This is a genomic window from Paludibacillus litoralis (assembly GCF_037646705.1).
Classification (GTDB): Bacteria; Pseudomonadota; Alphaproteobacteria; order Rhodobacterales; family Rhodobacteraceae; genus Pikeienuella; species Pikeienuella litoralis.
The window spans coordinates 226,063-282,801 of sequence record NZ_JBBHER010000005.1 but is presented as its reverse complement, the minus strand read 5'-3'; the positions used below and the strand labels follow the sequence as shown (position 1 = coordinate 282,801).

The 56,739-nt window shown below is 70.0% G+C and carries 50 protein-coding genes (2 of these 50 cut by a window edge); 19 read left to right on the top strand and 31 right to left on the bottom strand.

Features of this window, described 5'->3' with window-relative positions; translation table 11 throughout:
* The 4 genes from xsc to WG921_RS10485 all read right to left on the bottom strand — a co-directional run.
* Positions 1-556: the 5' end (the start) of a sulfoacetaldehyde acetyltransferase gene (gene xsc, locus WG921_RS10500; RefSeq protein WP_340109182.1), read on the bottom strand. Its footprint begins 1,226 nt before the window's first position; the window shows 556 of its 1,782 coding nt (coding positions 1-556); the start codon lies at positions 554-556; its stop codon lies beyond the left edge, outside the window.
* Positions 557-682: 126 nt separating this feature from the next.
* Positions 683-1,621, bottom strand: a complete 939-nt coding sequence (locus WG921_RS10495) for a hypothetical protein (RefSeq protein ID WP_340109181.1) — start codon at positions 1,619-1,621, stop codon at positions 683-685.
* Positions 1,615-2,352 (bottom strand): TSUP family transporter, encoded by a 738-nt coding sequence (locus tag WG921_RS10490; protein ID WP_340109180.1) that lies wholly within the window; start codon positions 2,350-2,352, stop codon positions 1,615-1,617. Before WG921_RS10490 ends, WG921_RS10495 begins: the two co-directional genes overlap by 7 nt.
* Before the next feature lie 208 nt (positions 2,353-2,560).
* Positions 2,561-3,730, bottom strand: coding sequence for a divergent polysaccharide deacetylase family protein (locus tag WG921_RS10485; RefSeq protein ID WP_340109179.1), 1,170 nt, complete (start codon positions 3,728-3,730; stop codon positions 2,561-2,563).
* A 134-nt stretch (positions 3,731-3,864) separates the two neighbouring features.
* Between WG921_RS10485 and WG921_RS10480 the strand changes: the two genes are divergently transcribed.
* From WG921_RS10480 to lexA, 6 genes are all read left to right on the top strand, one after another.
* Entirely contained in the window at positions 3,865-4,479 is a 615-nt protein-coding gene (locus WG921_RS10480; RefSeq protein WP_340109317.1) for an anthranilate synthase component II, read from the top strand.
* Positions 4,479-5,507 (top strand): anthranilate phosphoribosyltransferase, encoded by a 1,029-nt coding sequence (gene trpD / locus WG921_RS10475; protein ID WP_340109178.1) that lies wholly within the window; start codon positions 4,479-4,481, stop codon positions 5,505-5,507. Before WG921_RS10480 ends, trpD begins: the two co-directional genes overlap by 1 nt.
* The gene (trpC, locus tag WG921_RS10470) at positions 5,500-6,315 is read left to right on the top strand and encodes an indole-3-glycerol phosphate synthase TrpC (RefSeq protein ID WP_340109177.1); all 816 of its coding nucleotides are present in this window, start codon (positions 5,500-5,502) and stop codon (positions 6,313-6,315) included. Before trpD ends, trpC begins: the two co-directional genes overlap by 8 nt.
* Complete coding sequence (moaC, locus tag WG921_RS10465; RefSeq protein ID WP_340109176.1) at positions 6,312-6,788, top strand: cyclic pyranopterin monophosphate synthase MoaC; 477 nt, start codon at positions 6,312-6,314, stop codon at positions 6,786-6,788. Before trpC ends, moaC begins: the two co-directional genes overlap by 4 nt.
* Positions 6,785-7,981, top strand: coding sequence for a molybdopterin molybdotransferase MoeA (locus tag WG921_RS10460; protein WP_340109175.1), 1,197 nt, complete (start codon positions 6,785-6,787; stop codon positions 7,979-7,981). Before moaC ends, WG921_RS10460 begins: the two co-directional genes overlap by 4 nt.
* Positions 7,982-8,065: 84 nt before the next feature.
* The gene (gene lexA / locus WG921_RS10455; RefSeq protein WP_340109174.1) at positions 8,066-8,743 is read left to right on the top strand and encodes a transcriptional repressor LexA; all 678 of its coding nucleotides are present in this window, start codon (positions 8,066-8,068) and stop codon (positions 8,741-8,743) included.
* 36 nt (positions 8,744-8,779) lie between these two features.
* Here lexA and WG921_RS10450 read toward each other — a convergent pair whose 3' ends face one another.
* Positions 8,780-10,903, bottom strand: a complete 2,124-nt coding sequence (locus tag WG921_RS10450; protein WP_340109173.1) for a ComEC/Rec2 family competence protein — start codon at positions 10,901-10,903, stop codon at positions 8,780-8,782.
* An 88-nt stretch (positions 10,904-10,991) separates the two neighbouring features.
* On the opposite strand from WG921_RS10450, the gene gltX reads away from it, so the two are divergent.
* On the top strand, positions 10,992-12,431 hold the full coding sequence (gene gltX, locus WG921_RS10445) for a glutamate--tRNA ligase (protein WP_340109172.1): 1,440 nt from the start codon (positions 10,992-10,994) through the stop codon (positions 12,429-12,431).
* Positions 12,432-12,500: 69 nt separating this feature from the next.
* Positions 12,501-13,796: a citrate synthase gene (gene gltA, locus WG921_RS10440; RefSeq protein ID WP_340109171.1), complete on the top strand. Its 1,296-nt coding sequence runs from the start codon at positions 12,501-12,503 to the stop codon at positions 13,794-13,796.
* 905 nt (positions 13,797-14,701) lie between these two features.
* Here gltA and fabZ read toward each other — a convergent pair.
* The 12 genes from fabZ to WG921_RS10380 all read right to left on the bottom strand — a co-directional run bounded on the left by fabZ (position 14,702) and on the right by WG921_RS10380 (position 26,683).
* Positions 14,702-15,163, bottom strand: a complete 462-nt coding sequence (fabZ, locus tag WG921_RS10435) for a 3-hydroxyacyl-ACP dehydratase FabZ (RefSeq protein WP_340109170.1) — start codon at positions 15,161-15,163, stop codon at positions 14,702-14,704.
* Positions 15,164-15,269: 106 nt separating this feature from the next.
* Entirely contained in the window at positions 15,270-15,818 is a 549-nt protein-coding gene (locus tag WG921_RS10430) for an OmpH/Skp family outer membrane protein (protein ID WP_340109169.1), read from the bottom strand.
* The gene (bamA, locus tag WG921_RS10425; protein WP_340109168.1) at positions 15,819-18,218 is read right to left on the bottom strand and encodes an outer membrane protein assembly factor BamA; all 2,400 of its coding nucleotides are present in this window, start codon (positions 18,216-18,218) and stop codon (positions 15,819-15,821) included.
* Positions 18,219-18,280: 62 nt separating this feature from the next.
* Positions 18,281-19,618, bottom strand: a complete 1,338-nt coding sequence (rseP, locus tag WG921_RS10420) for an RIP metalloprotease RseP (protein WP_340109167.1) — start codon at positions 19,616-19,618, stop codon at positions 18,281-18,283.
* Between the two features lie 34 nt (positions 19,619-19,652).
* Complete coding sequence (gene dxr, locus WG921_RS10415; protein ID WP_340109166.1) at positions 19,653-20,819, bottom strand: 1-deoxy-D-xylulose-5-phosphate reductoisomerase; 1,167 nt, start codon at positions 20,817-20,819, stop codon at positions 19,653-19,655.
* Entirely contained in the window at positions 20,819-21,646 is an 828-nt protein-coding gene (locus tag WG921_RS10410; RefSeq protein ID WP_340109165.1) for a phosphatidate cytidylyltransferase, read from the bottom strand. Before WG921_RS10410 ends, dxr begins: the two co-directional genes overlap by 1 nt.
* Before the next feature lie 8 nt (positions 21,647-21,654).
* The gene (uppS, locus tag WG921_RS10405; protein ID WP_340109164.1) at positions 21,655-22,401 is read right to left on the bottom strand and encodes a polyprenyl diphosphate synthase; all 747 of its coding nucleotides are present in this window, start codon (positions 22,399-22,401) and stop codon (positions 21,655-21,657) included.
* Positions 22,402-22,443: 42 nt separating this feature from the next.
* Complete coding sequence (gene frr, locus WG921_RS10400) at positions 22,444-23,010, bottom strand: ribosome recycling factor (RefSeq protein WP_340109163.1); 567 nt, start codon at positions 23,008-23,010, stop codon at positions 22,444-22,446.
* A 60-nt stretch (positions 23,011-23,070) separates the two neighbouring features.
* Positions 23,071-23,811, bottom strand: coding sequence for a UMP kinase (gene pyrH, locus WG921_RS10395; protein ID WP_340109162.1), 741 nt, complete (start codon positions 23,809-23,811; stop codon positions 23,071-23,073).
* A 126-nt stretch (positions 23,812-23,937) separates the two neighbouring features.
* Positions 23,938-24,828, bottom strand: a complete 891-nt coding sequence (tsf, locus tag WG921_RS10390; RefSeq protein ID WP_340109161.1) for a translation elongation factor Ts — start codon at positions 24,826-24,828, stop codon at positions 23,938-23,940.
* A gap of 118 nt (positions 24,829-24,946) precedes the next feature.
* A complete protein-coding gene (rpsB, locus tag WG921_RS10385; protein ID WP_340109160.1) occupies positions 24,947-25,834 on the bottom strand; it encodes a 30S ribosomal protein S2 in 888 nt (295 codons plus the stop codon).
* A 264-nt stretch (positions 25,835-26,098) separates the two neighbouring features.
* Positions 26,099-26,683 (bottom strand): hypothetical protein, encoded by a 585-nt coding sequence (locus WG921_RS10380; RefSeq protein WP_340109159.1) that lies wholly within the window; start codon positions 26,681-26,683, stop codon positions 26,099-26,101.
* Between the two features lie 532 nt (positions 26,684-27,215).
* Between WG921_RS10380 and WG921_RS10375 the strand changes: the two genes are divergently transcribed.
* On the top strand, positions 27,216-28,730 hold the full coding sequence (locus WG921_RS10375) for a YifB family Mg chelatase-like AAA ATPase (RefSeq protein WP_340109158.1): 1,515 nt from the start codon (positions 27,216-27,218) through the stop codon (positions 28,728-28,730).
* A gap of 299 nt (positions 28,731-29,029) precedes the next feature.
* Positions 29,030-31,621, top strand: a complete 2,592-nt coding sequence (gene mprF / locus WG921_RS10370; protein ID WP_340109157.1) for a bifunctional lysylphosphatidylglycerol flippase/synthetase MprF — start codon at positions 29,030-29,032, stop codon at positions 31,619-31,621.
* A gap of 115 nt (positions 31,622-31,736) precedes the next feature.
* Here the strand turns inward: mprF and WG921_RS10365 are convergent, their stop codons facing one another.
* Both WG921_RS10365 and WG921_RS10360 read right to left on the bottom strand, forming a co-directional pair.
* Complete coding sequence (locus tag WG921_RS10365; RefSeq protein WP_340109156.1) at positions 31,737-32,783, bottom strand: peptidoglycan-binding domain-containing protein; 1,047 nt, start codon at positions 32,781-32,783, stop codon at positions 31,737-31,739.
* A gap of 116 nt (positions 32,784-32,899) precedes the next feature.
* Positions 32,900-34,291, bottom strand: coding sequence for a pyridoxal phosphate-dependent decarboxylase family protein (locus tag WG921_RS10360; RefSeq protein WP_340109155.1), 1,392 nt, complete (start codon positions 34,289-34,291; stop codon positions 32,900-32,902).
* Positions 34,292-34,407: 116 nt separating this feature from the next.
* Between WG921_RS10360 and WG921_RS10355 the strand changes: the two genes are divergently transcribed.
* The gene (locus WG921_RS10355; protein WP_340109154.1) at positions 34,408-35,772 is read left to right on the top strand and encodes a cytochrome P450; all 1,365 of its coding nucleotides are present in this window, start codon (positions 34,408-34,410) and stop codon (positions 35,770-35,772) included.
* Between the two features lie 21 nt (positions 35,773-35,793).
* Here the strand turns inward: WG921_RS10355 and WG921_RS10350 are convergent, their stop codons facing one another.
* From WG921_RS10350 to WG921_RS10320, 7 genes are all read right to left on the bottom strand, one after another.
* Positions 35,794-36,600: an isocitrate lyase/PEP mutase family protein gene (locus tag WG921_RS10350; protein WP_340109153.1), complete on the bottom strand. Its 807-nt coding sequence runs from the start codon at positions 36,598-36,600 to the stop codon at positions 35,794-35,796.
* Positions 36,601-37,109: 509 nt separating this feature from the next.
* Positions 37,110-38,564, bottom strand: a complete 1,455-nt coding sequence (locus tag WG921_RS10345; RefSeq protein ID WP_340109152.1) for a DegQ family serine endoprotease — start codon at positions 38,562-38,564, stop codon at positions 37,110-37,112.
* A gap of 165 nt (positions 38,565-38,729) precedes the next feature.
* Positions 38,730-39,635 carry a protease modulator HflC gene (hflC, locus tag WG921_RS10340; RefSeq protein ID WP_340109151.1) on the bottom strand — a complete coding sequence of 302 codons (906 nt, stop codon included), beginning with the start codon at positions 39,633-39,635 and terminating at the stop codon, positions 38,730-38,732.
* On the bottom strand, positions 39,635-40,813 hold the full coding sequence (gene hflK / locus WG921_RS10335; RefSeq protein WP_340109150.1) for an FtsH protease activity modulator HflK: 1,179 nt from the start codon (positions 40,811-40,813) through the stop codon (positions 39,635-39,637). The genes hflC and hflK overlap by 1 nt, the downstream gene beginning before the upstream one ends.
* Positions 40,814-40,849: 36 nt before the next feature.
* Positions 40,850-42,202, bottom strand: coding sequence for a glutathione-disulfide reductase (gene gor / locus WG921_RS10330; RefSeq protein WP_340109149.1), 1,353 nt, complete (start codon positions 42,200-42,202; stop codon positions 40,850-40,852).
* Positions 42,203-42,301: 99 nt separating this feature from the next.
* On the bottom strand, positions 42,302-43,030 hold the full coding sequence (gene rpiA / locus WG921_RS10325) for a ribose-5-phosphate isomerase RpiA (protein WP_340109148.1): 729 nt from the start codon (positions 43,028-43,030) through the stop codon (positions 42,302-42,304).
* Entirely contained in the window at positions 43,023-43,727 is a 705-nt protein-coding gene (locus tag WG921_RS10320; RefSeq protein WP_340109147.1) for a thiamine diphosphokinase, read from the bottom strand. The genes rpiA and WG921_RS10320 overlap by 8 nt, the downstream gene beginning before the upstream one ends.
* 148 nt (positions 43,728-43,875) lie before the next feature.
* On the opposite strand from WG921_RS10320, the gene WG921_RS10315 reads away from it, so the two are divergent.
* Positions 43,876-44,394: a hypothetical protein gene (locus WG921_RS10315; RefSeq protein ID WP_340109146.1), complete on the top strand. Its 519-nt coding sequence runs from the start codon at positions 43,876-43,878 to the stop codon at positions 44,392-44,394.
* Positions 44,395-44,411: 17 nt separating this feature from the next.
* Here WG921_RS10315 and WG921_RS10310 read toward each other — a convergent pair whose 3' ends face one another.
* A complete protein-coding gene (locus WG921_RS10310) occupies positions 44,412-44,642 on the bottom strand; it encodes a DUF2842 domain-containing protein (RefSeq protein WP_340109145.1) in 231 nt (76 codons plus the stop codon).
* A gap of 8 nt (positions 44,643-44,650) precedes the next feature.
* Positions 44,651-45,943 carry an adenylosuccinate synthase gene (locus WG921_RS10305; protein ID WP_340109144.1) on the bottom strand — a complete coding sequence of 431 codons (1,293 nt, stop codon included), beginning with the start codon at positions 45,941-45,943 and terminating at the stop codon, positions 44,651-44,653.
* A gap of 369 nt (positions 45,944-46,312) precedes the next feature.
* Between WG921_RS10305 and WG921_RS10300 the strand changes: the two genes are divergently transcribed.
* Positions 46,313-47,623, top strand: coding sequence for a hypothetical protein (locus WG921_RS10300; protein ID WP_340109143.1), 1,311 nt, complete (start codon positions 46,313-46,315; stop codon positions 47,621-47,623).
* 10 nt (positions 47,624-47,633) lie between these two features.
* Positions 47,634-48,911 carry a FecR family protein gene (locus WG921_RS10295; RefSeq protein WP_340109142.1) on the top strand — a complete coding sequence of 426 codons (1,278 nt, stop codon included), beginning with the start codon at positions 47,634-47,636 and terminating at the stop codon, positions 48,909-48,911.
* A 55-nt stretch (positions 48,912-48,966) separates the two neighbouring features.
* Here WG921_RS10295 and serA read toward each other — a convergent pair whose 3' ends face one another.
* Complete coding sequence (serA, locus tag WG921_RS10290) at positions 48,967-50,559, bottom strand: phosphoglycerate dehydrogenase (protein ID WP_340109141.1); 1,593 nt, start codon at positions 50,557-50,559, stop codon at positions 48,967-48,969.
* 97 nt (positions 50,560-50,656) lie between these two features.
* Positions 50,657-51,838, bottom strand: a complete 1,182-nt coding sequence (locus WG921_RS10285) for a phosphoserine transaminase (protein ID WP_340109140.1) — start codon at positions 51,836-51,838, stop codon at positions 50,657-50,659.
* A 225-nt stretch (positions 51,839-52,063) separates the two neighbouring features.
* Between WG921_RS10285 and WG921_RS10280 the strand changes: the two genes are divergently transcribed.
* The 3 genes from WG921_RS10280 to WG921_RS10270 are packed head-to-tail and all read left to right on the top strand — an operon-like array spanning position 52,064 to position 54,659.
* On the top strand, positions 52,064-52,528 hold the full coding sequence (locus tag WG921_RS10280) for a DUF2147 domain-containing protein (RefSeq protein WP_340109139.1): 465 nt from the start codon (positions 52,064-52,066) through the stop codon (positions 52,526-52,528).
* Between the two features lie 56 nt (positions 52,529-52,584).
* On the top strand, positions 52,585-53,724 hold the full coding sequence (locus tag WG921_RS10275) for an aminotransferase class V-fold PLP-dependent enzyme (protein WP_340109138.1): 1,140 nt from the start codon (positions 52,585-52,587) through the stop codon (positions 53,722-53,724).
* Positions 53,721-54,659 carry a DMT family transporter gene (locus WG921_RS10270; RefSeq protein ID WP_340109137.1) on the top strand — a complete coding sequence of 313 codons (939 nt, stop codon included), beginning with the start codon at positions 53,721-53,723 and terminating at the stop codon, positions 54,657-54,659. The genes WG921_RS10275 and WG921_RS10270 overlap by 4 nt, the downstream gene beginning before the upstream one ends.
* 5 nt (positions 54,660-54,664) lie before the next feature.
* Here the strand turns inward: WG921_RS10270 and WG921_RS10265 are convergent, their stop codons facing one another.
* A complete protein-coding gene (locus WG921_RS10265) occupies positions 54,665-55,282 on the bottom strand; it encodes a GcrA family cell cycle regulator (RefSeq protein WP_340109136.1) in 618 nt (205 codons plus the stop codon).
* A gap of 210 nt (positions 55,283-55,492) precedes the next feature.
* Between WG921_RS10265 and WG921_RS10260 the strand changes: the two genes are divergently transcribed.
* Both WG921_RS10260 and argF read left to right on the top strand, forming a co-directional pair.
* Positions 55,493-56,665 (top strand): aspartate aminotransferase family protein, encoded by a 1,173-nt coding sequence (locus WG921_RS10260; protein ID WP_340109135.1) that lies wholly within the window; start codon positions 55,493-55,495, stop codon positions 56,663-56,665.
* On the top strand, positions 56,662-56,739 hold the 5' end (the start) of the coding sequence (gene argF / locus WG921_RS10255; protein WP_340109134.1) for an ornithine carbamoyltransferase. 888 nt of this gene lie beyond the right edge of the window; the window shows 78 of its 966 coding nt (coding positions 1-78); the start codon lies at positions 56,662-56,664; its stop codon lies beyond the right edge, outside the window. Before WG921_RS10260 ends, argF begins: the two co-directional genes overlap by 4 nt.

Sequence of the window (56,739 nt, the reverse complement as noted above, 5' to 3'; positions counted from 1 at the left end):
CCGCCGCGCCGCCGGCCGGGCGCTCGAACTCCACGATCTCGGGCAGCTCGATGTCGATCACCTGGGTCCAGTAGTCGCGCGGCACGTTGATCTGCGCCGGGGCCGAGGCGCGCTTCGCCTTCAGGATCACCCGGTTCAGAACCTCGGCCATGCGCGAGGGGTCGCGCACCTCCTCCTGATAGGCGACCATGTCCGCGAACAGATTCATCTGCTCGACTTCCTGGAACCCGCCCTGCCCCATGGTCTTGTTCGCCGCCTGCGGCGTCACCAGAAGAAGCGGCGTGTGGTTCCAGTAGGCGGTCTTCACCGCGGTGACGAAATTGGTGATGCCCGGCCCGTTCTGCGCCACCATCATCGACATCTTGCCGGTCGCGCGGGTGTAGCCGTCGGCCATGTAGCCGGCGTTGCACTCATGCGCGCAATCCCAGAAGCGGATGCCGGCCTTGGGGAACAGATCCGAAATCGGCATCATCGCGGAGCCGATGATCCCGAACGCCTCGGCGATCCCGTGCATCTGAAGCACTTTGACGAAGGCTTCCTCGGTGGTCATTTTCATCGGCATGCTCCTCTAGAGTTTCGAACGCGGCGCGCCCCCTGTTCAATGCCTCGTCGGGCCGCGGGAGGTTAGAGCCAGAATAGCGTAAATGCGTGGGACAGGCGCGCGCCGCCCCCCGGGCGGCGGTCACGGCGCCTTCCCGTCGGCGCCGCCGCCCGGCTTCACGCGCCGGAACACCATCACGATCGCCGCCATCGGAAACTGGTAGAGCCCCACGTAAAGCGCGAAGAGCGGGTCCGGCGGCAGCGCCGCGAGATAGATCGCGACCGAGCGCGTCCCCCAGACGATGCCGAGCGCCCCGTTCCGCATCGGCGCGCCCGGCGCGAACCGCACCAGCGCCCCCCCGCCGAGAACGAGCAGCGTGGCGAGCGCGAGATAGGCGAGGCTCCGCCCCGGATGCGCCAGGATGTTCGGCCCGATCCCGTCGAAGACCGACATCACGAAGGCGAGGAACACCAGCGCCGCGAGCCCGTCGAGCGCCGCCGCGTTCCGCTCGATCCGCGCCACGCCGAAGAGCCTGCGCCCCAGCATCGCCAGCACGAAACCGCCGAAGATCATCGCCGCCATCCGCAGCCCGAGCGCGACCGGATCGAGCGCCAGCGCGTCGCCGAGCAGCAGGCCGGCGACCGCGGGCCCGGTGAACGGCATCGCCAGCGACGTCACCACCGTCAGCTCCAGCGCGACGCGGGCGTCGAACCCGATGATGAGGCAGAGCGCGGCCGCCGACGCGATCGGCGGCGCGGTCAGCGTATAGACCAGCACCGCCTCGTAATCGGGGCCGAGGCCGAGCGCCCGCGCCAGCCCGAACGCGACCAGCGGCGCGATCACCAGAATCCCGAACGAGACCGCCGCCGCCGAGAGCGCGCGGCGGAGATTCATCAGCCCCTTGAGAATCATGATCGGGTCGATCCGCAGCATCGCCACCGCGTAGACGACGGCCACCAGATACGGCAGCAACGGGCGCAGCACGGCGGAGCCCGCCGGAAACGCCAGCCCGCCGAACGCCCCGATCAGAAGAATCCAGCGCGCCCGCGCCCCGATCCACGAGAGCCAGCCGGTCACCATGCGTTTCGCCAGATCAGAAGCAGCGCGCCCAGCGTCGCGAGGCTGAGCCCGATCGGCTTCAGCGACATGCCGCCGACCCGGCGCGCCAGCGGCCCCGCCAGCCAGATGCCGAGCAGCGCCATCGGCGCCATCGCCGCGGCGAAGCGCACATGCCGGACCTCGACCAGGCCGGCGATGGCCAGCGCCGCGAACGAGCCGGCCACGCCGAACATGAAGAAGGTGTTGAGCGTGGCGCGCGCCTTTCGCGCCTCGTCATGCTGATAGATCAGCGCCATCGGCGCCGCGCCGACCGAGGTGAGCGTGCCGATGAAGCCCGAAAGCCCGCCCGCCGCCATCAGCATCAGCGGCGTCTTTCGCACCCGCAGCCCCGCGAGCGACAGCCCGACCCCGAGCAGGATCACCGCCGCGACCGAGAGCCCGAGATAGCGCGAGCCGACCACGATCCCGACCAGCCAGACCGCCGGCAGCGTCCCCAGCAGCCGCCCGACCAGCGCCGGCGCGATCTCGCGCACCCGGATCGCGCGCAGCTCCAGCCCGGCGCCGGTCAGCGTCACCAGAGAGCCGAGCAGAAGCACCGTCGCCGGCGTGTGATAGGGGGCAATCAGCGCCGCGAACGGGGCGAGGACCGTGCCGAACCCCTGCCCGCCGAGCCGGTGCAGCGCCGCCGAGATCGTGACGATCGCGCCGAAAACCGCGGCGGAGGCGAGGGAGACCCCGAACGTCTCGATCATGAGGCCCGCCGCGCGACCACGGTCGGCGCCGCCAGGGCGGGCGCAAACGCGCGAAAGGACTCCCCCGTGATCGACATGGCGCGGATAGGAGCCCCGCGCCCGGCCCGCGTCAAGCGCCGTCCGCGCGCGCCGCGCGCCGCGCCGGTCCCCGCTTCGGCCGGCGGTCCGTCCTTCGGCTTGGGCGCGAACGTCTCCCTCCGCCGCGCGCTCACCGCCGCTCCAGCTTCCGGATCACCGCCGAAAGCGGCGCGACCTCGACCGTCTCCCCCGCCTTCAGCCCCACCCAGCGCCGGACGCCCGAAAGCGTCGCCGGGCTGAGCGCCCCCACCGCGACGAGCGCGCCGGCGCCCTCGGCGGCGGAGGCCGCCTGCTCCAGCGCCTGATAGACCAGATCGCCGTTCGCGATCTCGTCGATTCGCGCCCCCGCCGCCGCCGCCGGCAGGCGCCGCTTCGACGCCTCGCGATAAAGCGCGCCGCCGCCGATCGCCGTGAGATCCAGCAGCGCCGCGCCCTCGGGCGCGAGCGCGCCGACCGCCCCCGCCGCGTCGGCCGGCGCGGTCAGGAACGCCGCGCCGAGCACCGGCCCGGCGAGATCGGGCGCCCCGGAGGCGTCCATCCGCGCCGCCAGCACCTCGAATCCGGCGCCGCGAAGCCGCGCCGCCAGCGCCGCCGGATCGGCGGCGTCCGGCGCCAGCGCCAGCGCGATGCGGCTGTCGAGCAGCATCACCTCGTCAAGCTCGCGGTCGCCCGGCGCCCCCACGCCGGTCAGCACGATCGCCAGAAGCGGCCGCGCCGCGTCGCCTTTGAACGGCGCCGCGTTCGCGACATGGCGCGGCGCCCCGGGCGCCTCCGCCTTCGGCGCGGCGGGCGTAGGCGCGGCTTCCGCGTCCGGCGAATCCGCCGCCGGCGCCGGGTCCGCCGGCGGCGCGGCGGGCGCCGGCGTCTCCCCGGCCGGCTTTTCCTCGATGTCGTCGGCCGGGCGCGCCGGGCGGTCCGCGCTTTCAGCCCCGCGCGCCTCCGTCTCCGTCGCCGGGGCGGCCGGCGTCACGGCGGGCGCGGGCGCGTCCGTCTCCACCTCCGGCGCGCTCGGCTCCGGCGCCTCGGCGTCCGTCTTCGCTTCCGGCGCGGCCGGCTCCGGCGTCTCGGCGTCCGTCACCACCTCCGGCGCGGCCTGCTCCGGCGCCTCGGCGTCCGGCGCCACCTCCGGCGCCGCCGGATCGGCCACGGGAATCTCCTGCTCGACGCCCGCCGGGGCGACCGCCGCCTCCGGCGCGAGCGGCGCCCTGATCGACAGGAAGGCGATCGCCCCGCCCGAGACCACAAGCCCGAACAGCGCGCCGAGCCAATAGGCTCCGCGCCTCGAGTTTCCACGCGCCATTCATATCTCCTCGATCCGCCCCGCGCCGCCCTGCGCCGCTTCGCTTGACCTCAAGGCGGGCTCCGGCGCATTTATATGCCCGAAGCACACCTTTGGGGCAATTCGCCCTTCACGCGCGGTTCTGGGCCAATTGCATGCTCCTCCTGATCGATAACTACGACAGTTTCACCTATAATCTCGTGCACGCGCTCGGCGGGCTCGGCGCGGAGGTCGAGGTGCGCCGGAACGACGCGCTGAGCGTCGAGGACGCGCTCGCCATGGGCGCGGAGGCGATCGTCATCTCCCCCGGCCCCGCGACCCCGGACAGCGCCGGCATCTGCCTAGATCTGGTGCGCCGCGCGCCCGAGACCCTGCCGATCCTCGGCGTCTGCCTCGGCCATCAGGTCGTCGGCCAGGCGTTCGGCGGGCGCATCATCCGCGCGCCCACGATCATGCACGGCAAGCTCAGCGCGATCCGCCATCAGGGAAGCGGCGTCTTCGCCGGCGCGCCGAACCCGCTGGAGGCGACCCGCTATCACAGCCTGATCGTGGAGCGGGCCTCGCTGCCGGACGCGCTCGAGATCACCGCCGAGACCGATGACGGCGTGATCATGGGGCTCAGCCACCGCGCCCGGCCGGTGCACAGCGTCCAGTTCCACCCCGAGAGCATCCGAACGCCCGAGGGCCCGCGCCTTCTGGCCGCGTTCCTCGCCCTCGCCGGCGTCGCGCTCCCCGGCGCCGCCCGGCGCCGCGCGCCGGAGCCCGTCTGATGTCGGCGGCGCTCCGCCCCCTGATCGGCAAGGCGTCCGACGGCCCCCTCACCCGGGCCGAAGCCGAGACCGCGTTCAACGCCATCATGTCGGGCGACGCGACCCCGGCGCAGATCGGCGGCTTTCTGATGGCGCTCCGCACCCGGGGCGAGACGGTGGACGAATACGCCGCCGCCGCCGCCGTGATGCGCGCCCACGCGACGCGCGTCGCCGGCGGCGAGGACGCGATCGACATCGTCGGCACCGGCGGCGACGGCAAGGGCACGCTCAACATCTCCACCGCCGCCGCCTTCGTCGTCGCCGGCGCGGGCGTGAAGGTGGCCAAGCACGGCAACCGCAACCTCTCGTCGCGCTCCGGCTCCTCCGACGCGCTGACCGAGATGGGCGTCAACGTGATGGTCGAGGCCCCGGTGGCGGAGCGCGCGCTGGCCGAGATCGGGATCTGCTTCATGATGGCGCCGATGCACCATCCGGCGATGCGCTTCGTCGGCCCGGCGCGGGCCGAGCTCGGCGCGCGCACCATCTTCAACATCCTCGGCCCGCTGACCAACCCCGCCGGCGTGAAGCGCCAGCTCACCGGCGCCTTCTCGCCGGCGCTGATCCGGCCGATGGCGGAGGTCCTCGCCGCGCTCGGCTCCGAGCGCGCCTGGCTCGTCCATGGCGGCGACGGCACGGACGAGCTCTCCATCTCCGCGCCCTCGCGCGTCGCCATGCTGTCGCCGGACGGCGCGATCGAGGAGACCGAGATCGCCCCGGAGGACGCCGGGCTGAAGCGCCGCCCGTTCCGGGAGATCGTCGGCGGCGGCGCGAAGGAGAACGCCCTCGCCATGCGCCGGCTTCTCATCGGCGAGGCGAGCGCCTACCGGGACGCGGTCCTCCTGAACGCCGCGGCGGCTCTGGTCGTGGCCGGCGCCGCGCCCGACCTTCGCGAGGGCGCGCGCCGCGCGGCGGAGAGCATCGATTCCGGCGCCGCGCGCGCCAAGGTCGAGGCGCTCGCCAAAATCACCAACGAGGCGCCGGATGACTGACATTCTCGACAGGATCAAGACCTACAAGCTGGAGGAGATCGCGGCGCGAAAGGCCGCGACGCCCCTCGCCGAGATCGAGGCGAAAGCCGCCGCCGCGCCCCCGCCCCGCGGCTTCGCCCGCGCGCTCCGCGCCGCCGAGGCCGCCGGCGGCTACGGGCTGATCGGCGAGATCAAGAAGGCCAGCCCCTCCCGCGGCCTGATCCGCGAAGATTTCTCGCCCCCCGCCCTCGCCCGCGCCTATCAGGCCGGCGGCGCCGCCTGCCTCTCGGTCCTCACCGACGGGCCGAGCTTTCAGGGCGCCGACGCCTATCTCGTCGAGGCGCGCGCCGCCGTCGATCTCCCCGTGATCCGGAAGGATTTCCTCTACGATCCCTGGCAGGCGGCGGAGGCGCGCGCGCTCGGCGCCGACGCGATCCTGATCATCATGGCCTCGGTCTCCGACGCGCAGGCCGCGGAGCTGGAGGCCGCCGCCTTCGCCCTTGGCATGGACGCGCTGATCGAGGTCCATGACGAGGCGGAGCTGGCCCGCGCCACCGATCTGAAATCTGAACTTCTTGGCGTAAACAACCGTAATCTCAAAACTTTCGAGACCGACCTCGCCGTCACCGAACGCCTTGCGAAACGGGCGCCCGAGGGCCGGCTCCTGATCGGAGAGAGTGGGCTATTCACCCCCGCCGACCTCGCCCGACTCGCCCGCGCCGGCGCGCGCAGCTTCCTCATCGGCGAGAGCCTGATGCGCCAGCCGGACGTGGCGGCGGCGACGCGCGCGCTCCTCGCGGACCCGCTCCCGCTCGGGGCCGCCGCATGAGCCGCCTCACCCATTTCGACGCCAAGGGCGACGCGCATATGGTCGACGTGACCGAGAAGCGCGTCACCAGCCGCACCGCCACCGCGCGCGGCGCCGTGGTCATGGCGCCGGAGACCCTCGCGTTGATCATGGACGGCCGCGCGAAAAAGGGCGACGTCTTCGCCGTCGCCCGCCTCGCCGGGATCATGGCGGCGAAGAAGACGCCGGACCTCATCCCGCTCTGCCATCCGCTTCAGCTCTCGAAAGTGTCGGTGGAGCTGGCCGCCGACACGGCCAACGCCCGCGTCGAGATCGAGGCCACGGTCCGCGTCACCGGCCGCACCGGCGTCGAGATGGAGGCGTTGACCGCCGTCTCCGCCGCCGCGCTCACCGTCTATGACATGGTGAAGGCGGTGGACAAGGGCATGCGGCTGACCGAGATCCGGCTGGTTCACAAGTCCGGCGGCCGCTCCGGCGAGTTCAGCGCCGAATGAACGCGCCGCTCATCTCCGCCGAGGAGGCGCTCCGCCGCGTTCTCGCGCTGATCGAACCGCTCGAGGTCGAGAGCGCGCCGCTCCATCTCGCCGCCGGGCGCGCGCTCGCCGCGCCGGTCGTCGCCAGCCGCGACCAGCCCCCCTTCGCGGCCTCGGCGATGGACGGCTACGCGGTGCGGGCGGCGGACGCGAGGCTCGGCGCCACCCTCGCCGTCATCGCCGAAGTGGCGGCGGGCGGGCGCTTCGAGGGCGCGATCGGCCCGGGCGAGGCCGTGCGCATCTTCACCGGCGCGCCGGTCCCTTCGGGCGCCGACACCATCCTGATCCAGGAGGACGCCGAGCGCGCCGGAGACCGGCTCACGGTTCGCGAGGCCCCCGAGAAAGGCCGCCATATCCGGCCCGCCGGCGGAGATTTCCACGCCGGCGCCCGGCTTGAGGCGCCGCGTCGGCTCAATCCCGCCGAAATCGCGCTCGCCGCGGCGATGAACGCGCCGTTTCTCGACGTGCGCCGCCGCCCCCTCGTCAGCCTGATCGCCACCGGCGACGAACTGGTCCCGCCGGGCGGCCGGCCGGGGCCGAACCAGATCATCTCCTCCAACAATTACGGCCTCGCCGCGATGCTGGAGGAGGCGGGCGCCATCGCGCGAATCGATCCCATCGCCGCCGACACCGACGCCGCGCTGGTCGAGGCGCTCGACCGGGCCGCGAACGCCGATCTGATCGTCACCCTCGGCGGCGCCTCGGTCGGCGACCATGACCTCGTGCGCAAGGTTTTCGGGCGCGAAGGCCTCGATCTCAGCTTCTACCGCGTCGCGATGCGGCCGGGAAAGCCGCTGATGGCCGGCCGGGTGCGGGGCAAACCCATGGTCGGCCTGCCCGGGAACCCGGTCTCGTCGATGGTGCTCGGCCATCTTCTGCTGCGCCCCGCCATCGCCGCCTTTCTCGGGCTGGAGGCCGGCCCCGCGCCCCGGATCCGCGCGCGCCTCGGCTCCCCGCTCGCCGCCAACGGCCCGCGCGAGCATTACATGCGCGCCCGGCTGGAGGAGACGCCGGACGGGCTCGTCGCCTTCCCCTTTCCCAGTCAGGACAGCTCGCTCCTCTCCATTCTCGCCGCCGCGAACGCTCTGGTCGTGGCCGCCCCCGGCGCGCCGGCGCGCGGCGCGGGCGAGACGGTCGACGTGATCCGCCTCTGACGGCGCCGCCGCCCGACGGAATCTGTTGACCCAAAATGAGAACAATAATAGAACTCGGGGCGAACATGAGGGGAGGATCCGCCGGTGCTGACTCGAAAACAGCTCGATCTCTTGAAATTCATTCACCAACGCGTGAGCGAAGAGGGCGTCTCTCCCTCCTTTGACGAGATGAAGGAAGCCCTTGATCTGCGGTCGAAATCCGGGATCCATCGGTTGATCGTCGCGCTGGAGGAGCGCGGATTCATCCGCCGGCTCGCGCATCGCGCTCGCGCGATCGAGATCATCAGGCTCCCGGACGGGCTGGCGCCGGCGGGCGCCGCCGCCAACGTCATCCGCCACGACTTCCGCCCGCGCCCCGAATCGCTTCCCGATCAGCAGGCCGATCTGGTCCCGCTCATCGGGCGGATCGCCGCCGGCATGCCGATCGAGGCGCTTCAGAACACCGCGGATCAGATCACCGTGCCCCGCGCGATGCTCTCGCCCCGGGCCGAGCATTACGCGCTTGAGGTCAAGGGCGACTCGATGCTGGACGCCGGGGTGCATGAGGGCGATATCGTGATCATCCGCCGCCAGGACGAGGCGCGCGACGGCGACATCGTCGTCGCCCTGATCGAGGATCACGAGGCGACCCTGAAGACATTTCGCCGCAAGGGCGGCGTCGTCGAGCTGATCGCCGCCAACCCGGCCTATGCCACGCAGCGCTACGACGCCCGGCGCGTGAAGATTCAGGGCCGGATGGTCGGCCTGATCCGAACCTATTGAATCATGCGGCCCGGCGGCGAGGGTGAGCGCCCGCGCTCACTCCGCCGCCGCGCCCACATCGCCAGCGTCCCCGCTCCCGGCGCCCGCGCCCGTCCATGGCCGCCGCCCCGCCTCCTCGGCCACGGTCCGGATCCTGAGATCCTCCCCGTCGGCGTCGATGGCGATCGCGCCGAGCCGGGTCAGCTCCTCCCCGATCAGGGCCCGGCACGGCCCCTCCGGCGGCGCCGCCGCGCCCGGCGCGAAGATCAGCACCCGCGGCTCGCACAGCGCGGCGAGGGCGGCCGGCGCCGGCCGCCGCGCCAGCACATTGGCGATCCGCCATCCGTTCGAGAGCGCGCCGATCGAGCCGGCGTAACCCTCGGTGAAGCCGCCCCGCGCCGCCGCCGCCGCCTGGGTCGCCTCGTCGCCGTCCCGCTGGAGCCAGTTCCGCGCCGCGTAGCTCTGGGTTTTCGCATGATCGAGCGCCCGCCCCTCCGGCCCCATCACCCCCATCAGCCGCCCCTCCGGCGCCACCAGCGCCTCCGGCCGCGCGTCGACCCCGACCCAGATCAGGAACCCCGCCGCCGTCGCCGCCAGCCCCGCCCATCGGAGCGCGCGCCTGCCGAGGCAGAGCCCGAGCCCGCCAAATGTGATCAGCGTCAGCACGATTCCAGGCGCCGCCGCCACGCCGCGCGCCGCGCCCTCCAGCCCGGCGACGAACCGCGCGACGCCCATGATCGCGTCGATTCCCCACCCCATCGCCGTCAGCGCCGCGCCCTCCAGCCCGAACGGCGCCAGCGCCGCCGCGATCAGCCCCGCCGGCGCGACCCAGAACCCCATCAGCGGCACCGCCGCCAGATTGGCGAGCAGCCCGTAATTCGCCACGCGGTTGAAATGAAACGCCGCGAACGGCGCCGTCGCCAGCCCCGCCAGCAGGCTGGTCGCCGCCAGCGCCAGAACATAGCCGCCGATCCGCCGCAGCGGCCCGCCCGAGCCGAGATGCGCGCTCCAGCCCCGCTCACGCGCGTAATCGAACCCCGCGATGATCGCCGCCGTGGCCGCGAAGGACATCTGGAACCCGACATGCGTGAGGCTTTCCGGCCGCAGGATCAGGATCGTCAGCGCCGCGACCGCCAGCGCCCGCAGCGTGATCGCCGGCCGGTTCACGATCACCGCGACCAGCGCCACCACCGCCATGATATAGGCGCGCTGCGTCGCCACCGACGCGCCCGACAGCAGGAGATACGCCGTCGCCGCCGCCAGCGCGATCAGCGCCGCCAGCCGTTTCGTCCGCCAGCGCCGCCCGGTATAGGGGATCGCCGCCAGCAGGAGCCGCGCCGCGCCGAACACCAGCGCCGTCACCAGCCCCATATGCAGGCCCGAGATCGCCAGAAGATGCGCGAGATTGGATTCCCGCAACGCCCGCGTCGCGTCCTTGTCGACCGCGGCCCGGTCGCCGACCGTGACCGCCGCCGCGAACGCCCCGGATTCGCCCGGCATCCGCGCCCGGATTCCGGCCGAGATCTTCGCCCGGATCGCCGCGAGCCGGATGCTCAGCCACCGGAGCGGGCCGGGCGCCGCCTCCGCCGGAATCACCGCCGGCGCCCCCCGCGCGAACCCGATCGCGCCGAGCGTCTTGAACCACGCGTCGCGCCGGTAATCGAACGCCCCCGGCTCCACCGGCCCGCCCGGCGGTCCGAGCCGCGCGAAGAGCGAGACCGTCGTCCCCGGCGCGAGCCCGGCGAGATGCGCCTCGCTCGATAGCGATATCTGCGCGCGCGCCGGCGTCGCCTCGGCGTCCAGCCCGAAAATATAGAGCTGATCCAGAACCAGCCGCGGCCGCCCGGCGGCGGTGCGGGTGACGTCGCGGATCACCCCCTCGACGCCCGCGTCGATCGACGCCGGCAGCACCGGCGCCGCGACCAGCCGCGCCCGCGCCCCGGCCAGCGAAAACCCCGCCGCCACCAGCAGAACCGCGACCCCGAAGAGCGCCGCGCCCCGCCGGCGCCGCCGGAGCAGCGCCCAGAGCAGAACCGGCGGCGCCAGCAGCAGCGGATAGACCGCGCCGGCCGGCTCCACCGGCATCCAGAAATAGATCTGGACCCCGAGACCGAGCAGAACCGGCGTCCAGAGTGGAAACGCCGGCCGCTCCTTCAGCCACAGCGCTCGCAGCCGCTCCATCATCCCCCGCCTTGTCCTCGCCCGTCCGCCAAGCCATAAAGGCCGCGCCGTTCCGGCGCCATGCTATTCAACCCACAGGACCTTCGCCATGACCGAAGCCCCGGCGCAGCCCTCGATGGCCTCTCCGACCGGACCCGTCGTGACCCGCTTCGCGCCGTCGCCGACCGGATTCCTCCATATCGGCGGCGCGCGGACGGCGCTGTTCAACTGGCTTTACGCGCGCGGGCGCGGCGGCAAGTTCCTGCTGCGGATCGAGGACACGGACCGCGCCCGCTCCACGCCCGAGGCGACCGCCGCGATTCATGACGGGCTGCGCTGGCTCGGCCTCGACTGGGACGGCGACGCGGTCAGCCAGTTCAGCCGCGCCGACCGCCACCGCGCGGCCGCGGCGCGGATGCTGGAGACGGGCGGCGCCTATCGCTGCTTCTCCACGCCCGAAGAGATCGCCGCCGCGCGCGAGGCGGCGAAGGCGGCCGGCCTGCCGCCGCTCTTTCAGTCGCCCTGGCGCGACAAGGGGCCGGAGGACTGGCCCGACGCCCCCTACACCGTGCGCCTGCGCGCCCCGCGCGAAGGCGCCGTGGTCATTGACGATCAGGTGCAGGGCGAGGTGACCTTCCCCGCCGGGCAGATCGACGATCTGATCCTGCTCCGCTCCGACGGCGCGCCGACCTACATGCTGGCCGTGGTGGTCGACGATCACGAAATGGGCGTGACCCACGTGATCCGCGGCGACGACCATCTCACCAACGCCGCGCGCCAGACCGTGATCTACCGCGCGCTCGGCTGGACGCCCCCGGTCTTCGCCCATATCCCGCTCATCCACGGCCCGGACGGCGCGAAGCTCTCGAAGCGCCACGGCGCCCTCGGCGTGGACGCGTATCGCGAGATGGGCTACCTGCCCGAGGCGATGCGGAACTATCTCGCCCGGCTCGGCTGGGCGCATGGCGACGAAGAATTCTTCACCACCGAACAGGCGATCGAATGGTTCGATCTCTCCGGGGTCGGCCGCTCCGCCGCCCGGTTCGACATCGCCAAGCTCGAGAATCTGAACGGCCGCCACATGCGCGCCGCCGACGACGACTCGCTGACCGCCGCCACGCTGGAGCTGGCCGCGCGGCTTGGGCGCGCGGTCGAGGACCCCGCGCGCGCGGCCATGCTCCGCGCCGCGATGCCCGGCCTCAAGGAACGCGCCAAGACGCTCGTCGAACTTCTTGATTCTGCATATTATATCCTTGCGGATCGTCCGCTCGATCTTGATGAAAAAGCCAGGAAACTGCTCGATGAGGACGCCCGCAGGCGCCTCACCAGATTGACCGAAAGACTGCGAAATGTTAGCGCGTGGACCGTAGAGGCACTGGAAGTTCAGGTCCGTGCTTTCGTGGATGATGAAAGCTTGAAACTCGGAAAGATCGCGCAGCCCGTCCGCGCCGCTCTCACCGGACGAGCGACGTCCCCGGGCGTATTCGACGTTCTCGTCACCCTCGGCAAGGATGAAAGTCTCGCCCGGCTGTCGGATCAAGCGCTTTGACCCGTTCCGTGCCGGCGCCGTCATGGCGCGAACATTCAGTAGCGGCGCCGCCGCAAAAAGGGGAACGTTATGCCTGATTCCAAACGTAGCGCGACATTGACGATCGACGGCGAGAACTACGAGTTGCCCATTCTTTCCGGCAGCACCGGCCCGGACGTGATCGATGTCGGCGCGCTGTACAAGTCGACCGGGATGTTCACCTACGATCCCGGCTTCACCTCGACCGCGTCCTGTTTTTCGGACATCACCTTCATCGACGGCGAGAAGGGCGAGCTCCTCTATCGCGGCTACCCGATCGACCAGCTCGCGGAGAAGAGCCACTATCTCGAAGTCTGCTACCTGCTGCTCTACGGAGAGCTGCCGACGGCGGCCCAGGCCGAGGATTTCGAGAACCGGGTCACCAGACACACCATGCTCCATGAGCAGATGACCTATTTCTTCCGCGGCTTCCGGCGCGACGCGCACCCGATGGCGGTGGTCTGCGGCGTCGTCGGGGCGATGTCGGCCTTCTATCACGATTCCACCGACATCACCGACGCCTGGCAGCGCGAGGTCGCCACCGTCCGGCTGATCGCGAAAGTGCCGACCATCTGCGCATGGGCCTATAAATATTCGATCGGCCAGCCCTTCGTCTATCCGCGCAACGATCTCGATTACGCGTCGAACTTCCTCCACATGTGCTTTTCGACCCCGTGCGAGGAATATGTCGTCGACCCGATCCTCGGGCGCGCGATGGACCGGATCTTCACCCTTCACGCCGATCACGAGCAGAACGCCTCGACCTCGACGGTCCGGCTCGCCGGCTCCAGCCACGCCAATCCCTTCGCCTGCATCGCCGCCGGCGTCGCCTGCCTCTGGGGGCCGGCGCATGGCGGGGCGAATCAGGCCTGTCTGGAGATGCTGCGCGAAATCGGCACCCCGGACCGGATCCCCGAATTCGTCGCGCGGGCGAAGGACAAGAACGACCCGTTCCGGCTGATGGGCTTCGGCCACCGCGTCTACAAGAACTTCGACCCGCGCGCGAAGGTGATGAAGAAGAGCGCGGACGAGGTCCTCGGCCTTCTCGGCATCGAGAACAATCCGACCCTTCAGGTCGCGAAGGAGCTGGAGAAGATCGCGCTCGAAGACGAGTACTTCGTCGAGAAGAAGCTCTACCCGAACGTCGATTTCTATTCCGGCATCATTCTCGATGCGATCGGCCTGCCGACCTCGATGTTCACGCCGGTCTTCGCCCTCGCCCGCACGGTCGGCTGGATCGCGCAGTGGAAAGAGATGATCGAGGATCCGATCCAGAAGATCGGCCGCCCGCGTCAGCTCTACACGGGCGAAGTCTCGCGCGATTACGTCGAGGTGGAGGAGCGCTGAGCCGCGCCTCCCGCCGACAGGCGCGCGCGCGGCGCTCCCGCTCCCGCGCCCTTTTCGCCGCCCCCGCACGCCGCCGACGCGGTTGGCGGGGGCGCGTCGCTTTCAGAAGATCGACCGCCCGCGTCAGCGCCCTAGACGGGCGAAGTCTCGCGCGCTCGGATCGAGGTGGAGAAGCGCCAGCGCCGCCTCCCGCGAACGGGCGCAGCGGCGCGCGCGGCGCTCACGCGCCCTTTTCACCGCCCCCACACGCCGCCGCCACGGTTGGCGGGGGCGCGGCGCTTTCAGAAGATCGACCGCCCGCGTCAGCGCCCTAGACGGGCGGAGTCTCGCGCGCTCGGGTCGAGGTGGAGAAGCGCCAGCGCCGCCTCCCGCCAACGGGCGCAGCGGCTTTCGCGAACTTTTCACCGCCCCCGCACGCCGCCAACGCGGTTGGCGGGGCGCGTCGCTTTCAGAAGATCGACCTCCCGCGTCAGCCCTAGACAGGCCAAGTCTCGCGCGATCGCATCGAGGTGGAGGAGCGCCAGCGCCGCCTCCCGCCAACAGGCGCAGCGGCGCGCGCGGCGCTCACGCGCACTTTTCACCGCCCCCACACGCCGCCGGCGCGGTTGGCGGGGGCGCGCCCGTTTCCAGAAGATCGGCCGCCCGCGTCAGCCCTAGACGGGCGAAGTCTCGCGCGATCGCATCGAGGTGGAGGAGCGCCGCGCACCGCCTTTCGCCAACGGGCGGAGCGGCTTCCGCGAACTTTTCACCGCCTCCGCCCGCCGCTTCCAGAAGATCGGCCTCCCGCGTCAGCCCTCCACGGGCGAAATCTCGCGCGATTGGATCGAGGTGAAGAAGCGCCAGCGCCGCCTCCCGCGAACGGGCGCAGGCGCGCGCGGCGTTCCGGCCTCCCGGTCGGCGCCGCGTCAGTGGTGTTTGGGGTCGTCCGGGGAGATGATCATGGCCGCGAATTCGCCCTCGGCCACGGTCTCGTTCTCGACCTTCGCCTCGCCCCAGAATTTCCAGATCTTGCCGCGTCCACGCAGGACCCTCACATGCAGCTCGAGCTGGTCTCCGGGCTGGACGACGCGCCGGAAGCGCACCTTGTCCAGGGTCATGAAATAAACCAGCAGCCCCCGATCGATCATCCCCAGGGTCTCGACCACGAGCACTCCGGCGGTCTGCGCCATCGCCTCGATGATCAACACGCCCGGCATCACCGGCTTGGTCGGGAAATGCCCTTCGAAATGCGGCTCGTTGACGGTGACGTTCTTGATCCCGACCGCGCTCTCGCCGACCCGGATATTCTTCACCGCATCGATCAGAAGGAACGGATAGCGATGGGGGATCATACGTTTGATCCGCGCTATGTCGGCGGATCTCAGCATAGCTTGTTCATTTCCGTCCATGCCCGCCGCTCTCGTCGTTCATATGTTCGCTTTCCGTCTCTCATATCGTGCTCGCCCCAATGGTCAAGGCGCGCCGCGTCGGCGCCTATTCTTCAGCCGGCGCCGGTGGCGGCAGCGCCACGCTCGCCCGCTCGTCGAAGCGGCGCAGAACCTCGTCGGTCACGTCGACGCTTTCCGCCGCGGCGAGCACCGTGCGCGCGTCCAGGATCAGATCGGCCCCGGTCTCCGCCAGCAACTCGCGCAGGATCGGCTCGAGCGCGGCGGAGAGCGCGCGGCGCGCGCTGACGAAGCGCGCCTGCAGCGCCTCGCCCTTCTGCTGGCTCGTCTCGCGGGCCTCGCGGACGCGGGCGTCGAACGCGCGGACCCGCGCCTCGAAGACCTCCTTCGGCGCGGTTTCGCGCAGCGCCGCGATCTCGGCCTCCTCCGCCTCGAGGTCGGCGCGCAGCTTGTCCAGCTCCCCGCGCAGCGCGATCCGCGCCTCGCGCTCCTCCACGCCCAGCCTCTCGGCCGCCGCGCTTTCGCTCAGCGCCCGCTCCCGGTCCACGCTCAGGATCCGCGGCGCCTCATCGGCCGCGCCCGGCCACGCGCCAAGGATCAGAACTGCGGCCGCCGCCCATCTGGCGAGGGCCCGCATTCAGAACCGGGTCCCGACCGTCAGCCGGAAGAACTCGGTCCTGTCGCCAGGCTCCTTCTGCACCGGGATCGCGAAATTCAGCCGCAGCGGCCCGAAGCCCGAATCCCAGAAGATGCTGGCGCCGACCGCCGCGCGGAGCTTGGCGCTGTCGTCGACATTGAGCGTCAGCCCGTTCGACGCGCTGTTCTGGTTTGTGTCGAAGGCGGAGGTGTTGTCGAGGCTCCAGAGCGTGCCGACATCGGCGAAGAGCCCGCCATAGATGCCGATCTCCTCCGGAAGGCCGAGCGGGAACGAGACCTCCGCCCGCGTCACCGCGTAGAGGTTCCCGCCGAGAGCGTCGTCCCGCTCTTCGCCGTTCACGCCCAGAGACCGGTCGCGCGGGCCGAGCCCCGCGAAGGCGAAGCCGCGGAAGCTGTCGCCGCCGAGGAAGAACCGGTCGTTGACCTTCAGATCGCCGCCATAGGAGTAGATCGCGCCGCCCTCGACCTCGAGGCTGGCGATCACGTCATCCGCCAGGAACGAGGTCCAGCCCTTGGCGCTGGCCACGGTGCGCAGATACTGCGCGCCGCCGCCGAGCCCGGCGAAGGTCTGCTCCAGCGTCAGGAAATAGCCCGAGGTCGGCTCCACCGGATCGTCGCGCAGGTCATGCGTGTAGCGGTAGGAGACCGCCGAGGTCGTCTGGCTGCCGCCGTCGACCGCGATCAGCGGCGACACGTTGTCGTCGAAATCCCTGATGTCGTCATCGGAAATCTCGTAGGAAAGCCGGAGCCGCCCGGCCTCGCTCACCGGAAAGGTGACGGAAGGAATGAAGCCCAGGCTGGTGATTTCAAACGAACTTTCCTGATCGAGGTCTTCATCCCGGTAAAACACGTTGAGCCCGAGCCGGAGGTCGCGGTCGAGGAACGCCGGCTCCTCGAACGTGAGGTCCACGATCTGGCTTCTCTCGGCGACGCGCAGGCGCGCGCGCGCGAACTGGCCGCGGCCGAGGAAGTTGGATTCCTGGATCGAGATTTCGCCCGTCGGCCCGACCGCAGAGGAGAACCCGACCCCGAAATTGATCGACCCGGTCGACTGCTCCTGCACGTCCACCTTCACCACCGCGCGGTCGTCGGTGGCGCCCCGTTCGGTGCGCACGTCGACATCCGCGAAAAAGCGCAGCGCCCGGATCCGCCCTCGCGCCAGCTCCACCTCGCGGGCGTTGAACGCGTCGCCCTCGACGAGGTTGAACTGCCGCCGGATCACCCGATCGAGGGTCCGCTCATTGCCCTCGATATCGATCCGCTCGACATAGACGCGCGGCCCCTCGACCAGCTCGAAGCCCACGTCGATGGTCCGCTCGGCCTCGTTCCGCCGCGCGCGCGGGCGCACGTCCATGAACGCGAAGCCCTGCTGCCCCGCGAGAAACACCATGTCGGAGATGATCTCTTCGACCTTGGTCGCGTCATAGGTCGCGCCGGTCAGCCCGGTCGGAACCAGCGCCTCGAAATCCTCGACATTCAGGTTCGGGGCCGAATTCACCACCTCGAATTCGCCGAAGGTGTAGGGCTCGCCCTCCTCCACCGTGAAGGTGATGTAGAATCCCTCCCGGTCCGGGGCCAGCTCCGCCACCGCGGAGAGAACCGTGAAATCGGCGTAGCCCTGCGAAAGGTAGAACCGGCGCAGAAGCTGCTTGTCGAACTCCAGCCGGTCCGGGTCGTAAACGTCGGACGAGAGGAGGAACCCGAACAGGCCCGATTCCGACGTGTCGATCACGCCCCGGAGCCGGCTGTCGGAAAACTCGGAATTGCCGACGAAATCGATCCGGTAGATCTCGGTGACGCCGCCCTCGGAAATCTCGAACACGAGATCGACGCGGTTGTCCGGCAGCTCGATGATCACCGGCTCGACCACGGCGCCGTAGCGGCCGGTGGCGCGGTAATTGTCGATCAGCGCCTGCGCGTCGGCCTCCGCCTGCGCGCGGGTGAAGGAGCGGCGCGGGCGCGACGAGATGATGGCCAACATCTGCTCGTCGGTGATCAGGTCGTTGCCTTCGAAATTGATCCGGTTGATCGACGGATTCTCCGACACCTGCACCAGGATCCGGCTTCCGTCCACCGCCACGGCCGCGTCGCGGAAAAGCCCGGTGTCGAACAGCCGGCGCACCGACTGGTTCAGCGCCGACTCGGTGATCGGGTCGCCGACCTTCAGCGCCAGATAGGAGATGATCGTCACCGGCTCGATCCGCTGGTTGCCGATGACGACGATGTCGGTAACCGCCTGCCCCCTGGCCTCCCCGCCCGCCGGCGCCGCCGCGCCGCCCGACGTCTGCGCCGCGGCCGGCGTCGCCGCCAGCGCCGCCGCGCAAACCGCGATCATGGTCAGCCCACGCCGCAGGCGCGTCATCCGCTCAAGGATCGCCATCCGTCACCTCTCATCAACCCGTCACCGTCCCTCGGTGCGCCCGTCCCGACCGATCCGTCGCTTCATCGCAACAGGTTCGTAAGGTCATTATATGTCGCGAACACCATTAGCAGCATTATCATGCCGAAGCCTACTCCATTTCCGATTTCCTGCCAGCGTGGGCGGAGCGGTTTTCCGCGCACCGCCTCCAGCAGATGGAACAGCAGATGGCCGCCATCCAGCACCGGAATCGGAAACAGGTTTATCAGCCCGATCGAGGTCGAGATCAACGCGATCATCAGCGCCAGGGACTCGAACCCCTGCTCCGCCGCCTGCCCCGAGATCTTGGCGATCTGGACCGGCCCGCCGAGCTGGCTCGAATCCGCCTCGCCGCTGATCATCTCGCCGAGATAATCGAAGGTGCCGGCGATGATCGCCCAGGTCCGCGCCGCGCCGTAATCGAGCGCGTCGATCGGATTCGCCGTCTCGAACATCGGCGCGATTCCGCCGAAGGAGGCGTTCCGGACCCCGATCATCGGCCGCTTCACCGGCGCGCCGTCCGGGCCCGGCGTCTCCACCATCTGCGGCGTCATCGACAGGATCAGCGCCTCGTCGCCGCGCTGAACGTCGAGGGAGAGCATCGCGCCGCCCGAGTCGGCGATCCGGGCGCGAAGCGCCTCGAAATTCGGCGTCGGCGCGCCGTTCACCGCGGTGATCACGTCGCCGGGCTTCAGCCCCGCATCCGCCGCCGCGCCGCCGGGGATCACCTCGTCGACCCGCGCCGGGCGGCGGTAGCGGATCTCCACCGTCGCCTCGCGGCCGTCCCGCAGGATCCGCGCGGTCGTCGGCTCGCCCTCCACCTGCGAGAGCGCGACCAGAAGATCGGTGAAGCTCGCCACCTGGTCCCCGCCGACCGCCAGCACCCGGTCTCCGGCCATCAGCCCGAGATCGGCGTTCGCGTCGGCCCGGACCGAGCCGATCACCGGCTCGTTGACCTCGCGCCCCGCCAGCATGGCGATGAAGGCGAACACCAGAATGGAGAGCAGGAAATTCGCCATCGGCCCGGCCAGAACCGTGAGCGCGCGCCGCCAGACCGCGGCGGTGTGGAACGCGCCCTTGCGCTCGTCCGCGCTCATCCGCGCCAGCGCCGCCGCGTCGGCGCCGGCGGAGGCCGCGTTCATGTCGCCGGCGAATTTCACATAGCCGCCGAGCGGCAGCGCCCCCACGCGCCAGCGCATGCCGCGCTTGTCGCGCCACGCGAACAGCTCGGGGCCGAACCCGATCGAGAAGACGTCGGCCCGGATGCCGACCCAGCGCCCGACGATGTAATGGCCGTATTCGTGCACGAACACGACCACGCCAAGCACGACGATGAAGGGGATCACCCACCCGATATAGGGTATCTCGGCGATATAGGACATCTTGCTCCCGCCAGATCTTGCGCGCGGCCGCGGGTCAGGCCGCGCTGCGCGTGATTTCCAATTCGGCCAGGCGCCGCGCCGCGCCGTCCATCTCGTAGACGTCTTCGAGGTCGCGCGCCGGCGCCGCCGTCAACGACGCCTCTAGCACGGTCTCGACGATCTCCGCCATGTCGAGGAAGCCGATTCTCCCGGCGATGAACGCTTCGAGCGCGGCCTCCTTCGCGCCGTTCAGCGCCGCGCCGGCCAGCTCGCTCTCCTCCATCGCCGCCCGCGCCAGGCGCAGCGCCGGAAACCGGGTCTCGTCGGGGGCGGAAAAATCCAGCCGCGACAGCGCGACGAGGTCCAGCGGCGCCACCGGCAGCGCGCCGCGCTCCGGCCAGGTCAGCGCATAGCCGATCGCGGTCCGCATGTCCGGCGCGCCGAGCTGCGCCAGCACCGAGCCGTCGGCGTAGGCCACGGCGGAATGCACCACCGATTGCGGATGGACCACCACGTCGAGGTTCTTCGCCGTCGCGCCGAACAGCCAGCGCGCCTCGATCATCTCCAGCGCCTTGTTGAACATCGACGCGGAATCGATGGAGATCTTCATCCCCATCGCCCAGTTCGGATGCGCCGCCGCCGCCGCCGGCGTCGCCGTGCGCATCCGCTCGCGCGGCCAGTCGCGGAACGGGCCGCCCGACGCGGTGAGGATGAACCGCGCCGGCGCCCGGCCCGCATGCGCGTCGAGGCACTGGAAGATCGCGGAATGCTCGCTGTCCACCGGGATCACCCGCGCGCCATGCGCCCGCGCCGTCGAGAGGAAGAGCCCGCCCGCCGAGACCAGACATTCCTTGTTGGCGAGCGCGATGGTCGCGCCGCTCCGGGCCGCCGCCAGCGTCGGCGCGAGCCCGGCCGCGCCGACGATCGCGGCCATCACCCAATCGGCGGGCCGCGCCGCCGCCTCGTCGAGCGCCGCCGCGCCCGCCGCCGCCGCCACCCCCGAGCCGTCGAGCCGGGCGCGAAGCTCGTCCAGCCGCGACTCGTCGGCGGTCACCGCGATCTCGGCCCCCACCTCGCGCGCCGCGGCGGCGAGGCCGGCGATGTTGCCGGCGCCGGTCAGCGCGACGACCTTGAACGCCTCGCGCCCGCCGAGCGCGCGCACGACGTCGAGCGTGTTGCATCCGATCGAGCCGGTCGCGCCAAGAATTGAGATCCGTCGCATCACCACGCCCAGATAGGCTGATCCGGCCGCAGAAGCGAGAGCAGTCCGACCGCCAGTGTCGCCGCCAGCAACCCGTCGAGCCGGTCCAGAAGCCCGCCATGCCCCGGCAGGATCCAGCCGCTGTCCTTCTTGCCGAAGCGCCGCTTGAACGCGCTCTCGCCGAGATCGCCCGCCTGGCTGACGATCGAGACGCCGATCGCCGCCAGCTCGGCGCCGCCGCTCGCGCCCCGCCCGGCCGCGAGGCCGACGAGAAGCGCCGCCAGCGCCGCCAACGTCGCGCCGCCGAGCGCCCCGGCCCAGGTCTTGTTCGGGCTGACCCGCGGCCAGAGCTTCGGCCCGCCGATCAGCCGGCCGATGAAATAGGCCCCGACATCCGTCGCCACGACCACGAGCACCAGCCAGACGATGACCTGGAGACCATGCTCCGGCGCCCCGAGGAGCCAGACGAAAAAGCTGAGCGCCGCGCCGAGATAGAGCGCGCCGCCGAGGCTCCACCATGGCGGCCTGCCGCGATAGAGATCGGCCGCCACCCCCAGCGCCGCCATCACGACGAGAAAGGCGATCGCTTCGATGATCCGCGCGTTGAAGGCGACGAACGCCGCCCCCGCCACGGCGAGCGCCTGAAACCCGGCCAGCACCCTGTCGCCGTCGCGCGCCGCGATCCGCCGCCACTCCCAGGCCATCATGCCCCCCGCGAGCATGACGAAGCCGAGCCCCCAGCCGCCGCCGGCCCAGATCGCGCCGATGCCGATGGCGGCGAAGATCACCGCGACCACCGCGCGGATCGCCAGATCGCCGAACTGGCTGGAAATCTTGTGCCGCGCCACCGTCCGGCCTAAAGCGCCACGGCGCCGAAACGCCGCTCGCGCGCGCTGTAGGCGTCGAGCGCCCGCGCCAGCGCGGCGCCGTCGAAATCGGGCCACAGCTCGTCGACGAACATGAACTCGGCGTAAGCGCATTGCCACAGCAGGAAATTCGAGAGCCTCTGCTCGCCCGAGGTGCGGATCAGCAGGTCCGGGTCCGGCAGGCCCGGCGCGCCGAGCGCGGAGGCCAGCATCGTCTCGTCCACCGCCTCGGCGTCGATCTCCCCGGCGGCGGCGCGGATCGCCAGCCGGCGCGCGGCGGCGGCGATTTCGGCCCGCCCGCCGTAATTGATCGCGATCACCAGCGTCAGCCTGTCGTTCGCCGCCGTCCGCTCCTCGATCCCGGCCATCATCTGGCGGATATCCGGCGCCAGCCCCTCGCGGTCGCCGAGAAACAGCACCCGCGCGCCCCGCCGCGACAATTCCGCCGCCTCCCGCCGCATATAGCGGCGAAACAGGTTCATCAGCCCCGCGACCTCCTCGTCCGAGCGTTTCCAGTTCTCGGTCGAGAAGGCGAAGAGCGTGAGGATCTCCACGCCGAGATCCGGGCACGCCTCCACCACCGAGCGCACCGCGTCGGCGCCCTTGCGGTGCCCGGCCAGCCGCGGCAGGCCGCGCGTCGTCGCCCAGCGCCCGTTGCCATCCATGATGATCGCAACGTGGCGCGCGCGGCGCGCCGGCGTGTCAGGCGTGTCGTCTCGAAATTCCGCGCGCCCCATCCCGCAGCCGATCCTTGTTTCCCTCGCCCGACGCCGCCCGCGTCACACCCGCATGATCTCGTCCTGCTTCGCCTGAAGCGCCTCGTCGATCTTGCTGATCCCCGCGTCCGTCAACGCCTGAACCTCGTCCGACCAGAGCTTCTGGTCGTCCTCGCTCATGCCCGCCGCCTTGGCCTTCTTCACCTGGTCCATGCCGTCGCGGCGCACATTGCGCACCGCGATCCGCGCATTCTCGGCGTATTGGCCGGCAAGTTTGGCGAGTTCGCGGCGCCTTTCCTCATTCAGTTCGGGGATCGGCAACCGCAGGATGCTGCCGTCGACGACCGGATTGATGCCGATCCCGGAGGAGCGGATCGCCTTTTCGACTTTCGCCACCAGGCTCTTGTCCCATACGTTCAGCGTCAGCATCCGCGGCTCCGGCACGTTCACCGTCGCCACCTGGTTGATCGGCGTCATCGTTCCATACGCGTCGACATGGATCGGCTCGATCATCGACGTGGACGCCCGCCCGGTTCTCAACGACTGGAACTCGGTTCTGAGATTCGTCAGCGCGCCGTCCATGCGCTTCTCGAGACCATCGAGATCAATCTCGATTTCGTCTTCCGCCATAACGTCCGTCGCTCCCACTCTCACGCCGCGCAAGCCCGTCGTCCACCCGTCGGACGCGCGTCAGGATTGCTCAACAATGGTGAATTTTCCCTTCCCGCTCAAGACCGCGGCGAGCCCGCCCTCATGTTGCAGGGAGAAAACGATGATCGGCAGCGCGTTGTCGCGCGCAAGCGCGATGGCCGAGGCGTCCATGACCTTCAGGTTTTTTCGGAGCACTTCGTCATAGCTGATGCGGCTGTAATGCTTCGCGTCAGGGTTGATCTTCGGGTCGCTGTCATAGATCCCGTCGACCTGCGTGCCCTTGTAGATCGCGCCGCAATTCATCTCCATCGCCCTCAGCGTCGCCGCCGTGTCGGTGGTGAAATAGGGATTGCCGGTGCCCGCCGCGAAGATGCAGATCCGCTTCTTCTCCAGATGCCGGACCGCGCGGCGCCGGATATAGGGCTCGCAGATCTGGTCCATCGGGATCGCCGAGATCACCCGCGTGTGCACGCCGAGCGTCTCCAGCGCCGATTGCATGCCGAGCGCGTTCATGATCGTCGCCAGCATGCCCATGTAGTCCGCCGACGCGCGCTCCATCCCCTGCGCCGCCCCGGAGAGCCCGCGAAAGATGTTGCCGCCGCCGATCACCATGCAGATCTCGACGCCAAGCTCGTGAACCCGGATGATCTCCTCGGCCAGGCGGGCCACCGTCGGCGGATGCAGCCCGAAGCCTTGATCGCCCATCAGCGCTTCGCCGGAAATCTTCAGCAGGATCCGCGGATAGATAGGCCTCGGCGCGTCATCGACTTCGACAGGCATGTCCGATTCCTTCATCCATGTCCGCGCGCAACCTGTCGGAAAAGCCGCGAAATCGCAAGACATCGCCACAGCTGTAAACGCGCGAGGCCGCCCGGCCCCGCGCATAGGCGTCAATCTCGGGCCGGTTCAGCCGCCCATGGTCTTGGCGACTTCGGCCGCGAAGTCCTCTTCGACCCGCTCGACCCCCTCGCCGACCTGCATGCGGACGAATCCGGTGATCGTGTAGGGCCCGGCCTCGGCCACCGCCTTCCCCACCGTCAGGTCGGGATTGATGACGAACGCCTGCTTCAGGAGGCAGACCTCCTGGAGAAACTTGTTCATCCGCCCGGTGATCATCTTCTCGATCACCGCTTCGGGCTTGCCGCTCTCGCGGGCCTGCTCGGTCAGAACATGCTTCTCGCGCTCGATCAGCGCCGGGTCCAGATCGCTCTCGTCGAGCGAGGCCGGGCTGGTCGCCGCGACATGCATCGCCACCTGCCGGCCGATCGCTTCCGCGCCCGCCGCGTCGCCGCCGTCGACGCCGACCAGAACGCCGATCTTGCCCATGCCGTCCGTCGCCGCGTTATGCACATAGGTCGCGACATGGTCCGCCTCGATCCGGGCCATGCGCCGGAGCGACAGGTTCTCGCCGATGGTGGCGATCTTCGCCGTCACCGTGTCGGCGACGGTGCGCCCGTCGAGCGGCGCGGCCAGAAGCCCGTCGAAGTCCTTCACGTCCAGCGCCGTCTCCGCGATCGCGGCCACCATCGCCTGGAACTCGGCGTTCCGCGCGACGAAATCGGTCTCGGAGTTGATCTCCACCGCGACGCCGACGCCCCCTTTCGACGCCACGCCGACGAGGCCCTCGGCCGCCGTGCGCCCGGATTTCTTCGCCGCCTGCGAAAGCCCCTTGGCGCGCAGCCAGTCGACCGCCGCCTCGACGTCGCCGCCGGTTTCGGTCAGCGCCTTCTTCGCGTCCATCATGCCCGCGCCGGTCATGTCGCGCAGGTCTTTCACGTCCTTGGCCGTGATCGCCATCGTTGTCGCTCCTCAGTGTCGCCGGCGCGCCGGCCGGAGGCCGGGGCGCGCGGCGATGGAAAGAACGCCGGGCGGCGAGGTCGCGGCGCCCGGCGGGATGAAGACTGCGCGGCGCGCGTCAGTTGGACGCCGGCGTCTCTTCCGTGGGGGCCGCAGGGGTCTCCGCGGCGGCCGCCTCGGGAGCGGGCGCGGCTTCGGCCGGCGCCGCCTCCGCAGCCGGCTCGGCGGCCGGAGCCGCCTCTTCGACCGGCGCCGCCACCGCCTCTTCGACCAGCGGCTCCTCGGCCTCGCCGATGTCGAACCCGGCCGCGCCCATCTGCACCGCCATGCCGTCAAGCGCGGCGTCCGAGGCGAGGTCGCAATAGAGCTTGATCGCCCGCGCCGCGTCGTCGTTGCCCGGGATCGGATAGGTGACGCCCGACGGGTCGGAATTGGAGTCGAGCACCGCGATGACCGGAATGCCGAGCTTGTTCGCCTCGGCGACGGCCAGCGCCTCCTTGTTGGTGTCGATCACGAAAACCATGTCCGGCACGCCGCCCATCTCGCGGATGCCGCCGAGGGACGCGGTCAGCTTCGCCCGCTCGCGGTCGAGGTTGAGCCGCTCCTTCTTGGTCAGCGCGTCGGCGCCGCCGCCTTCCAGCAGCTCGTCCAGCTTCCGCATCCGGGAGATCGAGTTCGAGATCGTCTTCCAGTTGGTCAGCGTGCCGCCGAGCCAGCGGTGGTTCATGTAATACTGCGCGCAGCGCTCCGCCGCCTCGGCGACGCCCTTGGCCGCCTGGCGCTTGGTGCCGACGAACAGGATCCGCCCGCCCCGCGATACGGTGTCGCGCATCGCCTGCAGCGCCGCGTCCAGCAGCGGGACGGTCTGCGTCAGGTCGAGAATGTGAATGCCGTTCCTGTCGCCATAGATGTACTGCCCCATCTTGGGGTTCCATCTGTGCGTCTGGTGGCCGAAATGGACGCCCGCTTCGAGAAGCTGGCGCAGGGAAAACTCAGGCAGTGCCATGTTCCGGTGGTCCTCTTTCCGGTTTCGCCGCTGCGGGGTCAGGGCGTGCGCCCAACCGGCGGACCGCGCGGGATGTCTCCCCGTCCGGCCCAATCCCCGCATGTGGATTTCGTGCGCGGGCAATACCCTCCCCCGGCGCAGGATGCAAGCGCCTCTGCGGCCGGGCGGCGGCGTCCCGGCGCGGGCTGCGCCGGCGCCGGCCTCCCGCCGCAACGAAAACGGCGCCCGCAAGGGCGCCGTCGGCGTCTTCGGATCGGTTTCGGGTTACGCGGCGCGCGCCCCCCGGCGGCGGCCTCCGATGAAGCCGAGCCCGGCGATCGCCGCGAGGAACAGCGGCAGCGCCGCCGGCAGCGGGACCGCCGCGACGGGCGTCGCGACCACATCGTCTATCCGGATATTTCCGCCGTTGACGGACGAGAACGCGATCGCCCTGACATTGTCGAAAAACCCGGTGTAGACATTGCGGAAATCGATGACGTGATAGCCGTTGTTATGGCCCCAGTCCGACACCGCGAACGACAGCGACATCGCGTTGTCGCCGGTTACGGTCAGCGTGTTCGAGCCGCCGTTCCCGGCCCCCAGCAGCGAGAAGCCGAGCGAGTCGAGGCTGAACGCATCGCCGCCCCGGCTCATCGTCGTCGTCTCGTTGTCATTGAGCGCGAGGCAGGCGCCGTCGGCGCAATTGCCCTTCACCATCCGGTAGGGCGAGAACGTGAAACCGTCCTCGGAATAGATCGCGCCGGACACTTTCTTGTCGCCGAACGTGACGGCGCTCGCGGCGCCGGCGGTCATCGTCAAGGCGATGGCGGCCGCGGCGGCCATCGCGCCGATCCTGGTCAGGTTTCGCATCGAACTGAATTCCCCAATTTATTATCTTGTCAACCAAACGTGGGCGTCATGGCTGATTGGCGCCATGGCCCGCCCGCGACCCACAAAGCACGTCCAAACTCATTCACGTCACATTTAAATTCATATTACGGCATTTGGTGCGCCATCACGCTTGAATCAATGGGAATTGACTGAATAATTCATCTTTTTAGTGGGCGTGACGTCGGGTCATTTCTGAAGCCCGCCGCATAAATTCAATATTTTGGCGCACTTAGGCGACGGCGCTCCTTCGGGAGATCACTTTCCCCGCATGGTTGCAGAAGGCTGTGGAGATCGCCGGCCTTGTCCGCTCATTCGACGCCCGAGGCCGGCGGCGGGCGGGCTTCATGAGCCCCCCGAACCCGCGCGCCGGGCGGCCTCCGTGCGATACGTTTTTCATTTATTGTTATTTTTCAATATATTAACCCCCTTATCGCGTGCGATAACGCACCGCTTAGCCCGCCTTTAACCCCCGCTCCGCCCTAGTGGCGGGCGAAACGGCGAAGGGATGCGGATGGCGACGCTGGCGTATACGGTCGCCTTCCACGGCATGGAGGCGCGGGAGGTCGAGGTGCAATGCCACCTCGCCGCGGGCCTGCCCGCCTTCACCCTCGTCGGCCTCCCCGACAAGGCCGTCGCCGAGTCGAAGGAGCGGGTTCGCGCGGCGCTGAACGCCATCGGCCTCGCCCTGCCGCCGCGCCGGATCACCATCAATCTCGCCCCCGCCGACCTGCCGAAGGAGGGCGCGCATTTCGATCTCCCCATCGCCCTCGCCCTCCTCGCCGCGCTGGAGGCCGCGCCCGCCGACGAGGTCGCGCGCTGCACCGCCATGGGGGAGCTCTCCCTCGACGGCCGGATCGGGCGCGTCGCGGGCGCGCTGCCGGCGGCGCTGGCGGCGGCCGAGGCGGACCGGGATTTCATCTGCCCCGCCGCCTGCGGCCCGGAAGCCGCCATCGTCGGCGCCGCGCGCGTCCTCGCGCCGGAGACGCTGGTTCAGCTGATCAACCATTTCTCCGGGCGCCAGCCCCTCCCCGCGCCCGAGCCGGCGGCGCCGGCCAACGACCGCGCGTTGAAGGACCTCGCCGACGTCCGCGGCCAGGAAACGGCGCGCCGCGCGCTGGAGGTCGCCGCGGCCGGCGGCCACAACATGCTGATGATCGGCCCGCCCGGCGCCGGGAAGTCCATGCTGGCGGAGCGGCTGCCCGGGATCCTGCCGCCGATGGAGCCGGCCGAGGCGCTGGAGGTCTCGATGATCCACTCCGTCGCCGGCCTTTTCACCGACGGCCGCCTGCTCCGGCGCCGGCCCTTTCTCGACCCGCATTACGGCGCCTCGATGGCGGCGATGGTCGGCGGCGGCCGGCGCGCGGCGCCCGGACAGATCAGCCTCGCCCATAACGGGGTGCTGTTTCTGGACGAGCTGCCCGAATTCGGCCGCCCCGTGCTCGAAAGCCTCCGCCAGCCGCTGGAGACGGGAGAGACCTTCATCGCCCGGGCCAACGCGCATGTCCGCTACCCCGCGCGGTTTCAGCTCATCGCGGCGATGAACCCCTGCCGGTGCGGGCAGATGGCGGATCCGGCGTTGGCCTGCTCGCGCGCGCCGACCTGCGGGCTCGACTATCAGGCGCGGATCTCCGGGCCGCTGCTGGATCGGATGGATGTGCAGATCGAGCTGCCCGCGGTCACGCCGCGCGACCTCTCGAACGCGCCGAAGGGGGAGCCGTCCGTCTCGGTCGCCGCCCGCGTCGCGGCGGCGCGGGCGCGGCAGAGAGCGCGGTTCGAGGAGCGGGGGCTGACGCTCCGGACCAACGCCGAGCTTTCCGGGGACGCGCTGGAGGAGATCGCCGCGCCGGATCGGGAGGGCCGCGCCCTGCTCGACCGGGCCGCGGAGAAGCTCCGCCTCACCGGGCGGGGATATCACCGGGTGATGCGGCTCGCGCGGACCATCGCCGATCTCGACGGGCGGGAGACGGTGGGGCGCCGGCATATCGCCGAGGCGGCCGGCTACAGGCGGGCGCCGCTCAAGCGGTGACCGGGGCGGAAAAGCGCGTTATCGCACGCGATAACGCCGCAACATATTGTAATTGCAAGATTTTTAAAAATGCGTGATTCACGCGGCGCCGCGATAGCGCAATCCTGGGGCGCGCGATCGCCATGGACTCGCCGCGCCCGGGCCAATAAATGGCGCAGGTCGAGCGCGGTTGGCCTAGACTTCCCCCATACGGCCCCGACCGGGGAGGCCATCGGCGCCCAGACGGACGGTCGGGAAGGTGAAGACGCGCGGAAACTGTGGCCCGGAGCATCGAGAATCCCTGACATGAGACGTTCCCGATGAGCGACGCGCCCATGGATCCGGAGGCGCCTTTCTGGAGCCGGCTCCGGCCGGCGGCGCCCTATATCGTCACGGCCGCGCTCTTCGTTCTCGGGGCTTTCGCGCTTTATCACCTGCTGAGGCCCGTCGATCTGGATCAGGTCATGGCGCAGGTGCGCGGGACGCCGCGGCGGATCATCGCCCTGAGCCTGCTGGCGACCTTCACGGGATATGCGGCCCTGATCGGATATGATTGGTCGGCGCTCAGATATCTGGGCAAGACCCTGCCCTTGCCGACGATCATGACCGGCGGGTTTCTCGGATACGCCCTCGGCAACACGATCGGGGCCGGCCCCCTCACCGGGGGCGCGGTGCGCTATCGCATCTATTCCGCTCTGGGGCTGACCGGATACGATATCGCGGCGATTGCGATTTTCGGCTCCGTCGCGTTTGGCCTCGGCGCCGCGGTCATCGGCTTCGGCGCGCTCGCCTATCATCCCGAGGCCCTGAAATCGCTCACCTCCCTCAGCCCGCCGATGGTGCGGGGGATCGCGATCGGCGCCCTGCTGGCCTCGCTCGGACTGGTCGGCGCCCTCGCGCTGCGGCGATCCGAGATCCGGATTCGCGGCCACCGCTTCAAGACGCCGTCCTCCGGCCTCATCCTCGGCCAGTTCATCTTCACCGCCATCGAGATCGTGATGGCCGCGACCGTTCTCTATCTTCTGCTGCCGGCGAGCGCCCTTGGCTTCGCGACGTTCCTGGCCGTGTTCGCGGCGGCGATCCTCGCCGGCGTGGCGAGCCATGTGCCGGGCGGGGTCGGCGTGTTCGAGACCATCATCATCGCCGCGCTCCCGGCGTCGGTTCCGGTGGAGCAGGCCGCGGCCGGGCTGCTGCTCTATCGGCTGATCTATTATCTCGCGCCCTTCTCTCTGGCGCTGGTTCTTCTGGCGCTCAGCGAGCTGCGCATGGCGAGCGGCAGAATCCACTCGTCCCGGCTTCAGGCGCTCGCGCCGGTGTTCGGCGCCGTCAGCGCGATCGCGCCGCTGGCGATGTCGGCCATGGTGTTCGGGTCCGGCGTCGTCATGCTTCTGTCGTCGCTGATCCCGCCGACGAGCGAGTTCGCCGACGATCTGGAGCTCCTGCTTCCGCTCGGCTTCGTCGAAGGCGGCGCGCTGTTGTCGAGCGCGATCGGGGTCGCTCTGCTGGTCATCGCGCATGGGATGCTGCGGCGGGCCGAAGGCGCGTACTGGCTGGCGATGCTCGCGCTCGCGTCGGGAATCGCGGCTTCGCTGATGCAGGGGCTGGACTATGACCGGGCCGCGGCGCTCTTCGTCATGCTGCTGGTGCTGACGCCCTGCCGGCGGGAGTTCTTCCGCAGCACGCGGCTCACCCGCAATCCGCTGTCGTTCAGGTGGCTGCTGCTGGTGTCGGCGGTGGCGGTCACGGCGCTCGCGGTGTTTTTCTTCGCGCACAAGGCGACCCCGTTCAGCAACGATCTCTGGTGGCGGTTCGCGGCGAACGAGGCGGCGCCCCGCGCCCTGCGGGCCGGGCTTCTCGGCTCCATCGTCATCGCCACCCTGACCCTGGTGATGGCGATGCGCCCGCCCCGGATCAGGGCGAGCCTCCCCTCCCGGGGCGACGTGAAACGGGCGGGGCGCATCGCCGCCGCGCAGGCCAGCCCCGACGCGAATTTCGTCCTCACCGGCGACAAGTCGATCCTGTTCTCCGACAATGGGCGCGCGTTCCTGATGTACCGGGCGCAGGGGCGCTCATGGATCGCGCTCGGCGATCCGGTGGGCGATCCGGACGAGGCGGCGCACCTGGCGTGGAAGTTCCATGACGCGGCGAACGCCGCCGGCGCGCGCGCCATCTTCTATGAGGCGACGGCGACCTATCTGTCGCTCTGGGCGGAGATGGGCTTCGCCATTCACAAGATGGGCGAAGAAGCGGTCGTCCATCTCGGCGCGTTCTCCCTCGAAGGCGGCGAGCGCAAGAAGCTGCGCGCCGCCTACAGCCGGGCGGGCCGGGACGGGCTGAGCTTCGAGATTCTTCCGGCCCCGGTCGACGATGCGACGCTCGCGGCGATGCGGGCGATCTCGGACCAGTGGCTGGCGGGCAAGAAGCGCAAGGAGAAGCAGTTTTCGGTCGGCCGCTTCGACGAGGCCTATCTGCGCGAATTCCCGATCGCGATCGTCCGGCACGACGGGCGCATGGTCGCGTTCGCGAACATTCTGACGACGGAGCTGAAGGAGATGGCGTCGATCGATCTGATGCGCCATGTCGACGACGCGCCGTCCGGGTTGATGGAATATCTGTTCATCGCCCTGATGCTGCGCCTCAAGGCCGACGGATACGCGGCGCTCAGTCTCGGCATGGCCCCGCTCGCCGGGCTGGAGACGCGCAGGGGCAGCCGCTGGACCATGAAGCTCGGCGCGCTGGTCTATCGCCATGGCGGACATTTCTACAACTTCGAAGGGCTCCGCGCCTTCAAGAGCAAGTTCAACCCGGAATGGCGCGCGCGGTTCCTGGTCGCGCCGCCCCGCGCGAACATCCTGGTGATCGCCGCCGACGCCGCCGCGCTCGTCTCGGGCGGCGCCCGGCGGCGCATCTGATCCGCGTCACGCAGGCGCCCGCGGCTGACCCGCCGCCCATCCTCGGGAGAAGTGAAACGCACCCCCGCCCTTCGCTTCCGCGCCGCCCGTCGCGGCGCGGAAGCCGGTTCACGCGTCAATCATCCAGCAGCAGCGCCCCGCCGACCGCGAGCGCGCCCGCCGCCACCGCAGCGGCGACATTCGGGTTGATCTGGCCGTTCGAGAACATCGGACTCGTCGACGAGGCCCTGGGAATGTTGGTCTCCTCAACCAGACGCCGGACCATGTCCTGGTCGAGAAAGCGCCCGGGCGTCAGGCCGCGCGCGCTCCGATAGGCGGAGATCGCCGTTCGCGTCTCCTCGGCGAATTCACCGTCCGCCGGCCCGGGATTGAAACCGGCCCGGGCGAGCCGCGTCTCCACTTCGGCGCGCTGGCGCGAATCGTAGCCGAGCGCATTCTCCGCGTTGCGATGCGCCTCCCGCTGCTCCGCCTGGTACTGGCGCCGGGTCTCGCGCTGGGTGAGCGGCTCGGCCTTGTCGCCATAGGTGACGCCGTAGATCTCGGTCAGCGCCTCATCCGCGTGCAGGCCGTTCGGGTAGACATCGAGATAGGCCCGGTACCCCTCGTCGGAGTCGATGCGTTGCGCCTCGCGCCAGTCGCGAAGCTCCGCGAAACTCGCGCCCCGCTCCGAGCGCTCCACCGACGCCGCGGCGGCGTTGATCTCTCCGCCGGTCAGCGCGGCGTACTCATCCGCGGTGAGATACCCCGTGGCCTCGCCGCCGCTGGCGCGCTGATAGCTGCTGAGCGCGCTGCGGGTCCCGGCCCCGAAAACACCGTCGACGCCCCGCGTATCGTACCCCCGCGCCACCAGACCGGTCTGAATCCGGCGCTTGTCCGCGCTGGAAAGGCCGAGCGCGGCCTCGCGGGCGTAGGGCGTGGTCGGGGCGGGCGTCGGCGCGGCGCTCTGGTCGGTCCCGACGCCAAGCAGGCGGTTGCGGGCCAGCGGCGCGAAGTCGCCGTCCGGATACCGATCGAGATAGGCGCGGTAATCCGCCGTCTGCCCGGCCTGCTCCGCGGAGCGCCAGAACTGCATTTCGGACTCGCTCGCGGCGAAGGCGGGCTGCATGTAAAGCCCGCCGCCGATCGCCAGAATCGCCGCCAGCGCTGTCGTGGTCCGTCTCATCTCATCCTCCAGGTCAGGTGCGCCGGCCCGTCGTCGGGGGCGGCGCGGTCGGGGAGGAAACGCGCGCGCGCCGGCTCCGTTCCCGAATCCGCGCGGCGGCGGGCCGGCGCCTCGCGTCAGAGGCTGGCCTGGATCTCCGCGATCGCGTCGAGCGCGACGGTGAGATCGGCGTGGGTCATGTCGAACTGGCCCATCGTCATCCGGATCACGTAGCGCCCCTCGTGCATGGTCTGGGTGAGATAGGTTCGCCCGTCCTCGTTGATCGCCTCGAGGAGCGCGCGGGTCGCCGCGTCGCCCGCCGCGCTCGCGAAGGTGAAGAGCGCGAGGCGCCGGGCGGTGACGATCTCCAGCCCCGGGATCGCCGCGATCCGCCGCTCGGCCTCCGCGGTCCAGGCGACATGGTTGCGGATCCGCGCCCGCAGCCCCTCCAGCCCGTAGGCGCGGAGCAGGAACCAGAGTTTCAGCGCCCGGAACCGCCGGCCGAGCGGCGCGGTCCATTCCGAGTAATTGACGATCCCGTCCGCGCCCTCCGTCTCCAGATAGGAGGGGCGGAGGCCGAGCGTGCGGATCTGCTCGGCCGGGTCCTTCAGGAACTGGATCGAGCAATCGAAATTCGCGCCGAGCCATTTGTGCGGATTGAAGACGATGCTGTCGGCCCGCTCCACCCCGGCCCAGAGCGGGCGGAACTCGGGGCAGATCATCGCGGAGCCGGCCCAGGCCGCGTCGACATGGGTGTAGAGCCCCTCGGCCTCGGCCACGTCGATCACCGCCGCCACCGGGTCGATGGCGCCGATCGCCGTGCCGCCGACGCAGATCATCACCCCCGCCGGCTTCAGCCCCGCCGCCCGGTCGGCGCGGATCGCCTCCCTGAGCGCGTCCGGGCGCATGGCGAAATCGGCGTCGGTTCCGACCCGGACCAGATTGTCCGACCCGATTCCGGCGATCCGGCAGGCCTTCTCGATGCTGGAATGGGTCTGCTCCGAGGCGTAGATCCGCGCCGGAGCCTCGCCGGCCACGCCGGAGCTGACGCCCCGCCAGCCCATCGAGCGCTCCCGCATCGTCAGCGCGGCGCAGAGCGTGGCGGTTGAGGCGCTGTCCTGGATCAGCCCGCGATAGCCCTCGGGCAGCCCCAGCGCCTGGCGGAGCCAGTCCACCATCCGGGTCTCGATCTCGGTTCCGGCCGGGCTCGCCTGCCAGATCAGGCAATTGGCCGAGATGGCGTTGGCGAGCTGCTCGGCGAGGATCGACGCCGGGGCCGCGTTCGCCGGGAAATAGGCCATGAAGCGGGGATGCTGCCAATGGGTCACGCCATCCGGCACGATCCGCTCGAAATCGGCGAAGATCTCCGCCATCGGCTCCGCCGCCTCGGGGGGCGCGGCCGGGAGCTGCGCCGCCACGGCGCCGGGGGTCAGCGGCGCGCGCACCTTCCGATCCCGAATCGTCTTGTGATACGCCACGGTCCAGTCCACCGCGCGCTTTCCCCAGGCGCCGTACTCGTCGAAATCCATCGCCGATCCTCCTTGCGGGACCGATACTCCCGGTGGGCGACTCTGTCACGCCGCGCCGGTTTGACACCGCCGCCGCCGCCGCTAGGGTCGCGCCAGTTCTCGCTGACCGAGCCCCCATGACCAGATTAGCGCCCTATCGCCCGCCCGCGCCGAAGCCCAGATCTCTCGCCGGGGCGTTCGCCTCCGCGCTTTTCGGCGCGCGGGACGTACTCTCGCTCCTGCCCGCTTCGGCTTATGAAACCTTCATCGGCCGCGCCCCGTCCGGCAAGCGGCCGATCTTCATCGTCAACCATCCGCATCTGGTGCGGCGGGTGCTGGTGGAGAATGTCGCGAATTATCCGAAGAGCGACCTGATGGTCGGCGCGCTGTCGCCGCTGGTCGGCGACGGCATGTTCATCTCCGGCGGCGAGACCTGGGCGCGCCAGCGGGCGATGATCGACCCCGCTTTCGCGCATATGCGGATCAAGACCGCCTTCGCGCAGATGGCCGAAGCGGTCGGCGCGTTCGAATCGAGGCTCGACGCGGCGGCGGCCGAGCCCCGCGTCCTCGACGAGGAGATGACCCGGCTCACCGCCGACATCGTGTTCAGGACCATCTTCTCCGAGCCGATCGAGGGCGAGCACGCGAGCGTCGTCTTTCACGCCTTCGCCGAATTTCAGAACAACGTGCCCCAGATCGAGCGGGACGCGGTGCTGGAGACCGAGCCCTGGCAGAAGATCGAGACGCCGGCCCGCGTCCTCGAGATGTGCGCGGTGATCCGCGAGCGGCTCGGCATGATGATCGACCGGCGGCTGGAAAGCGGCGAGCGGCGCGCGGACATCGCCGGAGACGTGATCGCGGCGCGCGACCCCGACACCGGCGACGCCTTCACCCGCGAGGAGCTGATCGACCAGATCGCGGTGTTCTTCCTCGCCGGGCACGAGACCTCGGCGAGCGCGCTCACCTGGGCGCTTTTCGTGCTCTCGCAGACGCCGGAGGCGCTGACGCGGATCCGGGAGGAGGTCGCCGCCGTCGCCGGCGACGGGCCGATCCTGTTTCAGCATGTCCGCGCGCTCGGCTTCACGCGGAACGTGTTCCGGGAGGTGCTGCGGCTTTACCCGCCGGTCTCCTTCATCACCCGGATCGCGCTCGAGGACGATGAGATCGGCGGCCAGGCGATTCCGTCCGGCTCGCTGGTCGTGGTCTCGCCCTGGTTGATCCACCGGCACCGGAAGTTCTGGCGGCGCCCGGAGATTTTCGATCCCGACCGGTTTCTGCCGGGGCGCCAGACGAAGATATCGACCCTCGCCTATCTCCCGTTCGGGCTCGGGCCGCGGGTGTGCAGCGGCGCGAGCTTCGCGACCACGGAAAGCGTGCTGATCATGGCCTCGGTCGCCCGCCGCTACGAGATCGAGACGCTCAATCCGGGCCGCGTGGCCCCGGTCGGCAAACTGACCACGCGGCCGAAGGAGCCGATCCGGATGCGCTTCGCCCGGCGGTGAGCCGGCGCGCCCGTCAGCCTTTCAGCCCTTCAGCATCTCGTCGACGGCGGCGCGGCCGGCGCCGCCGATCAGGGGCTGGAGATCGCCGGCGAACATCGCCTCGCCCGCCTCGATCGTCATCCGCTGCGCGACCCGCGCCAATGTCGAGCCGATCGAGATCCGCGCGGCGCCGAGCGCGGCGATCCCGGCGACGCCGAGCGCGGCCATGTCCGGCGTCGTCAGCACGTTCACGCGCGCGCCGCTCGCGGTCAGCGTCTTCACCCCCTCGGCGGGGAGCGTCGGCGCGTAGACCACATCCGCGCCAAGCTCCGCGAAGGCGAGGCAGCGCCGGATCCCCTCCGCCGCGTCATAGCGCCCGGTCAGCACCCCGTCGGCCCGGACCGTGAGCACGAGGCCATGCCGTTTGGCCGCCGCGATCGCCGCTTTCGCGCGCGCCATCGCGACGTCGAACGGATAGGCGTCGCCGGAGGGCGCGATCGTGTCCTCGATCGAACAGCCGGCGAGCCCGGCCTCCGCCGCCATCTCCACCGTCTCGGCGACGAACTCCGGCGCGTCGCCATAGCCGTTCTCGAAATCGCCGCTGACCGGCAGCCCGGTCGCCTCCGAGATCGCCTTCGCGTGGGCGAGCGCCTCGTCGCGGCTCACATGGCCGAGATCGGGGCGCCCGAGCGTGAAGGCGTGGCCGGCGGACGTGGTTCCGAACGCCTTCGCGCCCTTGGCCTTCAGCACGAGCGCCGAGCCGATATCCCACGGGTTCGCCATCAGAAGCGGCGCCCCCGGCTTGTGCAGATCACGAAACCTCTCACGCTTCCGGCTCGCCTCGCTCATGGTCCTTTTCCTTTCGTTTCTTCCGCCGCCCGCCTCGCGGGGCGGCTCCACGCCCCGCGTCGCCGCGAAAATCGGCGCCCCATATGCGATTGAACCATGCTCCCGGCGGCGGACGCGTTGCAAGGGTGGAGCGGGAGCGCCGGGTCACGTATTCTTGCGGGAACCGTCGGCGGGGAAAGGCTGAGCGATGGTCGTGAACCGCATTGTCTCGGCTGTCGGGACCGGCTCGATCGCCGAGCTTCGGGCCTTCTACGCCGATCTCTTCGGTCTGGAGGCGGTCATGGATCACGGATGGTTCATGACGCTGGCGTCCGGCGAGGCCCAGCCGGTCCAGATCGGCCTCGCGGGCGCGGCGGCTCGGCCACGCCATCGTCTACGACATCACGGGCGAACCATGGGGGGCGCGGCGGTTCTTCATCCGCGATCCGGCGGGAACGCTGCTGAACATTCTCGCCCATCCGGGCTGAACGGGCGGGCGGCGCACCGGCCGCCCGTTCGGCTGGCGCCGGTCAGCCGTTGTTGGTCAGGACGATGAACCGGCGCCCGCCTTCGGACAGGAGCAGGATCAGGATCGATTTCCGCTCCTCCTCCTTCGCCTTCGCGATCCCGCCGCGCACGTCGGCCGGCGTCGCGACCTCCGATTCGGCGACCTCCATGATCACGTCGCCGGGCCGGACGCCCTTCTTCGCCGCTTCGCTGTTGGCGTCCACCTCGGTCACCAGCACGCCTTTCGCGCCTTCGGCGACGCCGTAATCCTTCCGGTTCTTCGCGGTCAGCGGCTCCATCTTCATGCCGAGCGCGGACTCCGCGACCGAGGGGGATTCCGGCGTGTCGACCTCCGCCGCGATCTCGCCCTCGCCCTCGTCGAGAAGGCCGAGCACGACCTTCACGGTCTGGGTCTTGCCCTTGCGCCAGACGACGACGCGGACATCCTTGCCGACCTCGGTCTCCGCCACCATGCGCGGCAGATCGCGCATCTCGGCGATGTCGCGGCCGTCGAATTTCATGATCACGTCGCCGGCCTCGATGCCGGCCTGCGCCGCCGGGCCGTCCGCCGTCACCTCGGCGACGAGCGCCCCCGCCGGCTTCGCGAGCGCGAGCCCTTCGGCCAGTTCCGGCGTCACCGCCTGGATCCGGACGCCGAGCCAGCCGCGCCGGGTCCGGCCGAACTCCCGAAGCTGCGAGACCACGGTCTTCACCAGCCCCGACGGGACCGAAAAGCCGATGCCGATGGAGCCGCCCGACGGCGAGATGATCGCCGTGTTCACCCCGATCACTTCGCCGGCCATGTTGAAGAGCGGCCCGCCGGAATTCCCCCGGTTGATCGCGGCGTCGGTCTGGATGAAGGCGTCATAGGGGCCGGAGTTTATGTCCCGGTTCCGCGCCGAGATGATCCCGGCCGAGACCGACCCCCCCAGCCCGAACGGATTGCCGATCGCCAGCACCCAGTCTCCGACGCGCGAGGCGGCGCTGTCGCCGAAATTGACGAAGACCAGCGGCGCCGGCGGCGTCACCTTCAGCACGGCGATGTCGGTTTTCGGGTCGGTGCCGATGATCGTCGCCGGGAGGGACGAGCCGTCGGAGAAGTTCACCACGATCTCGTCGGCGTTGTCGATCACGTGATTGTTGGTCACGACGACGCCGTCCGGGTCGATGATGAAGCCCGAGCCGAGCGAATTCGTCGTCTGCGGCCCGCGCGGGCCGTTATTGTCGAAAAAGTCCTTGAACAGCTCTTCGAACGGCGAGCCGGGCGGCAATTGCGGGCGCGGCCCGCGCTCCTCCGGCTCGATGGTTTGCGTGGTGGCGATGTTCACCACCGCCGGGCTGAGCCGTTGCGCCAGATCGGCGAAGCTGTCCGGCGCCGCGGCTGCGCGATCCGCCGGCGCGCCGAGGGCGAGGATCGCCGTCGCGGCGGCGAGCGTCACGGCTCTCGCCGTCCTGAGGGAAAGCAGGGGCAGGGTCACGTCTGGCCTCCTCGAAATTGTTTGCTCATCGCCGCGCCGACGCGCGGCCGGGATGTTCGCCGGCGTCGGAATAGGCCGAAAATACGATCATTCCAACGCCAGCGTTACACTTTATGTCACGGAGGTGAAAGCGTGGGCGTCGGCGGCTTTCGCCGCCGGCGCCGTTCATTTCAGGCGTTCGGGGTTCTTCAGATAGTCGTCGGCCGGCGGCTCGGCGTTCTTCAGATAGTCGAAGAACTCGCTGTCCGGCGTGATGACCATGGTCGAGTTCTCGCCCTTCAACGCATGCTCATAGGCCGCGAGCGACCGATAGAACGCGTAGAACTCCGGGTCGCGGCCATAGGCTTCGGCGAAGATCGCGCTTCGGGTGGCGTCCGCTTCACCGCGAATGATCTCGGCGTCGCGGCGGGCCTTGGAGACCAGCTCGACCGTCTGACGATCCGCGGTGGCGCGCACGACCTGCGCCGCCTCGGCGCCGCGGGCCCGCTCATCCGCCGCCTCGCGTTCGCGTTCGGCCTGCATCCGCGCGAAGGTCGCCTTGAGGTTCTGCTGCGGAAGATCCGCCCGCTTGATCCGGACGTCGATGATCTCGACGCCGAGATTCTCCGCCGGCCGCCGCGCGGCGTCGCGGATCTGGGTCATCATCGCCGCCCGGTCCGTCGACAGGATGTCGCGCGAGTTGACGTTGCCGAGCACGCCGCGAAGCGCCGCGTTCAGGACCGAATCCAGCCGTGACGCGCCGACCGATTCGCCGCCGCCCGCGACCGCGAGCCGGAACTTGACCGGATCGATGATCCGCCAGCGCGCGAAGGCCTCGACGACCAGCCGGCGCTCGTCCAGCGGCGTGACCTCGAGAGGTTCGGTCTCGAGCGGCAGGATGCGGTCTTCGTAATAGACCACGTTCTGGATGAACGGGATCTTGAAGTTGAGCCCCGGATCCTGCTGCACGTCCTTGACCTGGCCGAACTGCAGCACGATCGCCTGCTTGCGCTCGTCGACGATGTAGACCGATGAGACGATCGTGAAGAGAAGCGCCGCGACGACGCCGAGAATGATGTAACTGCGCGGCATCACTGGTCTCCCTTGTTGATGTCGTTCTGGCCAGCCTGGGCCGGCCTCGTTTTCCGCAGCTCGTTCAGCGGCAGATAGGGGACGACGCCCTGCCCGCCCGCCGCGCCATCGTCGATGATGACCTTGTCGATATCCGCGAACACGCGCTCCATGCTTTCAAGATAGAGACGCTTGCGGGTGACCTCCTGGGCCTTGGCGTACTCCTCGAAGATCGCCTTGAACCGGCTCGCCTCGCCGTCGGCCTCGTTCACCAGCTTCGCCCGGTAGCCTTCCGCCTCCTGCAGAAGCTGGGCGGATTCGCCGCGCGCTCCGGCGAGCCGCTTGTTCGCGTAGGCGTCGGCGCGTTTCTCGAGCGTGTCGCGCTCCTGCTCGGCCGCCTGCACGTCGCGGAAGCTGTCGATGACCTCCCTCGGCGGATCGGCCTTGTCGAGGTTGAGGCGGACGACGTTGATCCCGCTCTGATAGGTGTCCATCGTCGTCTGGATCAGGTCGCTCACCTGCTGGCTGACCTCGGCGCGGTCGCGGTTCAGGATCGGCTTCATCTCCGAGCGGCCGATCACCTCGCGCATCGCCGATTCGGCGACGGCGGTGACGGTGGCCTCCGGATCGGCCAGGTTGAACAGATAGGCCTCCGGATCCTTGACGTTCCAGACCAGCTGGAACCCGATGTCGATGATGTTGGCGTCGCCGGTGAGCATCAGCCCCTTGTCGGAGGCCTGGCTTTCGCGCGTGCCGGTCTGGAACGAGCCGATATCGACGGTGTTCTCCCGCGTGACCTGCACGATCTCCTTGGTCTGAACCGGCCAGAGGATGAAGTTGAGGCCCGGCGTGCCGATGCCGGTGCGCTCGCCGAAGGTGAGAATGACCGAACGCTCCTCCGGCTTCACGGTGTAGACCGCGTTCCAGAGATAGAACCCGATCGCCGCGACGGCGATCAGCGCGATTCCGCCCTTGCCGAGCCCGCCGGCGCCGCCGCCGCCGGGGCGCTTGCCGCGCCCGCCGCCGCCGCCGCCCATGATGACCTTCAGCCGCTCGCGCCCTTCACGCAGGATATCCTCGATATCCGGCGGGCGCTGCCCGCCGCCGCGGTCGCCTCCGCCGCCGCCGCCGCCCCAGGGGCTCTTGCCGCCGCCATCGCCGCCCCCGGTTCCCCAGGGTCCGCCTCCATTACTCGACATAGGCATATCTTCCTTTCCCGTGCGCGCCGGTCCGGTTCAGACCGGGTCGCGCATTGTCACAAGTTCTTCGGCGGCCGTCGGGTGCACCGCGACCGTCCGATCGAAATCCGCCTTCGTCGCGCCCATCTTCACCGCGACTCCGGCCAACTGGATCATCTCGCCGGCGCCGTGGCCGACGATATGAACGCCGCGCACGCGCTGGTCCTCGCGGGTCACGACCAGCTTCATGAGCATTTTCTCTTCCCGGCCCGACAGCGTCGCCATCATCGGGCGGAACACGGCCTTGTAGATGTCCACCTCGCCGAGCGCGCGCGCCTCGGCCTCGGTCAGCCCGACCGTGCCGATCTCCGGCTGGGTGAAGACCGCGGTGGGCACATCCGCGTGATCCGGCTTCGTCGGATTGGCGCCGAACACCGTCTCGACGAAGGCCGCGCCCTCCCGGATCGCCACCGGCGTCAGCGCGAGCCGGTCGGTGACGTCGCCGACCGCGTAGATCGAGGGGATGTTGGACTGCGACCAGTCGTCGACCGCGACCGCGCCGGATTCCGTCAGCGCGACCCCGGCCGCCTCCAGCCCCAGCCCTTCGGTGTTGGGCTTGCGGCCGGTGGCGTAGAACACGCAATCGAACGTGTCCGACGCGCCGTCGTCGAACAGGACCCGATGCGGCGCGCCGCCTTCGATCGAGACGACGTCGCGCCCGTAGCGGATGTCGATCCCCTTGGCGCTCATTTCCGCCGACAGATGCGCGCGCAGATCCTGATCGAAGCCGCGCAGGATGAGGTCGCGCCGGTAGACTTGCGTCACCTTCGCGCCGAGCCCGTGCAGGATGCAGGCGAATTCGCAGGCGATGAAGCCGCCGCCGACGATGAGAACCCGCTCCGGCGCCGCCGGAAGGTTGAAGATCTCGTTCGAGGTGATCGCATGTTCGGCGCCCGGAAAATCCGGAACGAAGGGCGTCCCGCCCGTCGCGACGAGGATATGCTTGGCGCTGACGGTCCGGCCCTCGGCGACGAGGCGCACGTCATGCGCGCCCGCGACCTCGGCGCGGGTGTGGAGCACCTCGGCCCCGGCCGCGGCGGCGTTCTTCGCGTAAAGCCCTTCGAGGCGGGCGATCTCCTTGTCCTTGGCCGCGATCAGGCGGCTCCAGTCGAACCGGGTCTCGCCGACCGACCAGCCGAACCCGGCCGCATCTTCGAACGCGTCCCGGAAGCTCGACGCGTAGACCATCAGCTTCTTCGGCACGCAGCCCCGGATGACGCAGGTGCCGCCAAAGCGGAATTCCTCGGCGATTCCGACGCGCGCGCCGAGGCCCGCCGCCATCCGCGCCGCGCGCACGCCGCCGGAGCCGCCGCCGATGACAAAAAGATCATAGTCGAAGCTTCCGCTCATACACTCCTCCCGATGCCGCCGTCGGGCCGTGTGTGGAGCCCCGCCATGGTCGAAGGCAATCTAGGCGCCCCACCCCCTGAACGCAATGACGCCCGCCGGTCAGGCGCCGTCCGGGCCGGGTTTTTCAACGACCGTCGCGCCGCCATCCTCGCGCCCGACGACCGCGGCGCGCGCCATGTCGATGAAAAGTCCGGTCTCCACCACGCCCGGCAGATTGTTGAGCCTGAGAGAGAGCCCCGGCGCGTCGCCGATCCGCCCGAGCGCGAGATCGACGATGTGATGGCCTTCGTCCGTCACCAGCGGCGCGCCGTCCGCCATCCGGAGCCGCGCGGCGCGCCCGTCCACGTCCTCGTCCGCGAGCGCCTCCGCGATCCGCTCCATCGTCGCGCGCCAGCCGAAGCGCACCACCTCGACCGGCAGCGGAAACGCGCCAAGCCGGGAGACCGCCTTGCCCGCATCCGCGATCACGATCATCCGCCGGGACGCCGCGGCGACGATCTTTTCCTGAAGGAGAGAGCCGCCGCCGCCCTTGATCAGGGTGAGGTCCGGGTCGAACTCGTCGGCCCCGTCGATCGTGAGATCGAGCGCGCCGACCTCGTCCAGCGCGCCGACGCGAAGCCCGCATTCCGCCGCGAGCCGCGCGGTCCGCGACGAGGTGGCGACGCAGAAGAGGCCGCTCGCGCCCATCCGCTCGCCGAGCAGGCGCACGAGGTGAACCGCCGTCGACCCGGTCCCGAGGCCAAGGCGCATGCCCGGCTCGACATAGTCGAGCGCGCGGCGCGCGGCGGCGAACTTCGCCCGTTCCGCAGGGGTTTTCGGCTCATCCACGATCAGGGTCTCCTCTGGGCTCAGCCTGCTTCAACAGCCCCTGAAGCGCCGCGTCAAGCCGCGCGCGCGGCAGGATGACGACCGCGCCCGCGCGGTCGAAGTCGAGCGTGACCGGCCCGGTCGCCTCGTTCGACGTGCCGACCCTCGCGCCCGCCTCGAAGCGGAGCCCGTCGACCGGCCAGCGCAGCCCCCGCCCCGAAAGGCTCGCGACCGTGCGCATCGGGAAGATCGAAATCCGGTCCCCCGGCTCCAGATCCAGCGACAGCGAGACCCCGGCGGAGAAGATCACATCCTCCGCCCCGATCATCAGGATCGGCCGCGGATCCGTGATCAGCGCATGGAGCGCGGCGAGCTGGTGATCCACCCGGCCGCCGAGAAAGCCGACGCAGAGGAAAAACGCCGCTTCGACGCGAAGAAGGCATTTTTCGAGATCCGTGGTCTCCTGCTCGGGCACATGGATCAGCCGCGCGCCGAGCCGGCGGCGCCAGCCCGCCACGTCTTCGAGCGAATCCAGGTCGCCGATGATCGCGTCCGGCGTCAGCCCCGCCGGCAGCGCGTTGGCGCCGCCATCGGCGCAGATCAGCGCCGCCGCCCGCGCCAGCGCCTCGTCCAGCGCCCCGGCCGTCTCCGCCGCCTCCGGCCCCGCGCCGAGCAGGGTCGCCCCGCGCGCGACGCGGATTGTCTCCTCCGGCCTCATTCACGCCCTTTCCTGCTCCGCGCCGCCGCCCCGGCGCCCGCTTTCGGGATGATCGCCTGTCGCTTTCGGCCCGATCCGGGTTAAGCTATATCCGGCGGGCGCATGAGACGAAACCGGGCGGGCCCGGACCGGCGCGTGGGGGCGCGATATGACGCAGACACGAAAACTCGACCTTTCGCTCGGCGCGTTCCGTTGCGAGATCGTCGGCTATGACGATCCGCACGCCATTCTCGGCCGCGTCGTCGAGCTGTTCTCCGAAACCGCGTCGGCGGAGGCGTGGATGGCGGCCAGCGGCGGGCCGCGCGGCGCCGATCTTCGCGCGCGCTTCGCCGAAAAGCTGCGCGAGGAGGCGGCGCGCCTCGACGCCGAGGTCGCGGCGGGGCCGGACGAGGTGCGCGTCGCGCGGAGGGACGCCGAGCCCGGCCTCGACGACGCGGGCCGCCCGCGCCTCGCCGCGACCGAGGTGATCAAGATGCCCCCCGGCATGGGGCCTGAACTGGAGCGGATGCGCGCCCGTTTCGCGCGGGAGGAGGCGGAGCGGCCGCTCCCGAAGCCGGCCGGCGAGGAGCGCTCCCTCTTCGACGACGACCACGAGCCGCCGAAGGAGGAGGAGACGCTGATCCTCTCCCGCGCCGATCGCGCGCCGTCGTCGAAAAGGGGGGAATGAGCCCGCGCGGGCGCGCCTCAGCCCTCCGGCCCCTCCTCCTTCGGCGCCGCCTTGCCGACGCCGCGAAACACGACGCGGAACGGCAGCGCCCAGAGCACCCCGAGCGCGATGTAGATCCCGAGTTCGAGCCAGAGCGGCGGCCGGTCGATCCAGTTCATCACCGTCACCGCCGCCACCACATAGAGCGGCAGCCAGACCAGCAGCAGCAGGAGAGAGAGCCGCCGCCGCGTCTTGTAGGAGAGCGCCACGCCGCCGCTCAATCCGCGAACGGATCGGTGACGAGGATGGTGTCGTCCCGCTCCGGCGAGGTCGAGAGCAGCGCGACCGGGCAGCCGATCAGCTCCTCCACCCGCCGGACATACTTGATCGCGGCCGCCGGGAGATCGGCCCATGAGCGCGCGCCCTCGGTGCTCTCCCGCCATCCGGGCAACGTCTCGTAGATCGGCTCGGCCGCCGCCTGCAGCGCCGCCGCCGTCGGCAGATGGTCGAGCACCTCGCCGCCGAGGCGATAGCCGGTGCAGATCCTCAGCTCGTCGAACCCGTCCAGCACGTCGAGCTTGGTGAGGGCGATGCCCGAGACCCCGCTCTGCATGCAGGTCTGGCGCACCAGAACCGCGTCGAACCAGCCGCAGCGGCGCTTGCGGCCGGTGACGGTGCCGAATTCGCGCCCGCGCTCGCCGAGGCGCCGCCCGTCGGCGTCATGCAGCTCGGTCGGGAACGGCCCTTCGCCGACCCGCGTCGTGTAGGCCTTGACGATGCCGAGCACGAAATCCACCGCGTTCGGGCCGAGCCCCGAGCCGGTCGCCGCCATGCCGGCGAGCGTGTTCGACGAGGTGACGTAGGGATACGTTCCGAAATCGACATCGAGCAGCGCGCCCTGCGCGCCCTCGAACAGGATCCGCTGCCCCGCCCGGCGCCGCTCCGCGAGCAGCCGCCAGACCGGCGCCGCATAGGGCAGGATCTCCGGCGCGATCGCCGTCAGCTCCGCCTTCAGCGCGGCGCGGTCGATCGGAGCGACGCCGAGCCCGCGCCGCAGCGCGTCATGATGCGCGAGAAGCCGGTCGAGCCGCCCCTCCAGCGTCGCCTCGTCGGCGAGATCGGCGACGCGGACCGCGCGCCGGCCGACCTTGTCCTCATAGGCCGGGCCGATGCCGCGCCCGGTGGTGCCGATCTTCTCGGTTCCCGCCGCAGCCTCGCGCAGCTGGTCGAGATCGCGGTGAATCGGCAGGATCAGCGGCGCGTTCTCCGCCACGGCGAAACTGGCCGGGGAGATCTCCGCGCCCTGCCCCCGCAGCACGCCGATCTCCTTCACCAGCGCCCACGGGTCGAGCACGACCCCGTTGCCGATCACGGAGAGCTTGCCCCGGCGGACGATGCCCGACGGCAGCAACGAGAGCTTGTAGGTCACGCCGCCGATCACCAGCGTATGGCCGGCGTTGTGCCCGCCCTGGAACCGGACGATCACGTCCGCGCGCTCCGAAAGCCAGTCGACTATCTTTCCCTTGCCTTCGTCGCCCCACTGGGCGCCGACGACCGCCACATTCGCCATGGATGAACTCCCTTGTAAGCGGCGCCCTTATAGGCGTGGCCGCCGCTCCCGGAAACCGCCAAACCGCCGCACGGGCGCCGGCGCGCGCAGCGCCCGGGCGCATCTCCCCGCGCGAGGCCTCATCAGGGCGCGGCGCCGACGGCGGAGATGTGTACTTGCCTATATGACGCGCCGCCGCCGAAGCGCGCCGGAGCGCGCCGGCCGATACACATCTTTATTATAGTGAATATTTCGTTTACCATACCCATTAAAATCTCTCGATTGCGGCGGGCGTCGGCGGGCGACAAAAAACATTGACATAATCGACAACACTGATCAATTTCAGCGCCAAATCTGGGGATTCATGCTTCGAGGGGGGTCGAAGAAGCCATGAGGTATTTTTCCACGGCTGTGATCGCATGCGCGCTGTCGGCGTTCGCCGTGGCGGCGGGCGCCGCCGACGACAGCGCCGAAAAGCGCCAGAAGCAGGCCGAGCTCTACGCGGAAATGCTGACCCGGCCGGCCGATCCGGAGCTGATGATCGCCTATGCGCGGGTCTCGGTCGAGCTGAGCGATTACGAGGCGGCGATCGCGACCCTCGAGCGGGCGCTGATCTACGAGCCGGACGAGCCGCTGACCGAGCTGGAGCTCGGCGTCGCCTATTTCCGCATCGGCTCCTACCGGATCGCGGAGGTTCACCTGAACGCGGCCCGGACGCACGGGCTGCCGCCGGAGCTGGACGCGCGCGCGGCGCAATACCAGGCCGAAATCGCGCGCCGGACGGAGGTCTCCCAGCTCTCCGGCGTCGCCTCCTTCGGCCTCGCCTACTCCTCGAACGCCAATCTCGGGCCGAAAAACGATCTGATCTCCTTTTTCGGGGTGCCCGCGATCATCCCCTCCTCCGCGACCGCGCAATCGGATATCGGCGCGCGCGCCGCGCTGTCGCTCCGCCACACATATGATCTCGGCCGCTCGAACAGCGACGCGCTGGTGACGGATCTCAATCTCTATTCCCTGCATTTCTTCGACGAGACCGACGGCGACGTCGATGTCGTCTCGCTCACCACCGGGCCCAATCTCGCGCTCGACAACCGCGCCTTCGGCGTCAAGATGCGCCCGTTCGTCAATCTCGGATATGCGCGCGTCGGCAACGACTCGCTCTATTCCGACTATGGCGTCGGCGCCGAATTTTCGCGGCCGGTGTCCGACACCCTCACGACCTTCGCGCGCTTCGATCTCAACCGGCGGGACTTCCACAACGGGTTCAGCGAGTTCGACAGCGTGATCTTCGGCGGCGAGATCGGCGCCTCCGCGCGCACCAGCCCCGGCGCGCAGATCAACGGCTCGATCTTCGCCGCCGCCGAGTTCACCGACGACAGCGACTTCGACAACCAGGAATTCGGCCTCAGAAGCTCCTTCACATATTCCTACGCCCCGGACATCGACATGGTGGACGGGCTCTGGACCGCCTCGGCCTACGCCCGCGCCACGCGGCGATACTTCGACGACGCGGTCCCCTATATCGACCCGACGCGAAGCCGCAGCGACAAGGAGTTCCGGATCGGACTCGGGCATCTCTTCCGCATTCAGGACGGGCTCGGGGTCCGCGCCGATGTGGACTACTACAACCGCGACTCGAACATCCCGAACTTCGATCTCGACAATCTGACCGGGGCGCTCTCGGTCGTTTACGAATTCTAGGAGCCGCGCGATGACATTTTCCGACCACCGTCCCCGCCTCCTGACCTGCGCCGCCGCCCTCGGCGCGGCGCTGCTGATCGCGCCCGCCGCCGGCGCGCAGGAGATCGGCGTCATGGGCGCGGCCAACCCCGCCATGACCGGAACCGCGCCGAGCGCGCCGCCCCGCCCGCTGCTGACCGGCGAGGCCGTCTTCAGCGACGACGACATCGTCTCCGGCCCGGACGGGCTCGGATTCGCGATGTTTCACGACCAGACGACATTGACCATCGCGCCGAACTCCCGGATCCGGCTCGACAAATATGTCTACGATCCGGCGAGCGAGCGCGGCGAGATCGGCGTCAGCCTGCTCCGCGGCGCGGTGCGGATGATCGGCGGCCGGGTGACGAAGACCGCCGACGCCACGATCCGCACGCCGACCGCCACCATCGGCATCCGCGGCGGCGCCGCGACGGTCGAGAGCTTTGACGACGGCGGCGCGCGGGTGACGCTGATCGGCGGCGAATACGCCCATGTCGCCACCGCGACCGACGAGCTCTACATCTCCCGCCCCGGCGGCTCCGCCGTCGTCGACCCAAATGGCGACGTGAGCTACGCCGGCGTGATCGACACCATGACGGCGGAACAGGTCACGGGGCTCTTCATCACGCCGGGCGATGGCGGCGCGCCGGCGGAACGGCTGCCGGCCTCCGCAGGCGGCCTCGCGACCGACAACTCCCTCGCGCCGGGCGCCGTCGTCGCCGAAGCGGTGGCGACCAACGGCCTCTTTCTCGAAACGACCTCGGTGCTTGACGACGCGTTCGACCTCAGCCGGGTCGAGGAGGTCGCGCAGGCCGCGGTGTATTCCGACATGGATCGGCTGGGCGCCCTGGTCGACAACGCCGATTTCGTCGATATCGGCGGAACCGGCGTGATCCAGGGGCAGCTGATCTGGACCAACACGTCCGATCTCGACCTGCACCTGATCCTGCCGAACAACGCCGGCGAGGTCGCCTGGTTCAACAAGACCGTCATCTTCAACGACAACCTGGCCACCGCCACGCTCGACGTGGACAATCTCGGCGGCGTCGTCAGCGTCGCGCCGAACAAGCGCGTGGAGAACATCGTCGTGAACGGCGACGATATTCCGAAGGGAACCTATGTCTTCTTCGTGGACGCGTTCACCGTCCGCGGCGAGGGCAAGACGTCCTATTCGCTGAACGTCACCGGCGACGGCGGCGGAACGATCCGGCGCCTGACCGGCGCCCTCGGCCCGGGCGAAGACAGCCCGAACGTCCAGGTGATCCGCTGACCCCAGCGGCCTGACCGCCGCCCGGCCCCGAGGGGCCGGGCGGCTCTCGCCTCGCTCAGAAGGTCAGCGCTTTCGCCTGAATGACCTGCGGCAGCGACATGATCTCCTTCAACATCCCCGGCTCGATCGGCTCATCGACGCCAATCAGCGCGATCGCCTCGCCGCCCCGATTCGCGCGGCCGAGCGCGAAGGTCGCGATGTTGATGTTGAGCGCCCCGAGCTTCTGCCCCAGCGCGCCGATGAAGCCTGGCGTATCGCTGTTCGTGGTGTAGAGCATGTGCTTCGAGGGCTCGCTCTCGAGATCGATGCCCTTGATCTGGATGATCCGCGGCTTGCCGTCGGAGAACACCGTTCCGGCCAGCGAGCGGGTCCGGACCTCCGTCGTCACGATCAGCCGGACATAGGAGCCATAGGCGCCCTGCGCGTCCTTGCGCGTCTCGGAGATCTTCATGCCGCGCTCGCGCGCGACCAGCGGCGCGGAGACCATGTTGACGCCGCCCTCGCCCACCAGCGGCGTGAGCAGCGCCGCCACCAGCGCGGCGGTCAGCGGACGGAGATTGAGCTCCCCGACCTCGCCGACATATTCGATCTCCAGCTCCTTGATCGGGTTCTCCGTCACCTGGCCGGCGAACCCGCCGAGCTTCTCGCAAAGCCCGATCCAGGGCTTCAGCAGCGGCGCCTCCTCCGCCGTCACCGACGGCGCGTTGATCGCGTTCGAGATCGCGCCCTGCATGAGGTAGTCCGACATCTGCTCCGCCACCTGAAGCGCGACGTTCTCCTGCGCTTCGGTGGTCGCCGCGCCGAGATGCGGGGTCGCGACGAAGTTCGGGCAGCCGAGGAGCGGGTTCTCCGTCGCCGGCTCCACCGCGAACACGTCGAACCCGGCGCCGGCCAGCGCGCCGGATTTCAGCGCCGCGGCCACCGCCGCCTCGTCGACCAGCCCGCCCCGCGCGCAGTTGATCAGCCGGGCCCCCGGCTTCATCAGCGCCACGCGCTCCGCGGAGAGGATGTTGGCGGTCTTCTCCGTCTTCGGCAGATGCAGCGAGACGAAATCGGCCCGCTTGAGCAGCGTCTCGACATCGGCGACCTTCTCGACGCCGAGATCCTGCGCGCGGTCGGCGGAGAGGAAAGGGTCGAACGCGATCACCTTCATCTTCAGCCCGACGCCGCGCGCCGCGACGACCGAGCCGATATTGCCGCAGCCGATGAGGCCCAGCGTCTTGCCGGTCAGCTCCACTCCCATGAAGCGGGATTTCTCCCATTTTCCGGCCTGGGTTGAGGCGTCGGCGGCGGGGATCTGCCGCGCCACCGCGAACATCATCGCGATCGCGTGTTCGGCGGTGGTGATCGCGTTTCCGAACGGCGTGTTCATCACCACGACGCCCTTGGCCGACGCCGCGGCGAGATCGATGTTGTCGACGCCGATCCCGGCGCGCCCGATCACCTTCAGATTGCCCGCGGCGGCGATGATCTCCGCCGTCGCCTTGGTGGCGGAGCGAATGGCGAGCCCGTCATAGTCGCCGATGATCGCCTTCAGCGCGGCCGGATCCTTGCCGAGAGTCGGCTGGAAATCCACCTCGACGCCGCGCTCCCGAAAGATCTGGACGGCGGCGTCGGAGAGTTTGTCGGAAATAAGAACCTTAGGCATGAGTCGTCACCTCGCGGATCAGGCGTCGCGGCCCGATCGAATGATGTGAAAAAGGGGAGGCGCCCCCCTTCCCCGAAGGAGAAAGGGGGGCGGAAGTTCAGGCGGTCGCGGGCGAGAGCGCCGCTTTCTCCGCCGCGAAGGCCCAGTCGAGCCAGGGCGTCAGCGCCTCGATATCGGCGGTGTCCACCGTGGCCCCGCACCAGATCCGGAGCCCCGGAGGCGCATCGCGGTAGCCGCCGATATCGTAAGCGGCCTCCTCGGCTTCGAGCCGCGCGACCATCCGCTTGCAGAACGCCCGCTGCGCCGCGTCGTCCAGCGCCGCCACCTCGGGGTCGGTGATCCTGAGGCAGACGGAGGTGTTCGAGCGGTTCGCGGGGGCCGCGACCAGGTTCTCGATCCAGCTCGTCCGGTCGACCCAGCCCTGAAGCGCGGCGAAATTCGCGTCAGCCCGCGCCCGGAGCGCGGGCAGGCCGCCGACCCGCTCCGCCCAGTCCAGCGCGTCGATGTAATCCGCGACCGCGAGCATCGACGGCGTGTTGATCGTCTCGCCGCGGAAGACCCCCTCGATCAGGGCGCCGCCCTTGGTCAGCCGGAAGATCTTCGGCAGCGGGCGGTCCGGCGTGAAGCTCTCCAGCCGCTCCACCGCGCGCGGCGAGAGCACGATGACGCCATGCGCGCCCTCCCCGCCCAGCACCTTCTGCCAGGAGAAGGTGACGACATCGAGCTTCGGCCAGTCCAGACCTTGCGCGAAGGCGGCCGAGGTGGCGTCGCAGATCGTCAGCCCGGCGCGGTCCGCCGCGATCCAGTCCGCGTTCGGAATCCGCGCGCCCGAGGTGGTGCCGTTCCAGGTGAAGACCACGTCCGCCTCCGGGCGAACCGCGGAAAGATCCGGCAGCGCGCCGTACTCCGCCTTGAGGATGTTGACGTCGTCGAGCTTCAGCTGCTTTTGCACATTCGCGGCCCAGCCGGCGCCGAAGCTCTCCCAGACCAGGACATCGACCGGGCGCGGCCCAAGGAGGCCCCAGAGCGCCATCTCCACCGCTCCGGTGTCCGAGGCCGGCGTGACGCCGACCCGGTAGCCTTCGGGAACGCCGAGCAGCGCGGCCGTTCGGTCCACCGCCGCCTTCAGCTGCGCCTTCGGGCCCGCCGCGCGGTGCGACCGGCCGAGAAAGGCCTTCGCCGCGACCGCTTCGAGCGACCAGTCAGGATGTTTCGGACAGGGTCCGGATGAGAATTCCGGGCGCACGGGCTTGCCGTGCGGCTTTTGCGGGAACGTCATCGACGCGCTCCATCGTCAGGGCGATATTTCTGAGCTTGCCGCCGCTCGCCCTTACCCGGCGACCCGCCCGGAGCCGGAATAGGCGGCGCCGGGGCGCGGCGTCAATCCCGGAAATGCGCCGCTCCGAAGAAACCCGCCCGAAAGACCGACATGTGACTTAAGGCCCTTTGCGACGGAGGCGCCGCGTTCATACGTGGGAGAAGGACCCAAGATGAAAGCTCCGCGATGATACGCCTCTTCCTCGCCGCCCTCCTGCTCATCACCCTGCCCGCCCTGCTCGAGGCGCGCGCCAACCCGCCGACCGGGCTCTGGCTGACCGAAAAGCAGGGGGTGATCGTCAGGCTCTACGAATGCGGGCCCGAGACCCTCTGCGGCAGGACCGTCTGGATCAAGAAGAAGACCTTCAAGGACGGCTCGCCCCGGCTCGATGCGAAAAACCCCGATTCCACGCTCCGCGACCGGCCCTGGTGCGGGATCGAGGTGATCACCGGGCTCCGCCCCGACGGCGAGGGCGGCTGGGACAAGGGCAAGGTCTACGACCCGAAGACCGGGCGCACCTTCGATTTCCGCCTCGAACGCACGACGGACGGCCTGAAGGCGCGGGGCTATCTCGGGGCGCCGTTCCTCGGGAAGACCGAGCGCTGGACCGCGGCGGACCCGGCCGACCTCACATTCTGCGACCCGGTCTGAGCGCGATTGATCGCGGCCCGATATGCGGGTAGCGATGGAGGCGAAGGAGCCTCCGCATGACGCTTATCCCCTGCCAGCGCGCGCTTTTCGACATTCCGCGCGACGTCGCCTATCTCAACACAGCCTACATGTCGCCGCTGAGCCGCGAGGCGGTCGCGGCGATCGACCGCGGCGCGCGGATGAAGGCGCGGCCATGGGAGCTGACGATCCCGGATTTCTATGAGGCGCCCGACCGCGCGCGCGCGCTGTTCGCCGGGCTGGTGAACGCCGACGCCGCCGGCGTGGCGCTGGTCCCCTCCGCCAGCTACGGCGTCGAGACGGCGGCGAAGAACATCGCGGTCGGACCGGGGCGCCGCGTCGTCCTGCTCGCGGACCAGTTTCCGAGCAACGTCTATCCCTGGCGCCGGAAGGTCGCGGAGACCGGCGGCGAGATCGTCGCGGTCGCGCCGGAGCCGGGCGCGCCGGCGACCGAGGCGGTCCTCGCCGCGATCGACGAGCGCTGCGCGGTCGCGGCGCTGCCCAATCTGCTCTGGACGACGGGCGCGCTCGTCGATCTCGCGGCGGTGCGCCGGCGCTGCGACGAGGTCGGCGCGGCGCTGGTGCTCGACCTCACCCAGTCCGCCGGCGCGATGGAGACCGACTTCAGCGCGATCCGGCCGGATTTCGCCGCCGCCGCCGCCTATAAATGGCTGCTCGGCCCCTACGCCACCGGGTTTCTCTACGTCGCGCCCGAGCGGCGGGACGGCGCGCCGCTGGAGGAGGGCTGGATCGCCCGCAAGGACAGCCGCGATTTCTCCGGCCTCACCGCCTACACCGACGATTACGAGCCGGGCGCGCTCCGCTTCGACATGGGGGAGCGGGCCAATTTCGCGCTGACGCCGGGACTGATCGCCGGGCTGGAGCTGCTCACCCGATGGGGGCCGGCGAATATCGGGGAGACGCTGGCCGCGCGCACGGCCGGGCTCTCGCGGCGGATCGCCGCGCTCGGCCTCTCGCCGACGCCGGACGCGGCGCGCGGGCCGCATTTCCTCTCCGCCGGGCTGCCGGCGGGGGCGCCGGCGGATCTTATCGCCCGGCTCGCGGCGCGCGGGGTGCATCTCTCGGCGCGGGGCGGCGCGCTCCGCATCACCCCGCATCTCTGGAACGACGACGAGGATTGCGACCGGCTGATCGAGGCGCTCGAGGCCGTCTTGTGACGGGAGCCGGCCCCGGGCTTCGGGCCTGGGCGCTGCTGCTTCTTCTCGGGCTGATCTTCGGGTCGAGCTTCATGTTCACGAATATCGTGGTGCGGGAGATTCCGCCGCTCACCCTCGCCGCGTTCCGCCTCGCCTTCGCGGCGGCGCTCCTTTTCGCGGCCGTCGCCGCGACCGGCGCGCGTCTTCCCCGCATCGGCGGCGCCGGCGGGCGGCTCTGGGCGATCGCGGCCTTCTCCGCCCTGTTCGGCACGCTCCTGCCGTTCTGGCTCATCTCCTGGTCCCAGGTCCACATTCCCTCCGCGCTCACCGCGCTCCTGATGGCGCCGATGCCGATGGTCTCGCTGATCCTCTCCCATTTCCTCATCAAGGGAGAGCGGATGACGGCGCCGCGGATCGCCGGGTTCTTCGCCGGCTTCATCGGCGTCGCCCTCCTGATCGGGCCGGAGGCGTTCGGGATGATCGGAGGGTGGGATTTTCGGCTGCTCGGCCAGTTGGCCAGCCTCGGGGCGATGCTCTGCTACGCGCTGAACGGCATCGTGCTGAAGCGCGCCGGGCCGGTGGACCCGCTCGGCATGAGCGCGGCGGTGATCGGGGTCGGCGCCCTTGTCGGCGTGCCGCTGGCGCTCTGGGTGGAGGCGCCGGATCTCGGCGCCTTCAGCGCGACGTCATGGGCGCTCGCGGCCGCGCTCGGCCTCGGCGCGACGGCGATGGCGCAGATCATCATGCTGGCGCTTCTCGCGCTCGCCGGGCCGCCGTTCCTCGCTTCCGTGAATTACCAGGTGCCGCTCTGGGCCGCCGCGTTCGGCGTGTTCTTCCTCGGCGAGGCGCTGGACCCGGCGTTTCCGCTGGCGATGGGGCTGATCCTCGCCGGGCTCGCGCTCGCGCAGTTCGGCGGCCGCCGCCGCGCCGCATCACCCGGCGCGGCGCGGGACTGACGGCCTCAGCGGAAGCCGCCGCCGCCGGTCGAGCGGTTGCGGCGCCGGTCGCGGTCGCGGCGCGACGACATCGGCTGGAAGGCCACCGCGACATGGGCCTCGCAATAGGGTTTTCCCGGCTGGCAGGCGAGGCCGCAGAAGAAGAAATCGTCGGTCGCGGGGTCGCCGATCGGCCATTTGCAGGTGCGCTCGGTCAGCTCCAGCAGATTGAGCCGCTTCGCCTTCGCCTCCATCTCGGCCAGGGCCTCGGCGGTGCGCTGCGCATCCTCGACCATGGCCGGCGTCGGCGGCGGCGGCTCGCGCCGGGAGCCGGCCGAGTGGACCGGCCTCGGCGCGGCCGGCGCGGCCTTCGGCTCCTGCGGCGGCGGCGGCGGAGGGGGAGGCGCCGCGGTCGCCGGTTCGGGATTGGCGGCGGCGGCGGCGGCCGGCTTCACGGCCGGCTTCGCCTCCTCGGCCGCCGGCGCGGCCTTCGCGGTCGCGCGGTTGGACAGACCGAGCCGATGAACCTTGCCGATCACGGCGTTGCGCGTGACGCCGCCGAGCGCCTTGGCGATCTGGCTCGCGCTCTGACCTTCGGTCCACATCTTCGTCAGCTGCTCGACCCGCTCGTCGGTCCAGGACATCGTCATCTCTCCACATGATCTGCGCGCAGGGGAGGCGCTGGCGCAGCCTCTATTCTAATCGCGCAAGGCGTCATTACAAGATAGGCGCCTCCCGCTCGATTGACAGCCTCGCGACGCTCGCTGATAACTTGGGGCCGCGCCCCGCCCGCGCCAACGCATGCGGGGCGCGGTTTTTTGAGGAACGATAGCCCCGTAAGGAGGGCCGAACAGATGATCCCTACCCTGATGCCGACTTATGCGCGCACAGATCATGAGTTCGTGCGCGGCGAAGGCGCATGGCTGATCGACCGGGAAGGGCGCCGCCATCTGGATTTCGCCGCAGGCATCGCCGTCAACTGCCTCGGCCATGCGCACCCGAAGCTGGTCGCCGCGCTGACCGAGCAGGCCGGCAAGCTCTGGCACACCTCCAATCTCTACCGCGCCCCCTGGCAGGAGCGGCTCGCCGAACGGCTCTGCGAGCTCACCTTCGCCGATACGGTGTTCTTCACCAATTCCGGCGCCGAGGCGATCGAGTGCGCCTTCAAGACCGCGCGCAAGCATCAGTCCGATATCGGCGCGCCGGAACGGGTGGAGATCATCACTTTCGACGGCTGCTTCCATGGCCGGACCCTCGCCGGGATCTCGGCCTCCGGCGCGGAGAAGATGGTGAAGGGATTCGGCCCGCTCGCGCCCGGCTTCCGGCAGGTTCCGATCGATCTCGACGCGGTGCGCGCCGCCGCCGGCCCGGAGACCGCCGCGATCTGCATCGAGCCGGTGATCGGCGAAGGCGGGATCATCCCGATGGAGCGGGCGTTCCTGCGGGGCCTCCGCGAGATCGCGGACGAGACCGGCGCGCTGCTCATCTTCGACGAGATCCAGTGCGGCGTGGGCCGCACCGGGCGGCTTTTCGCGCATGAATGGGCCGGCGTCGCCCCGGACATCATGGCGATCGCCAAGGGCATCGGCGGCGGCTTCCCCATCGGCGCCTGCCTCGCCACCGAGCGCGCGGCCTCCGGCATGACCGCCGGCGTCCACGGCTCCACCTATGGCGGCAATCCGCTCGGCGCGGCGGTGGCGATGGCGGTGCTGGACGAGGTGGCCAACGAGGCCTTCCTCAGCAATGTGCGCCGGCTCGCCGGAACGCTCTCGCAGAAGCTCGGCGCGGTCGTCGCCGCGCATCCCGAGGTGCTGGAATCGGTGCGCGGCGAAGGGTTGATGATCGGCGTCAAATGCGCGCGCCCGAACGGGGAGGTGATCAAGGCCGCCTATGACCAGCTTCTGCTGACCGTGCCGGCGGCGGGCGACGTCATCCGCATCCTGCCGCCGCTGAACGTCACCGATGAAGAGATCGACGAGGCGATGACGCGGCTCGACGCCGCCTGCCGCGCGCTCAAGGCCGCATGAGCGCCGCGGGCGAGATCCGGCCGGGCGCGGCGGGGCGCCGGCACTTTCTCGATATCCGCGATATCGGCGCCGAC

Excerpts from the sequence above, each read along its gene's own strand:
- WG921_RS10315 (WP_340109146.1), top strand. The coding sequence starts at position 43,876 with ATGACGCAGACACGAAAACTCGACCTTTCGCTCGGCGCGTTCCGTTGC.
- WG921_RS10260 (WP_340109135.1), top strand. The coding sequence starts at position 55,493 with ATGATCCCTACCCTGATGCCGACTTATGCGCGCACAGATCATGAGTTC.
- WG921_RS10380 (WP_340109159.1), bottom strand. The coding sequence starts at position 26,683 with ATGCGAAACCTGACCAGGATCGGCGCGATGGCCGCCGCGGCCGCCATC.
- WG921_RS10375 (WP_340109158.1), top strand. The coding sequence starts at position 27,216 with ATGGCGACGCTGGCGTATACGGTCGCCTTCCACGGCATGGAGGCGCGG.
- WG921_RS10480 (WP_340109317.1), top strand. The coding sequence starts at position 3,865 with ATGCTCCTCCTGATCGATAACTACGACAGTTTCACCTATAATCTCGTG.
- WG921_RS10285 (WP_340109140.1), bottom strand. The coding sequence starts at position 51,838 with ATGACGTTCCCGCAAAAGCCGCACGGCAAGCCCGTGCGCCCGGAATTC.
- gltA (WP_340109171.1), top strand. The coding sequence starts at position 12,501 with ATGCCTGATTCCAAACGTAGCGCGACATTGACGATCGACGGCGAGAAC.
- WG921_RS10355 (WP_340109154.1), top strand. The coding sequence starts at position 34,408 with ATGACCAGATTAGCGCCCTATCGCCCGCCCGCGCCGAAGCCCAGATCT.
- uppS (WP_340109164.1), bottom strand. The coding sequence starts at position 22,401 with ATGGGGCGCGCGGAATTTCGAGACGACACGCCTGACACGCCGGCGCGC.
- trpC (WP_340109177.1), top strand. The coding sequence starts at position 5,500 with ATGACTGACATTCTCGACAGGATCAAGACCTACAAGCTGGAGGAGATC.
- dxr (WP_340109166.1), bottom strand. The coding sequence starts at position 20,819 with ATGCGACGGATCTCAATTCTTGGCGCGACCGGCTCGATCGGATGCAAC.
- WG921_RS10295 (WP_340109142.1), top strand. The coding sequence starts at position 47,634 with ATGACATTTTCCGACCACCGTCCCCGCCTCCTGACCTGCGCCGCCGCC.
- WG921_RS10320 (WP_340109147.1), bottom strand. The coding sequence starts at position 43,727 with ATGAGGCCGGAGGAGACAATCCGCGTCGCGCGCGGGGCGACCCTGCTC.
- hflK (WP_340109150.1), bottom strand. The coding sequence starts at position 40,813 with ATGTCGAGTAATGGAGGCGGACCCTGGGGAACCGGGGGCGGCGATGGC.
- WG921_RS10365 (WP_340109156.1), bottom strand. The coding sequence starts at position 32,783 with ATGAGACGGACCACGACAGCGCTGGCGGCGATTCTGGCGATCGGCGGC.
- WG921_RS10450 (WP_340109173.1), bottom strand. The coding sequence starts at position 10,903 with ATGGAGCGGCTGCGAGCGCTGTGGCTGAAGGAGCGGCCGGCGTTTCCA.
- WG921_RS10305 (WP_340109144.1), bottom strand. The coding sequence starts at position 45,943 with ATGGCGAATGTGGCGGTCGTCGGCGCCCAGTGGGGCGACGAAGGCAAG.
- rpsB (WP_340109160.1), bottom strand. The coding sequence starts at position 25,834 with ATGGCACTGCCTGAGTTTTCCCTGCGCCAGCTTCTCGAAGCGGGCGTC.
- WG921_RS10280 (WP_340109139.1), top strand. The coding sequence starts at position 52,064 with ATGATACGCCTCTTCCTCGCCGCCCTCCTGCTCATCACCCTGCCCGCC.
- trpD (WP_340109178.1), top strand. The coding sequence starts at position 4,479 with ATGTCGGCGGCGCTCCGCCCCCTGATCGGCAAGGCGTCCGACGGCCCC.
- hflC (WP_340109151.1), bottom strand. The coding sequence starts at position 39,635 with ATGCCGCGCAGTTACATCATTCTCGGCGTCGTCGCGGCGCTTCTCTTC.
- pyrH (WP_340109162.1), bottom strand. The coding sequence starts at position 23,811 with ATGCCTGTCGAAGTCGATGACGCGCCGAGGCCTATCTATCCGCGGATC.
- WG921_RS10490 (WP_340109180.1), bottom strand. The coding sequence starts at position 2,352 with ATGATCGAGACGTTCGGGGTCTCCCTCGCCTCCGCCGCGGTTTTCGGC.
- bamA (WP_340109168.1), bottom strand. The coding sequence starts at position 18,218 with ATGGCGATCCTTGAGCGGATGACGCGCCTGCGGCGTGGGCTGACCATG.
- gor (WP_340109149.1), bottom strand. The coding sequence starts at position 42,202 with ATGAGCGGAAGCTTCGACTATGATCTTTTTGTCATCGGCGGCGGCTCC.
- gltX (WP_340109172.1), top strand. The coding sequence starts at position 10,992 with ATGACCGAAGCCCCGGCGCAGCCCTCGATGGCCTCTCCGACCGGACCC.
- mprF (WP_340109157.1), top strand. The coding sequence starts at position 29,030 with ATGAGCGACGCGCCCATGGATCCGGAGGCGCCTTTCTGGAGCCGGCTC.
- tsf (WP_340109161.1), bottom strand. The coding sequence starts at position 24,828 with ATGGCGATCACGGCCAAGGACGTGAAAGACCTGCGCGACATGACCGGC.
- fabZ (WP_340109170.1), bottom strand. The coding sequence starts at position 15,163 with ATGCTGAGATCCGCCGACATAGCGCGGATCAAACGTATGATCCCCCAT.
- WG921_RS10430 (WP_340109169.1), bottom strand. The coding sequence starts at position 15,818 with ATGCGGGCCCTCGCCAGATGGGCGGCGGCCGCAGTTCTGATCCTTGGC.
- WG921_RS10265 (WP_340109136.1), bottom strand. The coding sequence starts at position 55,282 with ATGTCCTGGACCGACGAGCGGGTCGAGCAGCTGACGAAGATGTGGACC.
- moaC (WP_340109176.1), top strand. The coding sequence starts at position 6,312 with ATGAGCCGCCTCACCCATTTCGACGCCAAGGGCGACGCGCATATGGTC.
- frr (WP_340109163.1), bottom strand. The coding sequence starts at position 23,010 with ATGGCGGAAGACGAAATCGAGATTGATCTCGATGGTCTCGAGAAGCGC.
- WG921_RS10350 (WP_340109153.1), bottom strand. The coding sequence starts at position 36,600 with ATGAGCGAGGCGAGCCGGAAGCGTGAGAGGTTTCGTGATCTGCACAAG.
- WG921_RS10300 (WP_340109143.1), top strand. The coding sequence starts at position 46,313 with ATGAGGTATTTTTCCACGGCTGTGATCGCATGCGCGCTGTCGGCGTTC.
- WG921_RS10275 (WP_340109138.1), top strand. The coding sequence starts at position 52,585 with ATGACGCTTATCCCCTGCCAGCGCGCGCTTTTCGACATTCCGCGCGAC.
- WG921_RS10485 (WP_340109179.1), bottom strand. The coding sequence starts at position 3,730 with ATGGCGCGTGGAAACTCGAGGCGCGGAGCCTATTGGCTCGGCGCGCTG.
- WG921_RS10360 (WP_340109155.1), bottom strand. The coding sequence starts at position 34,291 with ATGGATTTCGACGAGTACGGCGCCTGGGGAAAGCGCGCGGTGGACTGG.
- WG921_RS10460 (WP_340109175.1), top strand. The coding sequence starts at position 6,785 with ATGAACGCGCCGCTCATCTCCGCCGAGGAGGCGCTCCGCCGCGTTCTC.
- rseP (WP_340109167.1), bottom strand. The coding sequence starts at position 19,618 with ATGTCCTATATCGCCGAGATACCCTATATCGGGTGGGTGATCCCCTTC.
- WG921_RS10495 (WP_340109181.1), bottom strand. The coding sequence starts at position 1,621 with ATGGTGACCGGCTGGCTCTCGTGGATCGGGGCGCGGGCGCGCTGGATT.
- serA (WP_340109141.1), bottom strand. The coding sequence starts at position 50,559 with ATGCCTAAGGTTCTTATTTCCGACAAACTCTCCGACGCCGCCGTCCAG.